This is a genomic window from Caulobacter sp. GW821-FHT09B08, from assembly GCF_059418225.1.
This window is the reverse complement of record NZ_JBWKPL010000001.1, coordinates 1,278,541-1,326,125: the sequence shown is the minus strand read 5'-3', so window position 1 is coordinate 1,326,125 and position 47,585 is coordinate 1,278,541. Positions and strand designations below refer to the sequence as shown.

Genomic DNA, 47,585 nt, shown 5'->3' with positions numbered 1-47,585 from the left:
GCCTTGGCCGCTGCCGCGGCGGCGGCCTTGGCGGCGGCTTCGCGAGCCGCGGCTTCGGCGGCGGCGCGGGCCTCGGCGGCGCGGCGCTCGACGGCCTGGCGTTCCTGCTGCTCGCGAGCGGCCTCGATGGCGCGCTGACGGGCGACCATCTCGCTCTGCGACAGACCGCCGGCGGACGAACCACCGCCACCGCCGCCTTGCGACGACGGCGGACGCGGAGCGTCGTTGCGGCGCTCGGCCGAGGACGGCGCGGCCAGGTTGCCGGTCGGCGGCGCGTGCGGACGCACGCGCTTGGTTTCAACCACCACCGTCTTGGTGCGGCCATGGCTGAAGCTCTGCTTCACGACGCCGGCGCTGACCGACCCCTGGCGGGGCTTCAGCGTCATGGGCGCTCGCCCACCGGGGTTGGAACCAGGCCGACCGTTATCGTTCTCGTCGCTCATGCGCTCGCTTGTACTTCCGCCGGCTGGGCCGGCCAAAAAACCGTTCGATCCATACGAGAAAGGGGCCTGGACGTACTTTCCGAAGAAAGCGCGTTTCCCGACCCTTCACTCAAGGAGCGGATCACGCCCCTATCTCAAGTTCCAGGACTCTCGCGACGACGAATGAAAGACCATCCGTCGAGACCAGGGCCTAGGGCTCCTCACGCCTACTCGCCGACCAACTCGGGGGAAGGAGTGGGCGGAAGCCTGATAACCGCTCGACGTCCAATGTCCAGCGATCCGTGCCGCGCCCAGCAAGGAGCGCCGTGTGTATCACATTCTCCCCGCCCAAGGCCAAACCCAATTCGTCGGATGTGAACATCCCGAAGATTTTGGGATCGTTCGGGGCCTTGCGGACGGCGGCGAGGATCTTTCGGCGGCCGTCGTCGGCGCCGTTCGACGCCTCGATCAGCCATGCGGTCTTGCCAGAGGCCAGAGCCGAACAGACCTTTTCGAAGCCCGAGATAATGCTTCCCCCGCGCCGCGCAAGACCCAGACCGTCAAGAACCCGCTTGGCCAGGAGCCGTTCCACCTGGTCGGCCAGATCGGCCGGGGCGGTCAGCTTGGTCTTGGCCGAGCGTGAGAACAGCCCCTTCTTGGCGGCGGCGGCCACGGCCTCGCGGGTGGATTCCACCCACATGCCGCGCCCGGGCAGCTTGCGGGCCACGTCCGGAACCACCGTCCCGTCGGGCCCGATCACGAACCGCACCAGGCGCGCCTCGTCGACCGCCTCGCCCAGGACGATGTCCTTGCGCTGGCGGCTGGCTTCGGCGTGGGTCTTGGGGGCGGTCGCGTCGGTCATATGGCTCGCAAAAGACCGCGCCTCCGACTTTCGTGGGAGGCGCGGGGCTCAGGATCAGTCTTCGGTGGTTTCTTCCGGGGCCTGGGCCGGCTCTTCGCCCGCCTCGGCCTCGCCAAGGTCCTCGTCGCCGACTTCCTCGTCGTAGACGCCTTCTTCCTCGACATATTCCGGTTCCGGTGGGGCCTCGACCCACCCCATGACGATGCGGGCGCGCATGATCAGGGCCTCGGCGTCTTCCGGCGACAGGTTGAAGCTGTCCAGGATGCCGGCCTCGCGCACGCGCTCGCCGTCCTTGGTCTCGAACCAGCCGCGCAGGTCGTCGGGGATCAGGCCCGCCAGGTCCTCGATGGACTTCACGTCGCCTTCGCCCAGGGCCACGGCCACGGCCAGGGTCACGCCCTCGATGGTCAGCAGCTCGTCCTCGACGCCCAGCTCGACGCGCTTGGCGTCCAGGGCGGCGGCTTCCTTTTCCAGGAATTCGCGGGCGCGGGTCTGCAGTTCCTCGGCGGTCTCCTCGTCGAAGCCCTCGATGGCCGCGATCTCGTGCGGCTCGACATAGGCGACGTCCTCCACCGTGGTGAAGCCTTCAGTGACCAGCAGTTGGGCGATGACCTCGTCCACGTCCAGGGCTTCCTGGAAGAGAGCGGTGGCCTCGGCGAACTGCTTCTGACGGCGCTCGCTCTCCTGGCTTTCGGTCATGATGTCGATCTGCCAACCGGTCAGCTGGCTGGCCAGGCGGACGTTCTGGCCGCGGCGGCCGATGGCCAGCGACAGCTGCTCGTCCGGCACCACCACTTCGACGCGCTCGTCCTCCTCGTCCATGACGACCTTGGAGACTTCGGCGGGGGCCAGGCCGTTGACGATGAAGGTCGCCTCGTCCTCGGACCACTGGATGATGTCGATCTTCTCGCCCTGCAGCTCGGCCACCACGGCCTGGACGCGCGAGCCGCGCATGCCCACGCACGCGCCGACCGGGTCGATGCTGGAGTCGTTGGAGATCACGGCCATCTTGGCGCGCGAGCCCGGGTCGCGGGCCACGGCGCGGATCTCGATGACGCCGTCATAGACTTCCGGCACTTCCTGCGCGAACAGCTTGGCCATGAAGCCGCCGTGGGCGCGGCTCAGCATGATCTGCGGACCCTTGGTCTCGCGGCGGACGTCGTAGATGTAGGCGCGGATGCGGTCGCCGACGTTGAAGTTCTCGCGCGGGATCGACTGGTCGCGACGCATGATGCCTTCGCCACGGCCCAGGTCGACGATGACGTTGCCGTATTCGACGCGCTTGACGCTGCCGTTGACGATCTCGCCGGCGCGGTCCTTGTACTCGTCGTACTGGCGCTCGCGCTCGGCTTCGCGGACCTTATGCATGACGACCTGGCGGGCCATCTGGGTCTGGACGCGGCCGATCTCGAACGGCGGCAGGTTCTCTTCGTAGATCTTGCCGATCTCGGCGTCGCGCCAGGTGCGCTTGGCCTTAGACAGCACCACCTTGCCGATCTCGCCTTCCAGCTCGAAGTCGTCCGGCACGACCTCGATCACCCGCTTCTGGGTGGTCTCGCCGGTGCGCGGGTCGATCTTCACGCGGATGTCGTGCTCGGCGCCGTAGCGGGCGCGGGCGGCCTTCTGCAGGGCGTCCTCGATCGCCTCGATGACGACTTCCTTCTCGATGCCCTTTTCACGCGCGACGGCGTCGGCGATCTGAAGCAGCTCGAGGCGGTTGGCGGAGATGCCGATGGCCATGGTCAGTCCTCTTCACTTTCGGACAGGTCAATATCGTCTTCGGCGTCGTCGCCGAGATCTTGGTCTGCGTCGTCGCCGTCGGCGGCCACCCGGGCCGCGCGCTGTTCGGCGCCGCGCTTCATGAGTTTGTCGGTCAGCACCAGCTTGGCGTCGACGATCCATTCGAAGGGGAAGTAGACGGTGACGTCGTCCTCGCCCTCGATGTTCAGGCCCACCTGGTCGTCCTCGACGCCGGCCAGCTCGCCCTTGAAGCGCTTGCGGCCCTCGGCGACGCGGTCCAGCTCGATGCGGACCTCGAAGCCCGCATAGGTGTCGAAATCCTTCAGCCGCGTCAGCGGGCGGTCGACGCCCGGGCTGGAGACCTCCAGGGTGTATTCGCCGGCGATCGGGTCGGCGGCGTCCATCACCTCGGAGATGGCGCGCGACAGGCGGGCGCAATCCTCGACGTTCATGTCGCCCCCGCTCCCGTCTTCCAGGAGCGGACGCTCGGCCATGATCTGCAGCCGGCGCTGCTCGGCCCCGCCCATCAGGCGCAGGCGGACGATCTCGTAGCCGACGGACTCGGCGACGGGATCGAGCAGTTCGATCAGCCCAGTGTCTTCCTGCGTCTTGCCGCGCACGGTTCTCTCAACTCGCTGGGCCGCCCGACACTCGGCGAAAAAGCCAAGCTGGCGAACGGCCAAAGAAAAAGCGGCAGCCTTTCGGGCCGCCGCTCGAAAGCGCTATCAGCGCTGACGGACGATGTGGGAGCTATATAGCGCGATGTTCGGACGGTTGGAAGCCCCCTGGCGAACGCCCTAGCCGAGACCAAATCGCACGCCCGATCGCGCCCATCGCCGTAGCGGGCTTCCGCACCGCAGCAACTTTGGCCTATACAGGCCCCGCGCAGGCTCGCCTCCCCGCGGGACCCCTCCCAAACGAAGAGTCACAATGGACCTCTCCAAGATCGCCGTCGGCGTGAATCCGCCGTACGACCTGAACGCCATCATCGAGATCCCGCAAGGCGGCGAGCCGGTGAAGTACGAGATCGACAAGGAAAGCGGGGCCCTGATGGTCGACCGCTTCCTGCACACGGCGATGTTCTACCCGGCCAATTACGGCTTCATCCCGCACACCCTGGCCGACGACGGCGACCCCGCCGACATCATGGTGGTGGGCCCCACCCCGGTGGTGCCGGGCGCGATCATCCGCTGCCGCCCGATCGGCGCCCTGATGATGGTCGACGAGGCCGGTTCGGACGAGAAGATCCTGGCCGTGCCGGTCGACAAGCTGCACCCGTTCTATACGGGCGTGTCCAGCTGGCGCGACCTGCCGACGATCCTGACCGAGCAGATCGCCCACTTCTTCCAGCACTACAAGGACCTGGAAAAGGGCAAGTCGACCAAGATCACCGGCTGGGCCGATCCGGACGAGACCGCCGAACTGATCCGTACGGCGATCAAGCGCCACGACGAGACCTACTAGGACGACATGGCCAGGATCGATCTGACCCTTCGGATCGTCCTGGCCGACCCGCCCGCCGGCGTGGTCTTTTCCAAGCAGGACGCCAAGAGCCGGCCGGTCGATCCGGTCATGGCCGACGGCGGCGATCTTGCCTTCGACATCCCCATCACCCTGACGCCGACGCCCGAGGGCCTTCGCCCCGGCGGCGGCTTCGTGCGCGTCGATGGTCGGGGACGGTTCGTCTATGTCGCCTCGGGCCGGCAGGCGGGGCAGCACTCCGAATGGTCCCGGCGCATCAAGGTCTATCTGCACGAGCTGCCCGCCGCCGAGGCGGGGGCCGTGCTTGAGGCCAGGATCGCCGGCCGCGACAAGGACGGCGGCCCGGCCTGCGCGACCGTGCCGCTGCTGTCGGGTTGGCGGCGGGTCTGAAGGCCACCGCAATTCGAACCATCCGCAAAACGGCCGGCGTTATGAATATTGCGCACGAAACCCCTCTATCTGTTGCTCTGCAAAGAGGGACCTTAGCGGCCCGATGGGCGCAGGCGCCGCCTATGCAAATCACCAAAGCAGTGCTGCCCTTCCACATGGAGATTCGGATCACGAGGCGTCGTGCTGGCAAATTGCCGGCGACCTTCACAGCCACCGGAGCTAAGCCATGGACATCAAGACGGACACCAATTTCATCAAGGCCGTCTGGACAGGCCTCAACAAACCCGTCCCCACTCGTCGCAACGAGAAAATGATCGCCAGTTACGTTGAGCGCATCGCCACGAGCGGATGGGCCTTCGGGTCGGACATCGAGGATTTCCCGACCTATCTCGATGGGCGTCTGGACCCCATCCACGATGTTCCATACCGCGACCTTGTCGATACGTTCGATCTTCCTCTTCGTTACGTGCACGATCAACCAAAGCGAGGCGAGGATGAGAGCTGGGGTTTCTCGGCTTTGGCGGCACCCGACTTCGCCTTCCTGCTGATCGAGTTGGAAAGGTTCGGATTCCTTATGGACCCAGAGCCGCTCGTAAAAGCGATCCGGCCAGCGCTTCTGGCTAAAACGCGAGTCACTTGGCAAGAGCGCCAAGTCATTCTCTACGAAAAGCAGCGCCATCGGATGGCGCCGGTTTGCTTACACGCCCCACCCATCGGCGAGTTTCGCGATTTGCTGGAGCAGAAGATGATGACTCCCGCTGGCTACAAGGTGTCGATGTATTCGACCGATCTTGGTGAGCCGGTCAGCCTAGAGGTAAAGTCGCCCAAATATCGCCGCTCGAAGATGAACGTCTAGCTTCCGGGCTTCCTGGGCTCAGCATTCCCCGCGCCGGCATGCTTAGAACGAAAGGCCGCAGAGGCCAGTGAGATCGATACCGGCTCTGAGACTTGGAAGCGGTACGGCCTGGAGCACGATCAAGGAGACCAGCTGCACAAGGCCGTTGGTTTGTTTTTCTTGGGCGACGGACTCCTTGTCCGTGCGCTAGGCGCCGGTTCCGGAATGCGGGCATGTTGCGTCTGGATCCGACCGGATCAGACCCGCACGAAATCCAGGAACACCGGGGCGCAGTCGCCCAGCTTCTTTTCCTCGTAGCGCGTGGTGACGTGGTCGGCCGGAGGGGCGTTGCGGTCGGCGTCGGGCTGGGCGAAGCGGAAGGCCGGGTCGGCCAGCACCCGTTCGACCGTCCACTCGGCGTAGTCGGCCCAGTCGGTGGCGAAGCGAAAGGCCGCGCCGGGCTTCAGCACCCGGGCCAGATCGGCGACGAAGGCCGGCTGGATGATCCGGCGCTTGTTGTGGCGCGCCTTGTGCCAGGGGTCGGGGAACATGATGAAGAGCCGGTCGATGCTGGCGTCGGGCAGCCAGCCGACCACGTCGCGGGCGTCGCCCTCGTGGATGCGGACGTTCTTGAGGGCCTGCTCTTCCACGTGACGCACGGCGCTGGCCACGCCGTTGACGAAGGGCTCGGCGCCGATCACCAGCACGTCGGGACGCCGGCCGGCCTGGGCGGCCATGTGCTCGCCGCCGCCGAAGCCGATCTCCAGCCAGACTTCCGAAGCCTCGGGCATCAGGTCCTTGGGCTGGAAGGCCGCGTGTGGCACCGAAATCTCGGGCAGCAGGGTGTCGAGCAGGGCCTGCTGGCGCGGCTTCACCGGCCGCGACTTCAGGCGGCCGAACGAGCGCAGCGGCCCGTGGGGCTGTTGGGGGTTGGTCATGGGCGGGGTCTTTACCCGAAATGCGGGCGCAAATGAAACGGGCCCCGATCTTGTGATCGAGGCCCGTTGATGCGGTCGGGGACACACGCCTGCGTGTGTCCCCGGTCCAGGTCGAGGCTTACGCCAGGCCCTTCAGCTCCGACACCAGGTCGGTCTTCTCCCACGAGAAGCCGCCCTCGTTGTCCGGCGTGCGGCCGAAGTGGCCGTAGGCGGCGGTGCGGGCGTAGATCGGCTTGTTCAGCTGCAGGTGCTCGCGGATGGCGCGCGGGGTGGCGCCGCCGATCAGCTGGGGCAGCAGCTTTTCCAGCTGGGCCGGATCGACCTTGCCCGTGCCGTGCAGGTCGACGTGGAACGACACCGGCTGGGCCACGCCGATGGCATAGGCGATCTGGATGGTGCAGCGGTCGGCCAGGCCCGCGGCCACGACGTTCTTGGCCAGGTACCGGCAGGCATAGGCGGCCGAGCGGTCGACCTTGGTCGGATCCTTGCCCGAGAACGCGCCGCCGCCGTGCGGAGCCGCGCCGCCGTAGGTGTCGACGATGATCTTGCGGCCGGTCACGCCGGCGTCGCCGTCCGGGCCGCCGATCTCGAAGCGGCCGGTCGGGTTGACCAGCCACTGGGTCTTCTTGGTGATCAGGCCGTCCGGGAAGATCGGCAGGATGTGCGGCTTGATCAGGTCGAGCACGCGCTTGGAGGTCGCGGACTTGCCGTCGATCTTCTTCTTGTGCTGGTGCGACACCACGATCGAGACGACGCGGACAGGCTTGCCGTTGGCGTCGTATTCCAGGGTCACCTGGCTCTTGGCGTCGGGCTCGAGCTCCGAGAGTTCGCCCGAGTGGCGCAGCTGGGCCAGGCGGCTGAGGATATTGTGGCTGTACTGCAGGGTGGCCGGCATCAGCTCCGGGGTCTCGGTGCTGGCGTAGCCGAACATGATGCCCTGGTCGCCGGCGCCCTCGTCCTTCTTGTCGGTGGCGTCGACGCCCTGGGCGATGTGGGCGGACTGGCCGTGCAGGAAGTTGGAGTACTTGGCCTTCTCCCAGTGGAAGCCCTTCTGCTCGTAGCCGATGTCCTTGATCGCGGCGCGCACCTTGGGCTCCAGCGATTTGAGGATGTCCTTGGTCAGTTGCTTGTTGGCGGCCTTGTCGCCGCCCGGCTTGCCGGCGCGCACCTCGCCCGCCAGGACGATGCGGTTGGTGGTGACCAGGGTCTCGCACGCGACGCGGGCTTCGGGGTCGGCGGTCAGGAAGGCGTCGACGACGGTGTCGCTGATCCGATCGGCGACCTTGTCCGGATGGCCTTCGGAAACGCTTTCACTGGTGAAGATGTAGGAAGAACGGCTCAAGGGTCAGCTCCGGACATGTCTTCGCCCGCGCGGGCGACCTGCCCGACGGCTAGACGGAACATATAAAGATAAGTTTATGTCCGCAACCCGCCCCGGACGGGCTTTCGCCCGAACGGGAGCCGATCCGAGGCCGATCAGGCCTCGGGCTCTTCCTCGACCATGTCCTCGGCCATCGAGCGGACGAGGTCCAGGATGCGGCGGCGCACGCGCGACTTGCCGATGCGCGGGAACAGGGCGGCCAGTTCCAGGCCTTCCGGCGTCATCAGAAAATCGTGCACGAACTGCTCGGAGCCGTTCTCGGCGAAGCCTTCCAGGTCGGTCGGATCGGCCAGGCCCTCGAAGAAGTACGAGACCGACGACTGCAGGCTCTTGGCGATCTCGTAGAGCTTGGACGCGCTCACGCGGTTGGCGCCCCGCTCGTACTTCTGAACCTGCTGGAAGGTCAGGCCCAGGTCGTCGGCCAGACGTTCCTGGCTGACGCCAAGAATCTTGCGACGCATGCGGATGCGGGCGCCCACGTGCAGGTCGACCGGATTGGGGAGGCGATCTTGCTCAACTGTCGTGTTCATGCCGTCGTCAATTCAATGAAAAAAGCGGTTAACTAAGCTTGTCTGTTTCAGTTCGCGGCTTTTTCCAAGCCCCGACCTGCTCTCAGGGGAAAAGCAGCCCCCATTGAGACCAAAAGTAGCAACAGGAACGGCCAATGCCCCAGCTTGGCGAAGGGCGGTTGACCCACCGTCCCAGGCACGAGGCCGTCGATCACCCCGCTCTGCCCCAGATCGAGCCGCTGGTCGCCCTCGACACGGCCTTGCGCGTCGATCAGGGCCGACACCCCGGTGGGAGTGGCGCGGATGATCGGCAGGCCCGTCTCGATGGCGCGATAGCTGGCCAGGTTCAGGTGTTGCAGCGGCCCCGAGGTGACCCCGAACCAGGCGTCGTTGGAGACGTTGACGATGGCCCGCAGGCCCGGCGTCGGCTGCGCCAGGCGCGGGAACAGGCTCTCGTAGCAGATCAGCGGCTGGACCAGCAGGTTGGGCGCGATCCGCATCGGGGCGGGCTTGGGGCCCGTGACGAAGCCGTCGCCCAGATGGGCCATGCTCTTGACCCCCAGCTTGGTCAGCAGGGCGTCGGCGGGCAGGTATTCGCCGAACGGCACCAGGCGGTGCTTGTCGTAGATCCCGACGGGCTCGACGTCGGTCGCCGTGCGACGCAGGGCCACCAGGCTGTTGTAATAGACCTGCTTGTCGGGCGTTCCCTCGTAGCGATAACCGCCGATCAGCAGGATCTGGCCGGGCTTCAGGGCGTCGACGATGGCCTGCCGCACCCAGCTGCCGGGGACCATGTAGTCGTTGATCGCCAGCGGCAGGGCGCCCTCGGGCCAGACGACGATGTCGGCGGGCGCGCCGGCATAGGGCTTGGCCGTCAGGGAGACATAGGCCTGGACGATCTGGGCGAAGCGCCCGGCGTCCCATTTGGACTCCTGGGGAATGTCGGCCTGAACGATGCGTACCCGCACCGGCGCGGTCTGGGCATGGGTCACACCCAGCGGAACCCAGCCGGCGACATAGAGCGCCACGAGAACCGCCGCGGCGGCGACCACCGCCTCCAGCCCCTTGCGCCCCTCGCGCCAGACGGCCGGGGCGGCGGCGACGGCCAGGGTGATCCAGGTCAGGCCGTAGGCGCCGACCACGGCGGCGAACTGCGACACCGGCGAGCCGGCCTTCCAGGTCTCGCCCGGCAGGTTCCAGGGAAAACCGGTCAGGACATGGCCGCGCGTCCATTCCAGGGCCGCGAAGGCCCCGGCGAACACCAGCACGCGGCGCACGCCAGCGGGCCTTGTCAGCCGATAGAGCACCGCCGCCAGGCCCCAGAAGAGCGCCAGGCCCGCGGCCATGGCGGCCACGGCGAACGGGGCCATCCAGCCCTGGTTGGCGGCGTCGACCATGAAAGCCTCGGCGATCCACCAGGTCGACAGGCCGAAATAGGCAAGCCCCGTCAGCCAGCCCCGGAAGAAGGCCGAACGCAGGGGCCGGGGGCCGTCGATGACATCGAGCAGCCAGAGCAAGACCGCGTAGCCCAGCAGGCCCGGCAGGAAGCCGAACGGCGGATGGGCCAGGGCGGCGAAGAGGCCCGCCAGCAGGGCCAGGCCCCGCGCGCGCCACGGCGTCAGCCTCGGCAGGGCCGGCAGTTTCACGAAGCGGCCACGCGACCGGGCTGGACCACGACGTCCGCCTCGTCCAGGTCGGCGACGGGACGCACCCGCACCCGGCGCACCCGGCGCGGATCGGCCTCGACCACTTCCAGGTCGAAGCCGGCGGGGTGGGCGATCACCTCGCCCCGCTGGGGCACGCGGCCGGCCAGGGCCACGACCAGACCGGCAACGGTGTCGATGTCTTCTTCCATGTCCGGCGGGGCCAGGTCGCGGTCGAGGGCGGCCTCCAGGTCCTCCAGCGGCGCGCGGGCGTCGACCTCGTAGAGGCCGCCGGGCCGCTCGACGATGCTGGAGACCTGGGCGTCGTCGTGCTCGTCGTCGATCTCGCCGACCACCGCCTCGATCAGGTCCTCCATGGTCACCAGGCCGTCGGTGCCGCCGAACTCGTCGATGACCAGGGCCATGTGGATACGGCTGGTGCGCATGCGCAGCAGCAGGTCGGCGGCCCGCATGGAGGCTGGCACGTACAACGCCTCGCGCTTGAGCCGCGATAGCACCAGGTCGGCCGGGCCGGGCCGCTTGTCGTCATTGGCCAGCAGGCGGAACACGTCCTTGACGTGGATCACCCCCACCGGGTCGTCCAGGGTCTCGCGATAGATCGGCATCCGCGAGTGCTCGGCCTCGGTGAACTGGGCCACCACCGCCTCGAACAGGCTGGAGACCTCGACGGCCACGATGTCGGCGCGCGGGGTCATGACGTCGGCCACCCGCAGGGTCTGGAAGGCCTCGGCCTGGTCGACCATGTCGACCTCGTGGGCCAGGGCCGGGTCGGCCGGACGCGTCTCGGGCGACAATGCGGGCCCGCTTTTGGCGAGGCTCCTGCGCATCCGGCGGAAGAACGCCCGCACGCCCCGGCTCAAGCGAGCCGGGCCGGCGGGCGTGGAACTCTGGTCGTCGCTGGGCATGCCCTGCTTGGTTATCCCTCTGGGGACGCCGGTTCGGCATAGGGGTCGGGAATGTCCAAGCCCGCGAGAATCTCGCGCTCGAACGCTTCCATGGCCTCGGCCTCCGCGTCGTCCTGATGGTCGTATCCTAAGAGATGAAGCACCCCGTGCGCCACCAGATGTTGCAAGTGGTGCGCAAGAGGCTTGCCCTGCTCGGCCGCTTCGCGCTGGCAGACGCCGAAGGCCAGGGCGATGTCGCCGATCTGGCCTTCCGGATTGCCCCCTGGAGCTTGAGCCGACGGGAAGGACAGGACGTTGGTCGCGTAGTCCTTCTGGCGGAAGTCGCGGTTCAGCGCCTGGACGCTGTCGTCGTCGGCCAGCAGGATGACGATGCCATTGCCCTCGATGTCCTCATGGGCGTCCAGCACGGCTTGCGCGGCGCGCCAGACCAGGGCCTCGACGTCCGGCTCGGCCTTCGTCCAGGCCTCATCCTCGATCTCGATATCGACGGTGATGGTCATCTAGCGGGTCGTGGTCTGGAGGGCGTCGGCGTCATAGGCCTTGACGATACGCTCCACCAGCGGATGGCGCACGACGTCGGCCGAGGTGAAGCGCGACACCGCCACGCCCTCGACGCCTTCGAGGATCGACACGGCATGGGCCAGGCCCGAGTCCCGGGGATTGAGCAGGTCGACCTGGGTCGGGTCGCCCGTCACCACCATCCGCGCGCCTTCGCCCAGACGGGTCAGCACCATCTTCATCTGCAGGCGCGAGCAGTTCTGGGCCTCGTCGACGATGACGAACGCATGCGCCAACGTGCGGCCGCGCATGAAGGCGATCGGGGCGACCTCGATCTCCAGCTTCTCGCGGCGGCGGCGCAACTGGTCGGCGCCCATGATGTCGGTCAGGGCCTCCCAGACCGGCGCCATGTAGGGATCGACCTTCTCGTTCAGGTCGCCCGGCAGGAAGCCCAGCTTCTCGCCGGCCTCGACGGCGGGACGGGTGACGATCAGGCGATCGACCTCGCCGCGCAGCAGCATGCCCGCCCCCTGGGCCACGGCCAGGAAGGTCTTGCCGGTGCCGGCGGGACCCAGGCCGAAGCACAGCGGATAGGTCGCCATGGCTTCCATGTAGCGGGCCTGGCCCTTGGTCTTGGGCGAGACATTGCCCTTGCGCACGGCGCGGGGCGAGGTCTGGCCGCCGGCGCTCTGGGCCTCGCCCACGGCCACGCGCACATCGGCCTCGACCACCTCGTCGCCGGCGTCGGCGCGTTCGGCCAGGTCGCGCAAGGCCCGCTTGGCGCCCGCGCGGCCCTTGACGTCGCCGGTGATCTTCACCCCGCCGCCCGGGGTCTCGAGCAGCACCTTGAAGGCGTCCTCGATCAGGGCGGCGTGACGGCCGCTCGGGCCGGAAACGGCGCGGACGGCGGTGTCGGACAGGGGCAGGAACTCAGGCGTACGGCTCAAGCGGGCTCCGAAACAGGTTGGGTCTCGAGCACGCCGCCCAGGCTCATCTTGGCCGACGACTCGATGCGGACGGGAACGATCTGGCCCAGCAGGTCCTCGGAACCCACCGCGTGCACCGCCTGCAGATAGGGACTGCGGCCGACGATTTGACCGGGGTTGCGGCCTTTTTTCTCGAACAGCACCGGCAGGACCTTGCCGACCTGGGCGGCGTTGAACGCCTTCTGCTGGTCGTCGAGCAGGGCGTTGAGGCGATCCAGGCGCTCGGCCTTGACCGCTTCCTCCACCTGGCCGGGCATGGCCGAGGCCGGGGTGCCGGGGCGGCGCGAATATTTGAACGAGAAGGCGCTGGCGAAGCCGACCTCGCGGACCAGGTCCAGGGTCTTTTCGAAATCGCCATCGCGCTCGCCGGGGAAGCCGACGATGAAGTCGCCGCTCATGGCGATGTCGGGCCGCGCGGCGCGGATCTTCTCGATCAGGCGGACATAGCTCTCGGCCGTGTGGTCGCGGTTCATGGCCTTGAGGATCTTGTCGCTGCCCGCCTGCACCGGCAGGTGCAGATAGGGCATCAGCTGCGGCAGCTCGCCATGAGCCTCGATCAGGTCGTCACCCATGTCGCGCGGGTGGCTGGTGGTGTAGCGGATGCGGTCCAGGCCCGGGATCTTGGCCAGGCGGCGCACCAGCTTGGCCAGGGTGATGCCGCCGCCGTCATAGGCGTTGACGTTCTGGCCCAGCAGGGTGACTTCGCGCACGCCCTGGTCGGCCAGGCGCTTGGCCTCCTCCTCGATGGACTCGGGCGGCCGCGACCACTCCCCGCCGCGCGTATAGGGCACCACGCAGAAGGTGCAGAACTTGTCGCAGCCCTCCTGCACGGTGAGGAAGGCGGTGACGCCGGTCACGTGGCGTTCGGCCGGCAGGGCGTCGAACTTCTCGTCGGCGGCGAAGTCGGCGCTCAGGCGCTCGCCGGTGGCCCGGTGGGCGCGGGCGATCAGCTCGGGCAGCTGGTGATAGGCCTGGGGGCCGACCACCAGATCGACGGCCGGCTGGCGATGCATGATCTCCTTGCCCTCGGCCTGGGCCACGCACCCGGCCACGGCGATGGTCATCTTGCCGCCGGCCTCGGCTTTCCGGCCCTTCATCTGCTTGATGTAGCCGAGTTCCGAATAGACCTTCTCGGTGGCCTTCTCGCGGATGTGGCAGGTGTTGAGCACCACCAGATCGGCCCCTTCGGGCTCGTCGACCACGCCATAGCCCAGCGGACGCAGGACATCGGCCATGCGCTCGCTGTCATAGACGTTCATCTGACAGCCGTAGGTCTTGATATAGAGGCGCTTTTGCGGGGTCTCGCTCATCGGGGCGTTATGAGCGCGAGGGCGGCCTTTCGCAAGGACAGCGGCGCCACACCCCGCCCCGCTACTCCTCCAGCGGCATCCCGTAGAGCTCCAGCCGGTGGTCGATCAGGCGATAGCCCAGCTTGCGGGCGATGGCGTTCTGGAGGGCCTCGATCTCCTCGTCCACGAACTCGACGACCTTGCCGGTCTTCATGTCGATCAGGTGGTCGTGGTGGTGGTCGGGCGTCTCTTCGTAGCGCGAGCGGCCGTCGCGGAAGTCGTGGCGCTCGATGATGCCGCTTTCCTCGAACAGGCGGACGGTCCGATAGACCGTGGCGATCGAGATATGCGGATCGACGGCGTGGGCGCGGCGATGCAGCTCCTCGACATCGGGGTGATCGGTGGCCGACGACAGCACGCGGGCGATGACCCGGCGCTGGTCGGTCATGCGCATGCCCTTTTCGATGCAGAGCTTTTCGAGGCGATCCACGGCGGCGTCTCCGGAAAGAGCGAGATTCGGGCGGAAGATAGGGGTTGAAACGCTAGGTGTTAAGCGTTCGCCGCATCACCACCGCGTCCTTGGCCCCATCCGGATGGGGATAATAGCCTTTTCGCAGGCCCACGCGCTCGAAACCCGTGCTCTCGTAGAGCTTGATGGCGGCCAGATTGTCGGCCGCCACCTCCAGGAACAGCTCGAAGGCGCCGGTCTCCCGGGCGATGCCGGCGGCCATCTCGACCAGGGCCGCGCCCCAGCCCCGGCGACGGGCGACCGGATCGACGCCGACGGTCAGGATCTCGGCCTCGCCGGCGATGGACCGGCACAGGATGAAGCCCTTGGGCTCTTCAGGCTCGCCCGCCTCGCCCAGCACCGCGAAGGCGCCGGGCCCCTTGAGCAGGGTCTCGAACTCTTCCGCCGACCAGGGCCGGTCGAAGGCGCGGTCGTGCAGGTCGGCGAGGACGAAGCAGGCTTCCAGCCCGACGGGACGCAGGATCATGCGGCGGGCGCCACGGCGTAGGGCGCGCGCAGATAGAGCGGCCGGGGCGAATGGGCGGGGGCGGACTTAGCGGCGGCCAGGCGGGCGACGGCGACGGGGTCCGGCCAGGCCAGGGCCAGCACGGCGGCGTCCGGCAGGACCTCGGCCACCAGCGGCGCGCCCGAACCGACCAGGGTGGCGGGACCGCCCGACCAGAGCTCGGCCAGGCGCGCGGCGGCCACCCCGACCTCCAGGGCGTCGGGCGCCATCAGGGCCTTGCCGCCGTCGAAGACCTGCAGATAGACCTGCCCCATCTTGGCGTCGAGCACGCCGGCCACCAGGCCCTTGCCCCCCACCGAAGCCGCCAGGGCTTCCAGGGTGTTGACCCCCACGCACGGGATCGACAGGGCCGTGGCCAGCCCCTTGGAGAAGGACAGCCCCACCCGCAGGCCGGTGAACGATCCGGGGCCGACGGTGACGGCGATCCGGGTCAGGTCGGCGAACTTCACCCCCGCCTCGGCCGCGACCTCGCGGGCCAGGACGGCGATGCGCTCCTGGTGGCCCCGGGTCATCGGCTCGCTGCGAGCGGCGCGGACGGTTTCGCCGTCCAGGATCGCGACCGAGCTGGCGGCCAGGCACGTGTCTATCGACAGGATCATCGGGGACAGGATCATTGGGTGGGCGCTCCGCCGCGCCAGAGGAATTCGCGCAAGGTCGCCTTCTCGCGCAGGACCGCCTCGGAAGGCATCGTATCGGCCGTCCAGCCGGGCACGCCGAACACGTAGCGCAGCACCGGCTCGCCGGGCTGGGTGCAGATCACGGCGTGGACGTCGCGGTCCTTGCCCATCCAGCAGCGCGGATAGTCCATGTCGGCGTCGGCCCAGCGCATGCCCAGGGTCTCGCCGCGCGGGCCTTGCGGGGTTCCGCCGGTGACACGGACGTCGCCGATGGTGTCGGTTCCGGGATTGGCCTGGACCTCGATCACGCTCCCACCCTGCTCGACCGTGAAGATCGGCTTCGGCTCGCCAGAACCTTCGTGCAGGAAGGCCTTCTCGACCTTCGCCTTGGGAAAGCGCTGCTGGACGGCGTCGAGCGCGAACTCGGTCTGGGCCATCAGCGGACCCACCGAGAACTCGTCCAGCATCAGGGGTCCGCCCTGATAGGGCGTGAAGCGGTCGACCTGGCCGTCGGCGGTCTGGCGGACGACCACGATCGGCGCCGGGGCCGCGGCGGGCGCGGCGGCCTTGGAGGCCTCGGGCTTGTCGGCCGGACCGCAGGCGGCCAGGGCCAGCAGGGGCGCGGCCAGGAAGAGACGTCGGATCATCGGGATCAGGCCGCGCCGACGGCGGCCTTCTCGGCCGGGCGCCAGACGAATTCGTTGAGCTGGCCCTTGGCCTTCAGCGTCTCGACCGGCGGCAGGCCGCCGCTCGTCCAGCCCGGCACGCCGAACACGTAGGAGACGGTCGGCGCCTCGGGGCGCACGCAGATGGTCTGGTTGACGGTGCGGCCCGAACCGGCGCGGCACTGGGCGATGTCGAAGCCGAGGTCGCCGAATTTGCTGAGCAGGGCTTCGCCCTTGGGGCCCTGCACGGGCCCACCGGCCAGGCGGATTTCGCCGATCCCGCCCTCGGGGCCCTTGCCGATCTCCAGCAGCGGGACGTTGTCCTGCTCCACCGTGATGATCGGTCCGGGCGGGCCTTCGCCGGCGTGGATGAAGGCGCTCTTGACCACCGCCTTGGGGAACAGGGCCGTGATGGTCAGGGCATCGAAGGCCGTGGCCTCGGTGATCGGCCCCACGCCGTCGGCGCGCACGTGCAGCGGCCCGCCGACATAGGGGGTGACCGCCACGGCCACCGGTCCCGAACTCGGAACCTCGGCCGACGGAGCCTTGGTGTCTTGCTTGGCGGGGCCGCAGGCGGCGAGCAGCAGCAGCGGAGCGGCGATCAGGGCGAGGCGCTGGGTCATGGGGCGGTTCTAGCATGTGCACGCATGCACATGTCATCCCGGACGAGCGCGGAGCGCGAAGATCCGGGACCGACCCGAAACGCCGCGCTCCATGTCGGTCCCGGATAGCGGCTGCGCCGCTTCCGGGATGACAGTCGTTTTCTAGATGATCTTCGCGGCTTCCTCGAAGGCCAGGCGCGGGCTGCGGGCGAACAGGTTCTCGTCGGTGCCGTAGCCGATCGAGGCGATGAAGTTGGACTTGATGTTGGTGCCCGCGAAGAACTCGGCGTCGACGCCGGCGTTGTCGAAGCCCGACATCGGACCGACGTCCAGGCCCAGGGCCCTGGCCGCCAGGATGAAGTAGCCGCCCTGCAGCGAACTGTTGCGCAGCGCGCCGACTTCCTTGGCCACGGGGTCGCCGAACCAGTTCTTGGCGCCGGGAGCGTGGGGGAACAGGCGGTCCAGGGTCTCGGGGAAGTCCAGGTCGTAGCCGATGATCACCGTGACCGGCGCCTTCAGGATCTTGGCGCCGTTCGTGCCCGACGACAGGGCCGCCAGCTTGGCCTTGGCTTCGTCGCTCTGGACGAAGATGAAGCGGGCCGGGGTGGTGTTGGCCGCGGTCGGGCCAAACTTCACCAGGTCGTACAGCTCGCGCAGCACCGGCTCGGGGATGGGCTGGTCGCTCCAGCCGTTGCGGCTGCGAGCTTCGGTGAACAGTTGGGCGAGAGCCGGATCGGCGAGCTTGGCCATGAGCAATCCTCAAGTGCGCTATCAGTAACTTGTATGGTTACAGTATGCGCTCAACCTACCGCCCGCAAGCGGCTGGCGGCCGAGTTTTTCTCCAAGGCCCTAGAGCGTCTGCTCGACCCGGGTCACTTCGGGCACATAGTGCTTGAGCATGTTCTCGACCCCGGCCTTCAGCGTGGCCGACGAAGACGGACAGCCCGAGCAGGCGCCGCGCATGTGCAGCCACACCACGCCGGTGGCGGGTTCGAACTTTGAGAACACGATGTCGCCGCCGTCCTGGGCCACGGCCGGGCGGATGCGGGTGTCCAGCAGGTCCTTGATCTCGGCGACGATCTGGGCGGCATCGTCGTCATAGACGCCGTCCTCGTCGTGGCCGCTTTCGGCCTGATCCAGCAGCAGGGGCCGGCCGCTGGTGAAGTGGTCCATGATGGCGGCCAGGATCGGCGCCTTCAGGTGCGGCCATTCGGCGCCCTCGGCCTTGGTGACCGTCAGGAAGTCGGGACCGAAGAAGACCCGGTCGACGTCGCCCAGGCGGAACAGGGCTTCGGCGAGGGGCGAGGCGTCGCCTTCCTCCATCGTCCGGAACTCCCGCGCACCCTCGCCCAGCACTTCGCGGCCGGGCAGGAACTTCAGGACCTCGGGATTGGGCGTGGTTTCGGTCTGGATGAACATGCCGGACAGATGGACCCGTGACGCCCCCAGGACAAGAGGGCGCCTGCCCTTAGCGTCATCGTGACAAACGAACCGCGTTATGGCTCCATCGTCAAAACAAACGTTTCAAGGGAGGTCGCCATGAGCGACGGAGCCATCGACCTGTCGGGCGAGCGGGACGCGGCGCGGGCCAAGGCCTATTCCATGCCCCTGGAACAGATCGACGTCGCCGACCCGGCCCTGTTCGCGGCCGACGCCCACTGGCCCTATTTCGAGCGCCTGCGGGCCGAGGACCCGGTCCACTACTGCGCCGACAGCGAGCACGGGCCGTACTGGTCGATCACTCGCTATAACGACATCATGACCGTCGACACCACTCACCAGGTGTTCTCGTCGGATAGCAGCTTCGGCGGCATCACCATCCGCAACTTCGACGAGGACTTCGTCCTGCCGATGTTCATCGCGATGGACCCGCCCAAGCACGACATTCAGCGCAAGACCGTCAGCCCGATCGTCTCGCCGGTGAACCTGGCGCTGCTGGAAGGCACAATCCGTGAGCGGGTGGGCGGGATCCTGGACAGCCTGCCCATCGGCGAGACCTTCGACTGGGTCGACAAGGTGTCGATAGAGCTGACCACCCAGATGCTGGCCACCCTGTTCGACTTCCCCTGGGAGGAACGCCGCAAGCTGACCCGCTGGTCGGACGTCTCCACCGCCGTGCCGGGCGCCGGTATCGTCGACACCGAGGAACAGCGCCGGGCCGAGCTGATGGAGTGCCTGGCCTATTTCACCGAGCTGTGGAACCAGCGGGTCAATTCCACCGAGCCGGGCAACGACCTGATCTCGATGCTGGCCCATGGCGAGGCGACGCGGGACATGCCGCCGCTGGAATATCTGGGCAACATCATCCTGCTGATCGTCGGCGGCAACGACACCACCCGCAACTCGATCACCGGCGGCCTGCTGGCCCTCAGCCAGAACCCCGACCAGGAGAAGAAGCTCCGGGCCGACCCGTCGCTGATCCCCAACATGGTCTCGGAGATCATCCGCTGGCAGACGCCCCTGGCCTATATGCGCCGCACGGCCAAGGAAGACTTCGAGCTGTCGGGCAAGACCATCAAGGCCGGCGACAAGGTGGTGATGTGGTACGTCTCGGGCAACCGCGACGATACGGTCATCGAAAACCCGAACGCCTTCATCATCGACCGGCCCCAGGCCCGCCGCCACCTGTCGTTCGGCTTCGGCATCCACCGCTGCGTGGGCAACCGCCTGGCCGAGCTGCAGCTGAAGATCATCTGGGAGGAGATCCTCAAGCGCTTCCCCAGGATCGAGGTGATGGGCGAGCCCAAGCGGGTCTATTCGGCCTTCGTGAAGGGCTACGAGAGCCTGCCGGTGCGGATTCCCGAACGGCTGTGATCCTGCGCCGTTCGCCTGGCCGCCGGGTCGGTGTATGGCGTTCGACGGTCAGGCCGCCTTGGGGATTCGATCCATGCGACAACAGCTGCGCCGCGTGGTTCATCGCGGGCTGGAGATTTCCGGCCTGATCGGCGTGTTCCACCGTCGCCAGGAGCGGCGGATCGCCCAGGCGCCGCACGAGACCCTCGACGACGGACGCCCCATGCCCCCGGCCGAGCTGCGGGTGGTGATCGGCGGCACGCCCGATCCTGTCTGGTTTTCCGAGCGCGGCCAGGCCGACGCGGAAAGGTTCATGGCCCTGGCTCGCGCCCACGGCCTGGACCCCGCCAAGCCTCTGGACGTCTGGGACCTGGGTTGCGGCTGCGGCCGCATCGCCCGCTGGATGGCGCCGGACGTCACGGCGGCGGGCGGGTCGTTCCACGGCAGCGACATCAATCCGCGCCTGGTCGCCTGGTGCGAGGCCAACCTGCCGGGACGCTATCTGGTCAATCGCCTGAAACCGCCGGCGCGGCTGGCGGCCGGCTCCAAGGACCTCGTCTACGCCTATTCGGTGCTGACCCACCTGCGCGAGACCGCCGCCCAGGCCTGGCTGGCCGAGGTGGCCCGCGTCCTGCGGCCCGGGGGCCTGGCCCTGCTGACCTTCCACGACGAGGACTATGCGCGCGCCTGGGGCCCGCCCGGCGTGGCCGACGCCCTGGAGACCCAGGACTATCTGGTGCTGAACAACGCGCTGGAAGGTTCGAACTACATGTCGTCCTGGACCAGCCGGCGCTATTTCACGCAGCTGGCGGACGCGCGGTTCGAGGTGCTGGAGATCCAGCCCGGAAACACCCAGACGCCCGTCCAGGCCACCGCCGTCCTGCGACGGCGGGGCTGAACGGCGGGCGTCAGGCGCCCCAGAAGCCGACCAGCTTCTTGACCTCGGCCACGGTCGGGGCCGCGACTTCCGAGGCCCGCTCGGCGCCGGCCTTGAGGATGGCGTCGATCTCGGCCGGGTCGGCCAGATAGCGGCGCATGGTCTCGCCCACCGGGGCCAGCTTCTCGACCGCCAGCTCGGCCAGGGCCGGCTTGAAGGTTCCGAAGCCCTTGCCGGCGTACTCGGCCAGCACCTCGGCCTTGGTCCGGCCGGCCAGCGCCGCGAAGATGCCGACCAGGTTGTCGGCCTCGGCGCGGGCGGAGAGCTCTTCCAGCGTTTCCGGCAGCGGTTCCGGATCGGTGCGGGCCTTCTTGACCTTGCCGGCGATGGCGTCGGCGTCGTCGGTCAGGTTGATGCGGCTGTAGTCCGACGGGTCGGACTTGCTCATCTTGGCCGAGCCGTCGCGCAGGCTCATCACCCGGGCGCCGGGACCCTGGATCAGGGGCTCGGGCTGCGGGAAGTAGGCCGGAACCCCGAAGTCGTGGTTGAACTTGCCGGCGATGTCGCGGGTCAGTTCCAGGTGCTGCTTCTGGTCCTCGCCCACCGGCACGTGGGTGGCCTTGTAGACCAGGATGTCGGCGGCCTGCAGCACCGGATAGGTGTAGAGGCCCACGCTCGAGCGCTCCTTGTGCTTGCCGCTCTTTTCCTTGAACTGGGTCATGCGGTCGAGCCAGCCGAGGCGGGCCGTGCACTGGAAGATCCAGGCCAGTTCCGAATGCTCGCGCACCGCCGACTGCGGGAAGATGGTGGCCTTCTTCGGGTCCAGGCCCGCGGCCAGATAGGCGGCGGCGATCTCGCGGGTCTGCTGGGCCAGCAGGGCCGGGTCCTGCCAGACGGTGATGGCGTGCAGGTCGGCCACGAAGATGAAGGTGTCCATCTCGTGCTGCAGGCGGGCGAACTTCACCAGGGCGCCCAGATAGTTGCCCAGGTGCAGGGCGCCGGACGGCTGGACGCCGGAGAGCACGCGGGTGGGGCCCGTGTAGGGAACAGGGGTGTGGTCGGTCATGGCTTCAGCCTTGGAACTTGAAAGCGGTATGGCGAGGGCGCGATTGCGCGAACCGCGTGCACGACGCGGCGATCGAGGTCAGAGGAAGCTGCGCCATCGCGGCGCGGAAGAACCGATCGAAGCCATGCACGCTCGTTACCGGGCCAAGGCCGCGAGGGCAAGACTCTAGGCCTTGCCCCGCCGCAGCAGACCCTTGACCTCCGCCGGGGTCACCCCGCCGAACAGCAGGACCAGCGGCGGATAGAGCGCCCCGCCGACCAGCACGGTCAGCACCAGGGCCAGCTCCTTGGCGCCCAGGGTGTGGCCGCGCAGGCCCAGCTCGCGCAGCGGGGCCTCGATCAGCGGCCGCCAGTGCGAGGCCGCCGCCAGCGCCCCGCCCATGGCGACGCTGGCCGCCAGGATGCGGGTCACCCGCGACCAGGTCGAGAGCGAGGGGTTGTAGTGGCCCTTGCGCGACAGGCCCCAGGCCATCTGGCCCACATTGATCCACGAGGCCACGGCGGTGGCCGCCGCGATGCCCTTCACCCCGATCAGGTTGAACAGCACGATGCCCAGGCCGATGTTCATCGCCACCGAGATCAGGGCGTAGCGCATCGGGCTCTTGGTGTCGCCGCGCGCGAAGAAGGCCCGCGAATAGAGCTGCTGCAGCACGAAGGCCGGGGTGCCCAGGCCGTAGAAGAACAGGGCCGAGGCCGTCTGGCTGGCGTCGAAGCTGGTGAACTCGCCCCGGGTGTAGAGGGCGTCCGACAGGAAGCCGGGCATGGCGACCAGGGCCGCGGCGGCGGGGATGGTCAGGGCCATGGCCAGGGTGATGGCCTGGTCCATGGCGCTCTGGGCGTCGTCGCCGTCGCCGGTGTTCACCGCCCGCGACAGGCGCGGCAGCAGGGCCACGCCGATGGCCACGCCCACCAGGCCCAGGGGCAGCTGATAGAGGCGGTCGGCGGTGGCCAGCCAGGAGCGGCCGCCGGGCACGTGGCTGGCGAGGTTCCCGGAGATGAAGATGTTGACCTGGGTGGCGCTGGCCGCGAGCGCCCCCGGGATGGCCTTGCCGATCAGCTCGCGCACCTCCGGCGTCAGGCGCGGCAGCCGCCAGTGCACCTTGGCGCCGGACTTGTTGACGCCCCAGGTCAGCAGGGCCGCCTGGGCGACGCCCGCCACCACCACCCCCGCCGAGCCCCAGGTCGCCGCGCCGACGGCGCTGGTCTGGGGCAGGATGAAGGCCAGGGTGAAGATGTTGAGCAGGATCGGCGCTCCGGCCGACAGGATGAAGCGGTCGCGGGCGTTCAGCACCCCCGACAGGTGGGCGACGATGGCCATGCACGGCAGGTAGGGCATGGTGATCTGGGTCAGCAGCACCGCCAGCTTGTACTTCTCGGTGCCCCAGCCGAAGCCGGGGCTGATCAGCATCATCAGCCAGGGCATGGCCAGCTGGCAGATCACCGTGATGATGATGGTCGAGGCCGCCAGGGTGGCCATGGCGTCGGCGGCCAGGATGTCGGCCTTCTCCTCGCCGTCGCGCTGCAGCGACTTGGCGTAGGCCGGCACGAAGGCGGCGGCGAAGGCTCCCTCGGCGAAGAACCGGCGGAAGAGGTTGGGGAAGGCGAGCGCCGCGTTGTAGGCGTCGGCCGCCGGGGTGGCGCTGGCCCCCATCCGGTACGAGACCGCCAGGTCCCGGGCGAAACCCATGAACCGGCTGACCAGGGTCAGGCCGGAATAGATCATCGACGACTTCAGCAGCCCTCCGCCCTTCTTGGCGGGAGCGGCGTCGGTCGGGGCTTTTTCGGGGGGCGCGATGTCGGTCACGAACGGCTTCTGGGCGCTGGACGGTGGGCCGTCAAGCGAGGGCGCGCGGCGGAAGCCGAGGATTTTCCATGCAGACGGCGCGGGCTCGCGCCCGCGCCTTCGCCAGAGCCCTCAGGCGACCGTGGGAAGCGCCTCGATCAGCTTGTCCAGCGTCACCGGATAGTCGCGCACGCGCACGCCGGTGGCGTTGTGGATCGCGTTGGCCACGGCGGCGGCCACGCCGCAGATGCCCAGCTCCCCCACGCCCTTGGCCTTCATCGGCGACGACATCGGATCGGTCTCGTCCAGGAAGATCACCTCCTGGTGCGGGATGTCGGCGTGCACCGGCACCTCGTAGCCGGCCAGGTCGTGATTGACGAAGAAACCCATGCGCTTGTCGACGACCAGCTCCTCCATCAGGGCCGCGCCGGCCCCCATGGTCATGGCCCCGATCACCTGGCTGCGGGCCGCCTTCGGGTTCAGGATCCGGCCGGCGGCGCAGACGGCCAGCATCCGGCGCACCCGGATCTCGGCCGTGAAGGCGTCGACGCCCACCTCGACGAAGTGGCCGCCGAAGGTCGACTGCTGGTGGGTCTTGGCCAGGTCGCCGTATTCCATGAAGTCCTCGGCGACGACGGGCGCGTCCGCCGCCGCCCGGGCCAGCGGCAGGCTCCGGGCGCCAACCGTCACCTGGCCGTCCGAGAACACCGCCGTGGCGGGATCCAGGCCCAGCTTCGTCGCCACCGCTTCGCGCAGCTTCACGCAGGCCGCGTAGACGCCCGCGGTCGAGCTGTTGGCGCCCCACTGGCCGCCGGAACCGGCCGAGACGGGGAAGGTCGAGTCGCCCAGCCTGACGTCCACCTGGCGCAGCGGGACGCCCATCATCTCGGCGGCGGTCTGGGCGATGATCGTGTACGAGCCCGTGCCGATGTCGGTCATGTCGGTCTCGACGACGATCCAGCCCGAACTTTCCAGACGCACGCGGGCCGCCGACTTCATCACCAGATTGTTGCGGAACGCCGCCGCCACGCCCATGCCGACCAGCCAGCGGCCGTCGCGGACCTGGCCGGGGCGCGCCGCGCGCTTGTCCCAGCCGAACCTGTCCGCGCCGGTGCGCAGGCACTCGACCAGGCGCCGCTGCGAGAACGGGCGGGCGGGCTTTTCCGGATCCACCTGGGTGTCGTTGAGGATGCGGAACTGGACCGGGTCGAGGTTCAGCTTCTCGGCCATCTCGTCGATGGCGATCTCCAGCGCCATCAGCCCCGGCGCCTCGCCGGGCGCGCGCATGGCGTTGCCCTCGGGCAGGTCCAGGGTGGCCAGGCGCATCCGGGTCATGCGGTTCTCGCCGGCATAGAGCAGCCGGGTCTGCTGGACGGCCGTTTCCAGCCCGCCGCCGGGCAGGTCGCCCGACCAGCTCTCGTGGCCGATGGCCGTGATCCTGCCGTCTCGAGTCGCGCCTAGGCGGACGCGCTGGATGGTGGCGGGCCGGTGGGTGGTGTTGTTGAACATCAGCGGCCGCTGCAGGGCCACCTTCACCGGTCGTCCCGCAGCCTTGGCGCCCAGGGCGGCCAGGATCGCGTCGGCCCGCACGAACAGCTTGCCGCCGAAGCCGCCGCCGATGAAGGGCGAGACCAGCCGGACGTCCTCCTTCTTCATCCCCAGCGTCTTGGCCACGTCACCGGCGCCCCAGGCGATCATCTGGTTCGAGGTCCACAGGGTCAGCTTCTGGCCCTTCCAGGCCGCGATCGAGGCGTGCGGCTCCATCATGGCGTGGGCGTGGTCGGGCGTGGTGTAGGTCTCGTCCACCGTGACCGGCGCGGCGGCGAAGGCGGCGGCGAAATCGCCGACGGCCGTGTCGGGATCGCCCTTCTCGGGCGCGACCACCGCGTCCTTGACCGAGGCCAGGTCGAAGCTTCCCTTGTCGCGGACATAGTCGACCTTGATCAGGGCGGCGGCGGCGCGGGCCTGCTCGAAGGTCTCCGCCACCACCAGGGCGACGGCCTGGTGGTAGTGCTGGACCTGCGGCCCGCCCAGCAGGTCGGCGGTGTTGAACTGGCCCTTGGCCAGCTTGCCGGCGGTCTGGGCCGTGACGATGGTCAGCACGCCGGGCGCGGCCTTGGCGCGGGAGACGTCCATCGCCGAGATCCGGCCCTTGGCGATCGCCGCCCCCAGCACGTAGCCGTAGGCGATGTCGGGCAGGTCGCCGTGCCGTTCATAGGCATAGGGGGCCGTACCGGTGGTCTTGCGCGGACCGTCGATGCGATCGGTCGGCTTGCCGATGATCTTCAGCTGGTCGATCGGATTGGTGGTGGCGGGCGTGTCGAACTTCATCGGATCAGCCCTTCGCCTGCGCCATCGCCGCGCCCAGGGCGCGCTCGGCCAAGGTCAGCTTGAAGGCGTTCTGCGGGGTGGTGCGGGCGCCGGCGAGCAGGCCGGCGGTCACGGCCTTGGCGCCCCTCGGCATCTCCGCTTCGGCGGCCTCGACCCGCCAGGGCTTGTGCGCCACGCCGCCCAGGGCCACGCGCCCCGAGCCGTCCTTGCGCAGGATCGTCGCCACCGAGACCAGGGCGAAGGCATAGGAGGCCCGGTCCCGCACCTTGTGATAGGCGTGCGCGCCGCCGACCGGCTTGGGCAGGGTGACGGCGGTGATCAGCTCGCCGGGCGCGAGGGCCGTCTCCACGTGCGGGGTGTTTCCCGGCAGCCGGTGGAAGTCGGCGATGGGAATGACCCGGGTCGCCCCGTCCGGACGGACGGTCTCGACCTCGGCGTCGAGCACGCGCATCGCCACGGCCATGTCGCTGGGGTGGGTCGCGATGCAGGCCTCGCTGGCCCCCAGCACCGCCAGCGACCGGGTGAAGCCGCCGATGGCCGAACAGCCCGCGCCGGGCCGGCGCTTATTGCAGGGCATGTTGGTGTCGTAGAAATACGGGCACCGGGTCCGCTGCAGCAGGTTGCCGGCGGTGGTGGCCTTGTTGCGCAGCTGGCCCGAGGCGCCCGCCAGCAGGGCGCGCGACAGGACGCCGTAGTCCTCGCGCACCCGCTTGTCGGACGCCAGGTCGGTGTTGCGCACCAGGGCGCCGATCCGCAGCCCGCCGTCCGGGGTCGCCTCGATCCTGTCGAGCTTCAGGCCGTTGACGTCGATCAGCCGGTGGGGCGTCTCGATCTCCAGCTTCATCAGGTCCAGAAGGTTGGTGCCGCCGGCGATGAAGCGGGCGGCGGGATCGCGGGCCACGGCCGCGGCGGCCTCGGCCGGCGTGCGGGCGCGCTCGTAGGCGAAGGCCCTCATGCCTTTTCTCCCACGAAGGCGCTTCCCGCGACCTCGGCTATGGCCTCGACGATGTTCGAATAGGCCCCGCAGCGACAGATGTTGCCGCTCATCCGCTCGCGCAGCTCCGCCTCGGTGACCTTCGGCGCGTCGGTGAGGTCGGCGCTGACGTGGCTGGGCACGCCGGCCTTGATCTCGTCGAGCACCGCCTTGGCCGAGCAGATCTGGCCGGGCGTGCAGTAGCCGCACTGGTAGCCGTCGTGCTTGACGAAGGCCGCCTGCAGGGGATGCAGCTTGTCGGGCGTGCCCAGGCCTTCGATCGTGACGATGCTGTCGCCCTCGTGCATCACGGCCAGGGTCAGGCAGGAATTGATCCGTCGACCCTCGACGATGACCGTGCAGGCGCCGCACTGGCCGTGGTCGCAACCCTTCTTGGTGCCCGTCAGCTTCAGATGCTCGCGCAGCGCGTCGAGCAGGGTGGTGCGGGTGTCCAGGTCCAGCGCGTGCTTGCGGCCGTTCACCTCGAAGGCGACCTGGGCGCTGAACGTCTCCGACGCCGCGGCGCCGGCCGTCGCCGGGACGCCGGACAGCGTGGCGGCCGCCGCGCCGGCGGCCATCAGGCCCCGCCTCGAAACGGCGACATCATCCAGATCGAGCATCCCATCCTCCAGGCCTCCGAGCGCGCCGCTATCTAAGCGACGGAGCGTTCGGGTGGTTGCGGTGCGAACGGCGAGGCTAGAGGAGATCCGGGCCTTGGATTAGGGGGTCCGCACGACATGGCCTCATGCGGGAAATTCATCAATCGCCGGGGTTTCCGACGATCCGGCCCACCTATCGCGCGACGCTGGCCCGCGCGCGCTTCAGCCCCGGCCGCGTGTTCGGCGCACCGGCCTCGTTCTGCTCAAGCGCCGCCAGCAGGTCGGCCTTCAGCGCCATGACCTTCTTGGCGTCGGCCACCTTCCCGCCCTCGGACGTCTGGACGTAGAAGGCATCGACCGCCCGCTCGCCATAGCCGTCGATGTGGGCCGACTGGATGGACAGGCCGTTGTCGGCCAGGGTGCGGGCCAGGGCCTGCAGCAGGCCCGGCCGGTCGCGGCCCGAGGCCTCGACCACGGTGGCCTCGTTGGAGGCCTCGTTGTCGATCACCACCGACGGGGCGATGGAGAAGGCCGCCGTGCGCGACAGCTCGCCGCCGCGCCGGGGCTCGACCGCGATCGGCTCGCCGCGACCGGCCGCCTCCAGGGCGTCGGCCAGGCGGCGCAGGGCCCGGGGGTTTTCGCAGCCCAGGGCCGCGCCGGTCACGTCCTGCACATGGAAGACGTCCAGGGCCTGGCCCTGGCGGGAGGTGAAGACCCGGGCCCCGACGACATTGCCGCCCAGCGAGGAGATAGCCAGGGCCAGGTCGGCGAACAGGCCGCGCCGGTCCTTGGCGGCGATGACGATCTCGGCGGCGTTGGCGCCCGTGGGCACCCGGCCCTCGGCGGCGGCTCCGCCCTGGATCGCCGCGCGACGGGCCAGTTCGGCGTGGGCTTTCAGGTCGTCCTGCGAGAAGGCGCCGAAATAGGCCGCTTCCATGGCCTGGGCCCAGCCCTTGGCGGCGGGGTCGGCCTCGACCAGGGCCAGGCGCGCCTGCTCGGCAGCCGCCTCCTGGTGGCGCTGGACGCTGGCGGCGGCGTCGCTGCCGCGCCCGCCCCGGAAGACGGCCTCGGTGGCGTTGTAGAGCTCGCGCAGCAGCTGGCCCTTCCAGCCATTCCACACGCCCGGACCCACCGCCCGGATATCGGCCACGGTGATGACCAGCAGCAGGCGCAGGCGCTCGGGGTTCTCGACGATGCGGGCGAAGGCGGCCACGGTGCCGGGATCGGCCACGTCGCGCTTCTGGGCGAAGTCGCTCATGACCAGATGGTTCTCGACCAGCCAGGCCACCAGCTCGACCTTGGCGCGATCGACGCCCAGGCGTTCGCAGGCGCTGCGGGCGCTGCGGGCCCCAGCCTTCTCCTGGCCGCCCACCCCGCCCTTGCCGGTGTCGTGCAGCAGCATGGCCAGGAACAGGGCCTCGCGGTCCTCGATCAGCGGCATGATCGACACGGCCAGCGGGTGGTCGTCCACCAGGCGCCCCGCGGCCATGTCGCCGATCAGCCCCACGGCCCGCAGGGTGTGCTCGTCCACCGTGTAGGAGTGGTACATGTTGAACTGCATCTGGGCCACGACCCGGCCGAACTCCGGGATGAAGCGGCCCAGCACGCCGGCGTCGTTCATCAGGGTCAGGGTGCGGTAGCTGCGCTTGCCGTAAGCCAGCAGGTCCAGGAACGCCCGGGTGGCCTGCGGGTCACGGCGGACCTTGGACGTGATCAGGTGCAGGTTGCGGGTCACCGCCGTGAAGGCGTCGGGGTGCAGATCCAGGTCCCGCTCGTCGGCGGTCTTGAACAGCCGGATCAGATTGACGGGATCGGCCTCGAACACCTGCGGCCCGTCGATGTTCAGACGGCCGCCGTCCTCGTAGAAGCCGGCCACGTCCAGGGCCTTGCGCTTGGGCTTGCCGCCGCCCGGCAGGAAGCGGGAGATGCCCTTGGGCTCGTGCTTGAAGTGCTCGGCCTCCAGCTTGGCCGAGAAGGCGCGGGTCAGGGCCCCGACCTCCTTGGCCACCAGGAAGTAGCGGCGCATGAAGCGCTCGACGGCGGGCGCGTCGCCCCGGTCGCCATAGCCCATGCGGCGGGCGATCTCGGGCTGCAGGTCGAAGGTCAGGCGCTCTTCGGGCCGGCCGGTGGCGAAGTGCAGGTGGGCGCGCACCGCGTGCAGGAAGTCGAAGGCGCGGATGAAGCCCTTGGCCTCGCGCCGGTCGAACACCTCCAGCTTGAAGACGTCCTCGGGGCGGTCGACCGGGTGCAGATATTCGGCGATCCACATCAGGGTGTGCAGGTCGCGCAGGCCGCCCTTGCCTTCCTTGACGTTGGGCTCGACCATGTAGCGGCTGGCCCCGGCCCGGGCCTGGCGGTCGTCGCGCTCCTTGAGCTTGGCGGCCACGAACTGGGCGCCGGTGCCCTTCATGACGTCGTCGCGGAAGCGCTTCTTGAGCTCCTCGCCCAGGCGCTCGTCGCCGGTCAGGCGGCGGGCCTCCAGGATCGAGGTGCGGATCGTGAAGTCTTCCTTCGACAGCCGCACGCATTCCTCGATGGTCCGCGAGGCGTGGCCCACCTTGAAGCCCAGGTCCCACAGCGCATAGAGCATGAACTCGATCACGCTCTCGGCGTGCGGCGTCTGCTTGTAGGGCCGCAGGAACAGCAGATCGATGTCCGAGAACGGCGCCAGGGTGCGGCGGCCGTAGCCGCCCACGGCCAGCAGGCACAGGCGCTCGCCCTCGGTGGGATTGCGGGCCCGGAACACGTGGACGGTGGTGAAGTCGTAGAGGGCGGTGATCACCTCGTCGGTGACGCCACTGAGCAGGCGGGCCGTCTCGAGGCCCCCGGCCCCGTTCTCCAGCCGCTCCTTGGCGATCATCCGGCCGCGAAACAGGGCCTGTTTCAGGATCTCGATGGCGCGAGCGCGCTGGCCCGCCTCGTCGCCGATCAGGTCGAGGGCGGCGGCCGACAGGCGCGCGCGCAGGGCGTGTCCGTCGACGACGTGTTCCAGCGGGGTGGGGCGAAGACGGCGGGGCATGGCGACTATATGGGGTTCCCAAACGCGGCCGTCGAACTCTTTGAGCCGGTCCGGCGAGCCGCCGCCTTCACTATAGGATGTCAGGTCTTGAGAAGAGCCTTAAGACGGTAAAGCGCGTCCAGCGCCTCGCGCGGGCTCATGCCGTCGACGTCGAGGTCGGCCAGGGCCGCATCCGTACGGCTGGGCGCCGCTTGAACAGGCGCCGCGACTGGAGCCGAGGCGGCGAACAGGGGCAGCTCGTCCAGCTTGGCCGGTGATTCGGTCTTGCTCTCCAGGCGGTCCAGCACCTCCTTGGCGCGGGCCACGACCTGGGGCGGCACCCCGGCCAGCTTGGCCACCTGGACGCCGTAGGAACGGTCGGCCGGACCGGCGGCGGCTTCGTGCAGGAAGACCAGGTCGCCGTTCCACTCCTTGGCGCGCAAGCTGAGGTTGGAGACGTGGGCCATCCGCGTCTCCAGCGTGGCCAGCTCGTGATAGTGGGTGGCGAAGAGAGCCCGGCAGCGGTTGACGTCGTGCAGGGCCTCGGCGCACGCCCAGGCGATGGCCAGGCCATCGTAGGTGGCCGTGCCCCGGCCGATCTCGTCCAGGATCACCAGGCTGCGCGGGCTGGCCTGGGTCAGGATGGCGGCGGTCTCGACCATCTCCATCATGAAGGTCGAACGGCCCCGGGCCAGGTCGTCGCCGGCCCCGACGCGGCTGAACAGGCGGTCGACCACGCCCAGCCGGAAGCTCTTGGCCGGCACGTAGCAGCCCGACTGGGCCAGGATGGCCAGCAAGGCGTTCTGGCGCAGGAAGGTCGACTTACCGGCCATGTTCGGGCCGGTGACGATGGACAGGCGCGCCCCCGCCTCGCCGGCCGCGTCCAGGCGGCAGTCGTTGGGGGTGTAGGGGTCGCCCGCGCGCTTGACGGCGGCCTCGACCACCGGGTGGCGGGCGGCCTTGGCCTCGAAGGCCAGCGAGCGGTCGACGGTGGGGCGCACCGCGCCGGCGTCCTCCGCCCATTCGGCCAGGGCGGAGGCGACGTCGAGGCGAGCCAGGGCCTCGGCGGCCAGCTGGATCGGCTCGGCCAACGCGACGGCCTCGGCGCGCCAGTCCTCGAAGGCGGCCACTTCCATGGCCAGGGCCCGCTCGGCGGCCTGGGCGATGCGGGCGTCCAGGTCGGCCAGTTCGACGGTGGTGAACCGCACTTGGTTCGCAAGCGTCTGGCGATGGATGAAGGTCGCGTTCAGCGGCGGCTGGAACAGCGGGTCGGCCTTGCCGGCCGTGGCCTCGACGAAATAGCCGAGCACGCCGTTGTGGCGGATCTTCAGCGGCACGCCACTTTCCTGGACCAGACGCGCTTCGAGCGCGGCCACCACCCGGCGGCTGTCGTCGCGCAGGGCTCGGGCCTGGTCCAGCTCGGGACGCACCCCGGCGGCCACGAAGCCGCCGTCGCGGGCCAGGGCCGGCAGGTCGGGGCCCAGGCCCGTCTCAAGCTGGGCCAGCAGACGCGACAGGCCTTCTTGCAGCGAGGGGGTCAGGGCCTTCAGCGCTGTTTCCAGCTCGGCGGGCGGCGGCGACAGCGGGTCACCCGAGCCGCCGACCATGCCGGCCAGCTTCTCGCCGGTCTTCAGCCCGTCCTTGATGCAGCCCAGATCGCGCGGGCCGCCCCGGCCCAGGGCCAGGCGCGAGAGGGCGCGGGCCATGTCGCCGGCGCCCTTCAGCACCTCGCGCAGGCGTTCGCGCAGCATCCGCTGGTCGACGAACCACTCCACCGCGTCCAGGCGCGCGTCGATGGCGGCCGGGTCCAGCAGGGGCCGGGCCAGGCGCGAGGCAAGCAGGCGCGCGCCGCCGGCGGTCACCGTGCGGTCGATGGCGGCCAGCAGCGAGCCGTTGCGGTCGCCGCCCTGGGTGCGGTCGATCTCGAGACTGCCACGCGTGGCCGGGTCGATGGCCATGACGTCGGCCTCGGCCGCGCGGCGCGGGGCGCGCAGGGCGGGCAGCTTGCCGGCCTGGGTCATCTCCAAATGGGCGGCGATCAGGCCGAGAGCCCCGATCTCGGCGCTGGAAAGACCGCCGAACCCGTCCAGGGTGTCGACGCCGTAGAGGCGCTTGACACGGGTCTCCGACGCCTGGGGCTCGGACAGGGCCGAGGGCATGGGCTGGATCAGGCCGCCGCAGATCTTCAGGGTCTGGGCAAGGTAGTCGTCCGACAGCAGGCGGTCGGCGACCAGGGTCTCCGACGGGGCCAGGGCCGCCAGGATCGCGGCCACAGCGTCCTTGGCCACCAGGAAGCACTCCACCTCGCCGGTCGACAGCTCCACGGCCGCCACGGCCGCCTGGCCGGCCCGCACGGCCACGGCGGCCAGGCGGTTGGCGCCGCGCGCGTCCAGCAGGCCGTCCTCGGTCAGGGTGCCGGGCGTGACCACGCGGACGATGTCGCGGCGGACCACAGACTTGGAGCCGCGCTTCTTGGCCTCGGCCGGGTCTTCCATCTGCTCGCAGACGGCGACCTTGAAGCCCATGCGGATCAGCTTGGAGAGATAGGCCTCGGCCGCGTGCTGCGGCACCCCGGCCATCGGGATCGGCTGGCCGGCGTGCGTGCCCCGGAAGGTCTGGCTGATGCCCAGAGCGGCGGCCGCCTTATAGGCGTCGTCGAAGAACAGCTCGTAGAAGTCGCCCATCCGAAAGAAGATCAGCGCGTCGGGCTGACGCGCCTTCATCTCGAAGAACTGCTGCATCACCGGCGTCGCGCCGGTGGCGTCATAGGTCTGGGTGACGGTAGGGGCAGGGGCGTTCATGGCTCGAAGAGCCTACAGGGCCTCGGCCGCGCCGTTAAGACTTCGGCAACGGATATCCACAAGCCCTGGGGATCGATCCCATGGAAACCCGCTAAATATGCGAAGCGGGCGGTGTTCGGATACCGCCTGGACCCCAACCACAACCTTCGCCGCCCCATCTCGGACTTAGAGTTTGCCGATCACGATCGAAGATGGGATAGGTGTGTTCCTGATTTGTACTAGATCTGACAATCAGACTTGAGGACGGCATGAGCGACGGCGAGATCGTTCTCTACAACACCGAAGATGGCCTGGCGCGCGTCCAGCTACGGGCGTCGGACGGCACGGTTTGGGTAACCCAAGCGCAGATGGCGGACCTGTTCCAAACTACGCGCCCCAACATCACACAACACCTCACAGCCATCTTTGGATCAGGCGAGTGCGTCGAGGCGGCAGTATGTAAGCAAGACTTACTAACTGCCGCAGATGGCAAGCGGTATCAGACGACGCTCTATCGCCTTGAAGCCATCCTGGCCGTTGGCTATCGAGTGCGATCAGCGCGGGGCGTTCAGTTCCGGCAGTGGGCGACGACACGTCTGCAAGAGTATCTGATCAAGGGCTTCGTGCTCGACGACCAGCGCCTGCGCGACCCAACCCCCTTCGACTATTTCGATGAACTGCTGGAGAAGATCCGCGACATCCGAGCTTCGGAAAAGCGGTTCTACCAGAAGGTTCGCGACGTCTACGCCACCGCCGCCGACTACGACGGACGCTCGGAAACCGCACGGCTGTTCTTCGCCACCGTTCAGAACAAGATGTTGCATGCCGTCACCGGCAAGACCGCCGGCGAACTGATCGTGGCCCGCGCCGACGCGGGGGCGCCGAACATGGGCCTGCAAAGCTGGAAAGGCGGCAAGGTTCGCAAGGGCGACGTCGACACCGCCAAGAATTATCTGAGCACCGACGAAGTGAGCGACCTCAACCGCATCGTGACGATGTTCCTGGATTTCGCCGAGGATCAGGCCCGGCGCCGGAAAGCGATGACCGTGGCGGAGTGGGCCGCGCGACTGGACGCCTTTCTCGAATTCAACGATCGCGACGTACTGGACGGCGCCGGCCGAATTGCCGCCGACGAGGCCAAGCGGGTGGCCCATGAGCGCTTCGAGACATTCGACACAGCCCGACGCGCCGCGGAAGACGTGGCCGCCGAGGCCGAGCACGTCGAGGAATTCCTACAGCTGACCGCCGCCGTGACGCCGCTCCCGAAAGACCAACCCTAGCTGCCCGTCACTTCTTCCCAGAAGCGCTTGGCCTTGCCGACGAAGTTGGCGGACTTGGGGTTCTGTTTCTCGCCGCACAGGCCGGCCAGTTCCTGGAGGAGCTCCTTCTGGCGGGCCGACAGGTGGGTGGGGGTTTCCACGAACAGCTCGACCACCAGGTCGCCGCGTTGGCGGCTGCGCAGGGAGGGCATGCCGCGGCCCTTGAGGCGGACGGTCTTGCCGGTCTGGGCGCCTTCCGGGACCTTGACGGTCTGGCGGTTGGAGCCGTCGCAGTTCTCGCCGCCCAGCAGGCAGGGGGCCTCGATCTCGCCGCCCAGGGCGGCCACGGTCATGGGCACCGGCACGGTGCACAGCAGGTCCAACCCGTCGCGCTCGAACAGCTCGTGCGGGATCACCGACAGGAAGAGGTAGAGGTCGCCGCGCGGACCGCCGCGCACGCCCGCGTCGCCTTCGCCCGCCAGGCGGATCCGGGCGCCGTCGTCGACGCCGGCCGGGATGCGCACCGACAGGATGCGCTCCTTGCGCACCTGGCCGTGGCCGTGACAGGCCTGGCAGGGGTCCAGAACCAGACGGCCTGAACCGGAGCAGCGCGGGCAGGCGCGCTCGACGGCGAAAAAGCCTTGGGTGGCCCGCACGCGGCCGGCGCCGCCGCAGGTGCCGCAGACCGTCGGGCTGGTGCCGGGCTTGGCGCCCGAACCGTCGCAGACCTCGCAGGTGATGGCGGCGGGAACCTTGATCTCGACCTCGGCGCCCGCATAGGCCTGCTCGAGGGTGATCTCCAGATCGTAGCGCAGGTCCTGGCCGCGCTGGGGACCGTTCGACTGGCGGCGGCCGCCGCCGAACATCTCGCCGAACACATCGCCGAAGACGTCGTTGAAGATGTCGCTGGCGTCGGCGCCGCCGAAGCCGCCCGGTCCGCCCTGCGGACCGTTCACCCCGGCATGGCCGTAGCGGTCGTAGGCGGCGCGCTTCTGGGCGTCCGACAGCACCGAATAGGCTTCGTTGACTTCCTTGAACCGCGAGGAAGCGTTCTCGCACCCGCCGTTGCGGTCGGGGTGGTGCTCCATCGCCATCTTGCGAAAGGCGGCCTTGAGGGCGGCGTCATCGCAGCCACGGGCCACGCCCAGGACTTCGTAATAGTCGCGCATCGTCAGGGTCGATCACTGGTCATGTTGGAAGAGGAGGTGGGAGGACTCCCGCCCGACCGCAAGCGGCGGGCGGGAGCCTTGTCCCGGAAGGTGGGGGCGGAAAGAACCGAAGTCATGCCGTCCGCCCCGCGACCCATGGTCACGCCGACGGCTTGGAGTCGTCGACTTCTTCGAATTCGGCGTCGACGACACCGTCATCGGCGGCGGCCTCGTCGCCGCCTTCAGCGCCTTGCTGGGCGTTGTACATCGCCTCGCCCAGCTTCATCGACGCCTGGATCAGGGCCTGGGTCTTGGCCTGGATGGCCTCGACGTCCTCGCCTTCCAGCGCCGACTTCAGGTCGGTCAGGCCGGTCTCGATCGCGGTCTTCTCGGCCGCGCCGACCTTGTCGCCGTGCTCGGCCAGGGCCTTCTCGGTCGAGTGCACGATGGCCTCGCCCTGGTTCTTGGCCTCGACCAGCGCCTTCTTCTTCTCGTCCGAAGCCTTGTTGGCCTCGGCTTCCTTGACCATGCGCTCGATGTCCGCGTCCGAGAGGCCGCCGTTGGCCTGGATGCGGATCGAGTGCTCCTTGTTGGTCGCCTTGTCCTTGGCGTGGACGTTGACGATGCCGTTGGCGTCGATGTCGAAGGTGACCTCGATCTGCGGCACGCCGCGCGGCGCCGGCGGAATGCCCTGCAGGTCGAACTGACCCAGGAACTTGTTGTCGACGGCCATCGGACGCTCGCCCTGGAAGGCGCGGATCGTCACGGCCGACTGGTTGTCGTCGGCGGTCGAGAAGGTCTGCGAGCGCTTGGTCGGGATGGTGGTGTTGCGCTCGATCAGCGGGGTGAACACGCCGCCCAGGGTCTCGATGCCCAGGGTCAGAGGGGTCACGTCCAGCAGCAGCACGTCCTTGACGTCGCCTTGCAGCACGCCGGCCTGGACGGCGGCGCCCAGGGCCACGACTTCATCGGGGTTCACGCCCTTGTGGGGCTCGCGGCCGAAGAAGTCCTGCACCGCCTGCTGCACCTTGGGCATGCGGCTCATGCCGCCCACCAGGATGACTTCGTCGATGTCGCTCTTCTTCAGGCCGGCGTCCTTCAGGGCCTGCTCGCACGGACCGATGGTGCGGGCGATCAGGTCCTCGACCAGGGCTTCCAGCTTGGAGCGCGACAGCTTGATGTTCAGGTGCAGCGGACCCGAGGCGTTCATGCTGATGAACGGCAGGTTGACCTCGTACTGAGCCGTCGAGGACAGCTCCTTCTTGGCCTTTTCAGCCTCTTCGCGCAGGCGCTGGAGGGCCAGCTTGTCCTTGCGCAGGTCGACGCCCTGCTCCTTCTTGAACTCGTCGGCCAGGTAGTCGACGACGCGCAGGTCGAAGTCCTCGCCGCCCAGGAAGGTGTCGCCGTTGGTCGACTTCACTTCGAAGACGCCGTCGCCGATCTCCAGGATCGAGACGTCGAAGGTGCCGCCGCCCAGGTCGTAAACGGCGATCTTCTTGCCGTCGTTCTTTTCCAGACCGTAAGCCAGGGCCGCCGCGGTCGGCTCGTTGATGATGCGCAGAACCTCAAGGCCGGCGATCTTGCCGGCGTCCTTGGTGGCCTGACGCTGGGCGTCGTTGAAATAGGCCGGAACGGTGATGACCGCCTTGGTCACCGGCTCGCCCAGGTGGGTTTCGGCGGCTTCCTTCATCTTCTGCAGGATGAAGGCCGAGACTTCCTGCGGGCTGTAGTCCTTGCCGTGGGCCTTGACCCAGGCGTCGCCCGTCGGACCCTTGACGATCTCGTAGGGCACCATGCCCTTGTCTTTTTCCACGACCGGGTCATTCGCGTTGCGGCCAATCAGGCGCTTGATCGCGAAAAGGGTGTTGGTCGGGTTGGTGACGGCCTGGCGCTTGGCGGGCTGGCCGACGAGGCGCTCGCCGTCCTCGAGGAAGCCGACCACCGACGGGGTGGTGCGAGCGCCCTCGGCGTTCTCGATCACCTTGGGGGTCTTGCCGTCCATGATGGCAACGCACGAGTTCGTGGTGCCAAGGTCGATACCGATAATCTTGCTCATGTGTGAGACCTGTAGCTCCTGAATGGCGGACGGCGGTGACAAGGGCCTTAAGACAAGCGCCCCGGTTTTTCTCGAGCCGTCCCCGTCTGGTCGCGTTCTAACGGTTGATCCAAATCCTTACCGCGCGGACGGCGTCTACCAAACGACGTCAGCACGGAAAGCGTTCGTTCAATCGAAGTTGACGAGCCCGTCAACCCCGCTTCGAAGCCGATATGGGGGATAGGTGTCAGCCTGCAAGGCCAATCCCGCAGGGAATGAAGGGGAATCGCGCCCTGCGACGAAAAGGGCCGCGCCTGAAAAAGCGCGGCCCTTGAGTCAGTTAGGCGGCGAAAGAGGCCTCAAAGCCTCACCTCGCGTTCGATGAACCCGCTCAGCCGCCCTTCTTGGCGACCCAGGCGGTGATCTGCGGCAGGGCGGCCTTGCGGGCCTTGATCCGCGTGTTGATGGCCGCGACCGACTTCTCGACCTCGCCGCGCGAGCCCTCCGGCAGGTTGGCCACGCCGTAGGCGCGGACCTTCTCCACCATGGCCGGATCGGCCGAACCCGAGGCCAGGCCCGGGATGAACTTGGTCGAAGAGGCCGCGTCGACCTTGCCGTTCACCGCGTCCTTGTGGGCGACGGCGAAGTCGAAGGCCTGGTCGGGGTGCAGGTTGGCGACCCGCGAGATCATGTTGGCCGACAGGGTCTCGCCCGGCTCGTCGGTCAGGGCCAGGGCCAGGGCCTTGGCCGACAGGGTCTCGTCCTCGGCCGAGGCCAGCTGGGCGTACAGCTGGTCGCGGATCAGCGGGGTCTTCTCGGCCTTGGCGCGTTCGTGCAGCGAGTCCCAGGTGGCCGCGTCGGCGTTGCGGGCCACGGTGGCGATGATCGCCTTGCGCAGCGGACCGGGCACGGCCGTCGGGTCGGTCTTGTCGGCGGCGTAGCGGCGCTTGGCCTCGGCGGTCACGGCCGGGTCGCCCAGGGCGCCCAGGGTGTTGATCAGGGTGGTGCGCAGGGTGGCGACCGGCGCGGCCTCGCCCGGCTTGGCCGTCCAGCCGACCTTGTCGAACACCGGCGACAGGCGGGCGATGGCCAGCTTGCGGAAGGCGGGACGATCGGCCGGGGCGCTCTCGTACATGCCGTTGACGCTGGACAGAATGCCCGCGACGCGGCCCCAGACCTGCGGGTCGGCGTCCAGCGGGGTGGCCATGGCCAGGTCCAGGGCGTCGGTGACGGCCTGCTGGCCGTTCAGGCCCAGGGCCCAGGCGTCGGAGATCACGCCCAGTTGGTCGATGGCCGGCAGCTTGGCGAAGCTGGCCGCCACGCCGGCGAAGGCCTTGGGCGTGTAGAGGGTGCGGAAGTAGCCCGACTGGCCGGCGTTGACGATCACCGGGCCGCAGCCGTCGACGCTGAGCGAGCCCTTGCCGCCGGTGACCAGGGTCTTGGCCACGGTGCTGGAGCCGGCCACCTGGGCCGAGACCGGCACGCGCCAGGCCAGGGGGGTCTTTTCCGGCTTGTCGCGGCTGAACTCGCCCTGGGTCAGGGTGACGGACGTCTTGCCGGCCGCGCAGGCGCCGGTGTCGACGGTGAGCAACGGGATGCCCGGCTGCAGGGTGAAGTCGTGGGCGATGGCTGTGATCGGCTTGCCGGCGGCCTTCTCGACCTCGGTCCACAGGTCGTCGGTCTGGGTGTTGCCGTGGGCGTGGGCCTTGATGTAGCTGCGCACGCCGGCCCGCCAGGCGTCGGCGCCGACATAGGCCTCAAGCATGCGGATGACCGCCTCGCCCTTCTGGTAGGTGATGGCGTCGAAGGCCTGGCTGGCCTGATCGACGGTCTCGACGTGCTGGACGACCGGGTGGGTGGTGGCCAGCGAGTCCAGGCCCATGGCGTATTCACGCCCGCCGATCGCGGCCAGGTGGGCGTTCCACTCGGGGTGGAAGTGCTCGGTGGCGCGGCCTTCCATCCACGAGGCGAAGCCTTCGTTCAGCCACAGGTCGTCCCACCACTGCATGGTGACCAGGTCGCCGAACCACTGGTGGGCCATTTCGTGAGCCACTGTGGTGTAGATGTTCTCGCGGTCGTTCTGGGTGGAGATCGCCGGATCTTCCAGCAGGGCGTACTCGAAGTAGAAGATCGCGCCCCAGTTCTCCATGGCGCTGAAGAACTGGCTCTGGCCGGGGGCGGCGATGTGGTCCAGCTTCGGCAGCGGGTAGGGCGCGCCGAAATAGTCGTTGTACCACTCCAGGATCGGACCCGCCGACTTCAGGGCGAAGTCGGCCTTGGACAGGTCGCCCTTCTTGGTGATGACGCCCATCTCGACATTGCCGACCTTGGCGGTGGCGCGGTCGAAGTCGCCCAGGCCGAAGAACAGCAGATAGGTCGACATCTTGGGCGAGGTGGCGAAGGTCACCTTGGACTTGCCGCCGCCCAGATCCTCGGTCTTGCTGATCGGCATGTTGCCGATGGCCATCTGGCCGGTCGGGACCGTCACCTGGACGTCGTAGGTGGCCTTGAAGAACGGCTCGTCCCACGAGGGGATGAAGCGGCGGGCGTCGCTGTTCTCGAACTGGGTGTAGAGGGCGCGCTTCTTGCCCTGCTCGGTGTCGTAGTCCAGGGCGAACAGGCCGGCGGCCTGCTTGTAGATCTTGCCGCTATAGTCGATCGACAGCACGTGGGCGCCGGCGCTGACGGGCTTGTCGAAGGTGAAGGTGGCGGTCTGGGCCTCGGCGTCGACCGTGATCTTGGCGGGACCGACGCCGGCCAGCTCGGCCTTGGCGAAGGTCAGGTCGGCGGCCTGGAGGGTGATGGTGTTGGTCGGCTTGGCCACGTTGACGTCGATCTTCACCGAGGCGGTGAAGGTCAGCTTCTCGGCGTCGGGCGTGAAGGCCAGGGCGTAATGGGTCGGGACCACGCCGCGCGGCAGCTGGGTCGTCACGTTGGCGGCGGTGATGGGAGCCCCACCGGTCTTGGGGGCGGCGGGGGTCGCGGCCATCGCCGAACCGGCGGCAAGGACGAGCACGGCGGCGGCCGCGGAGGAGAGAAGTCGACGCATGAACGCCCCTGGCTTGAAAGATTTGTTCGGCAGCGATGCCGGCGGCGCAAAACAACACTGTCCCGCAGCGTCTGACCCATTAAATATCGGTAATGATTAAACCGATCAGCGTCTTGCCCGGTTTCGACCTATGGCCCGGCCTGCTGGGCCCGGAAGCGCGGCACGACCTCGTTCGAGCGGTGATGGCGGCGTTCGAGAACGCCCCGCCGGCCCGCTACGAAACCGCCTACGGCAAGGCCATGAGCGTGGCCATGACCAGCTTCGGCCCCCTGGGCTGGACCAGCGACAAGGCCGGCTATCGCTATGCCCAGCGCCATCCGGGCACGGGCCGGCCCTGGCCCGCCATGCCCCAGGCCCTGCTCGATCTGTGGGCGGCGCTGGGCGACCCGGAAACGCCGCCCGACAGCGCCCTGGTCAATCTCTATCGGGACGACGCCCGCATGGGCCTGCACCAGGACCGCGACGAGGCCGATCCGCGCTTTCCGGTGCTGTCGATCTCGCTGGGCGACACGGCGGTGTTCCGGATCGGCGGAACGGCGCGCAAGGACCCGACCCGGTCGCTGAAGCTGTCGTCCGGCGACGTCTGCCGGCTGTCGGGCCCCGCGCGGCTGGCCTTCCACGGGGTGGACCGCATCCTGGCCGGCTCGTCGGACCTGGTGCCGGGCGGCGGGCGACTGAACATCACCCTGCGCCGGGCGCGACCCGCCTAGGGCGCCAAGAGCCGTGCGTGGACGGATCGTCCAGTGGCTGGCTCTATCAAAGTGATAGGAACAATTGATTTTACCAAGGGCCAGATGAGGGGGAGTGATTAGGGCGTCGGGGCGCGGAAACACATAAACCCCTTGTGGAGGAAACCATGGACGCGAAGGTCGAAGACGCCGCTCAAGGCCAGTGCCCGGTCGGGCATGGTCGCAGGGGCAATCGGGACTGGTGGCCGCAGAATCTGCGCCTGGACGGTCTCAACCAGCATAACCCGCGCTCCAATCCCCTGGGCGAGGCGTTCGACTATGCCGAGGCGTTCAAGACCCTGGACCTGGACGCGGTCATCGCCGACCTGAAGGCGCTGATGACCGACAGCCAGGACTGGTGGCCCGCCGATTTCGGTCACTATGGCGGCCTCTTCATCCGCCTGGCCTGGCACAGCGCCGGCACCTATCGCATCAGCGACGGCCGGGGCGGGGCGGGCGGCGGCCAGCAGCGGTTCGCGCCGCTCAACAGCTGGCCCGACAACGCCAATCTCGACAAGGCCCGCCGCCTGCTGTGGCCGATCAAGCAGAAGTACGGCGCCAAGCTGTCGTGGGCCGACCTCTATGTGCTGGTCGGCAACGCGGCCCTGGAGTCCATGGGCTTCAAGACCTTCGGCTTCGGCGGCGGCCGCGCCGACCAGTGGGAGCCCGAGGAGCTGTATTGGGGTCCCGAAGGCTCGTGGCTGGGCGACGAGCGCTATAGCGGCGAGCGCCAGCTGCATCCGGCCCTGGGCGCGGTGCAGATGGGCCTGATCTACGTCAATCCCGAAGGTCCTAACGGCAACCCCGACCCGCTGGCCTCGGCCCGCGACATCCGCGACACCTTCGCCCGCATGGCCATGAACGACGAGGAGACCGTCGCTCTGATCGCCGGCGGCCACACCTTCGGCAAGACCCACGGGGCGGGCGACCCCTCGTTCGTCGGGCCCGAGCCGGAAGGCGGCGAGATCGAGCACGGCGGTCTGGGCTGGCGCAGCAAGCACGGCACGGGCCTGGGCGCCGACGCGATCACGTCCGGACTGGAAGTCACCTGGACCCAGACGCCCACGCGCTGGAGCAACCACTTCTTCGATAACCTCTTCAACTTCGAGTACGAGCTGACCAAGAGCCCCGGCGGCGCCCGCCAATGGGAAGCCAAGGACGCGCCGTCCGACATCCCGAACGCCTTCGATCCGTCCAAGACGCAGCGCCCGCGCATGCTGACCTCGGACCTGGCCCTGCGGTTCGACCCCGACTACGAAAAGATCTCGCGCCGCTTCCACGAGAACCCCGACCAGTTCGCCGACGCCTTCGCTCGCGCCTGGTTCAAGCTGACCCACCGCGACATGGGACCGATCGGCCGCTATCTGGGCCCGCTGGTCCCCAAGGAAGAGCTGATCTGGCAGGACCCGATCCCGCCGGTGGACCACCCGCTGGTCGACGCCGCCGACATCAAGGCCCTGAAGGACAAGGTTCTGGCCTCGGGCCTGTCGGTTTCGGAGCTGGTCTCGACGGCCTGGGCCTCGGCCTCGACCTGGCGCAAGTCCGACAAGCGCGGCGGCGCCAACGGCGCGCGCGTCCGCCTGGCGCCGCAGAAGGACTGGCCGGTCAACGACCCGCCCGTCCTGGCCAAGGTTCTGTCGATCCTCGAGAAGATCCAGGGCGAGTTCAACGGCTTCGCCGCCGGCGGCAAGAAGATCTCCCTGGCCGACCTGATCGTGCTGGCCGGCGACGCGGCGGTCGAGAAGGCCGCCCAGGACGCCGGAAACCCGGTCGAGATCGTCTTCTCGCCGGGCCGCATGGACGCCTCGGCCGAGCAGACCGACGCCGACTCCTTTGACGCCCTGGAGCCGCTGTCGGACGGCTTCCGCAACTACCGCAACGGCGGCACCCAGTTCATGGCCCCGGAAGAGGCCCTGGTCGACCGGGCCCAGCTCCTGGGCCTGTCCGGGCCGGAGCTGACGGTGCTGGTCGGCGGCCTGCGCGTCCTGGGGGCCAATACCGGCGCTTCCAGGGCCGGGGTCTTCACCGACCGCCCGGGCGTGCTGACCAACGACTTCTTCGTCAACCTGCTGGACATGGGCACCACCTGGGCTCCCACGGCGGCCAACGCCTTCGCCGGCCAGGACCGCAAGGCCAGCCAGGCGCGCTGGACGGCCACGCGCGTGGACCTGATCTTCGGCTCCCACGCAGAGCTTCGGGCCTTCGCCGAGGTCTATGGCAGCGGGGACGCCAAGCAGAAGTTCGCCACGGACTTCGCGGCGGCGTGGACCAAGGTGATGAACGCCGATCGGCTGGATCTCTAAGGGGATCAGCTTGGGGAGGGCGGTCAGGCCCGCTCTCCCTGTGGCGCACAAAGAAAAAGGGCCGCCCCGATGGGACGGCCCTTTGTCGTATCCGGAAGGTCTAAAACCCTCAGCCGCGCAGCTTGCGGGTGATGGTCTCCAGGTCCTGGCTCAGGGCCGGGTCCTCGGCGCGCAGGGCTTCGATGCGGCGCACGGCGTGCAGGACGGTGGTGTGGTCGCGGCCGCCGAAGCGCCGGCCGATGTCGGGCAGCGAACGGGTGGTCAGCTGCTTGGCCAGCCACATGGCCGCTTGGCGCGGACGGGCGATGGCGCGGTTGCGGCGCTCGCTGAGCAGGTCGGCCTGTTTCATGCCGTAGTGCTCGGCCGTGGCCTTCTGGATGTCGTCGATGGTGATGCGCTTCTCGCCGGCCCGCAGGTGCGGACGCAGGATGGCCTGCACCTCGTCCAGGGTCAGGCGCGAGACGCCTTCGCCGGCCCGGGCCGACAGGGTGTTCAGCGCGCCTTCCAGCTCGCGGACGCTGTCGGTGAAACGGTCGGCCAGGAAGTTCATCACTTCGGGACGCATGGTCGGGTCAAAGCCGTGCTGGCGCGACAGGGCCTGCAGCTTGCGCTCCAGGATGCCGATGCGCAGGGCGCGGTCGGCCGGCTCCAGGCCGCAGACCAGGCCCGCCTGCAGGTGCGAGCGCAGGCGCGCGTCCATCTCGGTCATGGCCGCAGGCGCGCGGTCCGAGGAGAACACCACCCGGCGGCCGTCCTCGACCAGGGCGGTCAGGGTGTGGAACAGCTCTTCCTGGCTGGACTGCTTGCCGGCGATGAAGTGCACGTCGTCGATGATCAGCAGGTCGGCGCCGCGCAGCTCTTCCTTGAAGGCGGCGGTCTGGCGATCCATCACCGCGCGGACGAAGGTCGACAGGAAGCGCTCGGCGGTCAGATAGACCACGCGCTTGGTTGGGGCCTGGCGCATGGCCTCCCAGGCCAGGGCGTTGAGCAGGTGGGTCTTGCCGAAGCCGTAGGGGCCGTGGAACAGCACCGGATTGAAGTGGCCGTCGGCCCAGCTGGCCACCCGGCGCGCCACGGCGTGGGCGAATTCGTTGGCGGGGCCCGGCACGAAGGTGTCGAACGTGAAGCGTTCCTGCAGGCCTTGAACAGGCGAAGGCTTGGCGCCGGCCGTCGCGGCGGGCGCCAGGGCGGGAACGTCGCTGGAGACGGGCAGGACGATCTCGATCGGCTCGACCTTGGCGTCGTGCGCGCCCATCGGACCGTTGGCGGCCTCGAACTCGATGCGCGACTTCAGGTCCAGACGGCGGGCGCTGGTGTCGTTGGCGGCCCACAGCTCGCTGATGCGACGCCACGCGCTGCGACGGATCCAGTCACGGGCGATGCCCGTCGGAGTCACCAGGACCACGTCGCCGGCCGCGCCGTCACGCAGGGCGGCCGGGGCCAGCCACGAGCCGAAGGCGGCGTCGCCCAGCTCGCGCTTCAGCACCACGCACACCTTGCCCCAGACGGCGCTCGCGGGTTCGCCGGCGACCGTCGAATACACAGCCGAAAACTCCTGGCTCACTACCCCGCCCTTGATCGTCATCGGTCACCGCCTCGCGTACATGTCGTGTCATCCCGATCGCCGCCCCCCATGGCGCACGACCGCGTCCCAGAGCCTCCGTCCAACAGACACAGGGGTTCGATCGGGGAACATAGGGTTCCGCCGCCGCCACTCGTTTTTCCATGGACTGGAAGGTCGCTGAGACCTTTAAACTAGCCAGCGGACCCTGCCGGTCAAACGGAAAACTTGCGTCCGACCCCGGATATTTCTGTTGACTCGACGGACGTCCTCGCCCGCCAAGGGAATGCAAATTCCCCTCCCGATAATCACACGCGAATTGTCCCGAAGGACAATCAGGAGTTTGCAGGAAGGCAATAGAAAAAGCCGACCGAGTTTCCTCGATCGGCTTCTCTAAGTCTTTGAATTCGCTGAACGAACGACGTTCGGCGAGAAACTGGATTAGGCGGCGGCCTGATCAAGCTTCTTCAGGCGGGCGGCCAGGCGCGAGACCTTGCGCGAGCCGGTGTTGGGGTGGACGACGCCCTTGGAGACGGCGCGCATCAGTTCCGACTGCGCTTCGACGAAAGCGGCCTTGGCGACGGCGACGTCGCCGGCCGAGATCGCGTCTTCGAACTTGCGCAGGAAGGTGCGCACGCGCGAACGGCGAGCGGAGTTCACTTCGGTGCGACGAGCGATCTTGCGGATCGCTTTCTTGGCGCCGGGATTATTGGCCATGGTTTGGACCTTCAGACGGACAGCCGCGCGGGCAGCCGCGAAGCAGGAGAAATCAAGAGCGCGCGGATATACGGGAAGGTGGTTTCCGGGTCAATGCATCCGCGACCGGAATCTGGCGCCCGGGTACGAGCCTACCTTCACGTCCCCTTGAACGCCGGTTTGCGCTTCTCGACGAAGGCCCCCATGCCCTCCTTCTGGTCATCGAAGGCGAACAGCGAGTGGAACAGGCGCCGCTCGTAGACCAGCCCCATGCTGAGGGTCGTCTCGTAGGCGGCGTTGACCATGTCCTTGTTCATGGCCACGGCCAGGGGCGACTGGGCGGCGATCTTGGCGGCGATGGCCAGGGTCTCGGACTCCAGCATGTCAGCCGGGAAGATCCGCGAGGCCAGGCCCGCGCGCTCGGCCTCCTCGGCGCCCATCATCCGGCCGGTCAGGATCATGTCCATGGCCTTGGACTTGCCGATCAGGCGGGTCAGGCGCTGGGTGCCGCCGATACCGGGGGTGACGCCCAGATTGATCTCGGGCTGGCCGAACTTGGCGGTGTCGGCGGCCAGGATGAAGTCGCACATCATGGCCAGCTCGCAGCCGCCGCCCAGGGCGTAGCCGGCGACCGCGGCGATGATCGGCTTGCGGATGCTCTCGACCCCGCGCCCGCCGGCGGCGAAGAAGTCCTCCTTGAACATCTCCGGATAGGTCTTGGTCGACATCTCCTTGACGTCGGCGCCGGCCGCGAAGGCCTTGGCCGAGCCGGTGATGACGATACAGCCCACCGCGTCGTCGGCCTGGGCGGCGGCCAGGGCCTGGCCCAGCTCGCTCAGCAGTTCCGAATTGAGGGCGTTCAGGGCCTCGGGCCGGTTCAGGCGGATCAGGGCGACCCCGGGCGCGCTTTGCGGCGCTTCGACGATCAGGGTCTGGTACTCGGCCATCGGCGTCTCCTGCTTGAGCGCCGCTGTTTATAGAGGGCCGCACGCCGTTGGCGAGCCCCGGGCGCGAACCTTCGCCGTGAGGCGCCCATCGCTGGAGCGATGAATCGCGACGAGGCCGGTCGGCGGCCGCGCTTTCGTCGAGAAAAAGGGCGGAGGGGCGCCGGATCGCGCCCCTCCTGACAGGCTTAGAACGTGCGGACGTAGGCGACGGTGAAGCCGTCGACCGGCACGTCGTTGATGTCGTAGTGCGTGTAGTCGAAGCGCGCGCCGCTCTTGGCGTCGAACTTGTATTGCGCACCGACGCCGTACGAGATCGCGCCGTCGTTGGTGTCTTCCGACACACTGCCGCTCTTGACCTTGGCGGCCAGGTGGCCGTAGCCGACGCGGCCGATCAGGTCGACCTTGTCGCCGACGGGCAGGAAGCCGACGCCGTAGATGAAGGCGGCGCTGTCGATCTTCACGTCGACGGCCGGGGCGTCATAGATGCGGTCGTCCTTCAGACCGAAGAACAGGTCGCCCTCGACGCCGACATACTTGTTGGCCTTCCAGCCGAAGCGGCCGCCCAGCGTGGGCAGCTTGGCGTCGTCCACGTTCAGGCTGCTGTCGAACTTCAGGGTCTGGATGCCGGCGTTCACGGCGCCGTAGATTTCAGCCGAGGCCGGAGCGGCGACGGCCAGAGCGGCGACGGCGGCGGTCGCGGCCAGATAAGCGAACTTCATAAGGAAAAACCCCCCTCAAAATCCCGGGAACATCCGGGACCGGAGCGCTTAGGGTGATCTTCCCTGACGAGCAATCGGGGCGGGACTTCCTCCGGTTGCTTTCCCGGAGGACTGATACAAAT

The 47,585-nt window shown here is 68.6% G+C and carries 41 protein-coding genes; 8 read left to right on the top strand and 33 right to left on the bottom strand.

From position 1 onward, the window contains the following. The 4 genes from AC07OA_RS06285 to rimP form a co-directional block, all read right to left on the bottom strand. Window positions 1-443: translation initiation factor IF-2 associated domain-containing protein (locus AC07OA_RS06285; RefSeq protein WP_494662898.1), on the bottom strand; the 443-nt coding region annotated here is incomplete at its 3' end. A gap of 190 nt (window positions 444-633) precedes the next feature. Further along, entirely contained in the window at window positions 634-1,284 is a 651-nt protein-coding gene (locus AC07OA_RS06280; RefSeq protein WP_494662897.1) for an RNA-binding protein, read from the bottom strand. A 54-nt stretch (window positions 1,285-1,338) separates the two neighbouring features. Continuing rightward, window positions 1,339-3,024, bottom strand: coding sequence for a transcription termination factor NusA (nusA, locus tag AC07OA_RS06275; RefSeq protein WP_494662896.1), 1,686 nt, complete (start codon window positions 3,022-3,024; stop codon window positions 1,339-1,341). 2 nt (window positions 3,025-3,026) lie between these two features. After that, entirely contained in the window at window positions 3,027-3,707 is a 681-nt protein-coding gene (gene rimP / locus AC07OA_RS06270; protein ID WP_494662895.1) for a ribosome maturation factor RimP, read from the bottom strand. Window positions 3,708-3,954: 247 nt separating this feature from the next. On the opposite strand from rimP, the gene ppa reads away from it, so the two are divergent. From ppa to AC07OA_RS06255, 3 genes are all read left to right on the top strand, one after another. Continuing rightward, the gene (ppa, locus tag AC07OA_RS06265; RefSeq protein WP_494662894.1) at window positions 3,955-4,488 is read left to right on the top strand and encodes an inorganic diphosphatase; all 534 of its coding nucleotides are present in this window, start codon (window positions 3,955-3,957) and stop codon (window positions 4,486-4,488) included. Between the two features lie 6 nt (window positions 4,489-4,494). Further along, window positions 4,495-4,896 carry a DUF5990 family protein gene (locus AC07OA_RS06260; protein ID WP_494662893.1) on the top strand — a complete coding sequence of 134 codons (402 nt, stop codon included), beginning with the start codon at window positions 4,495-4,497 and terminating at the stop codon, window positions 4,894-4,896. 226 nt (window positions 4,897-5,122) lie between these two features. Next, window positions 5,123-5,752 (top strand): hypothetical protein, encoded by a 630-nt coding sequence (locus AC07OA_RS06255; protein ID WP_494662892.1) that lies wholly within the window; start codon window positions 5,123-5,125, stop codon window positions 5,750-5,752. Window positions 5,753-5,988: 236 nt separating this feature from the next. Here AC07OA_RS06255 and trmB read toward each other — a convergent pair whose 3' ends face one another. From trmB to AC07OA_RS06180, 15 genes are all read right to left on the bottom strand, one after another. Next, a complete protein-coding gene (gene trmB, locus AC07OA_RS06250) occupies window positions 5,989-6,669 on the bottom strand; it encodes a tRNA (guanosine(46)-N7)-methyltransferase TrmB (protein WP_494662891.1) in 681 nt (226 codons plus the stop codon). Window positions 6,670-6,787: 118 nt separating this feature from the next. Further along, on the bottom strand, window positions 6,788-8,011 hold the full coding sequence (metK, locus tag AC07OA_RS06245; RefSeq protein ID WP_494662890.1) for a methionine adenosyltransferase: 1,224 nt from the start codon (window positions 8,009-8,011) through the stop codon (window positions 6,788-6,790). Between the two features lie 134 nt (window positions 8,012-8,145). Then, entirely contained in the window at window positions 8,146-8,580 is a 435-nt protein-coding gene (locus AC07OA_RS06240) for a helix-turn-helix domain-containing protein (protein ID WP_494662889.1), read from the bottom strand. Window positions 8,581-8,627: 47 nt separating this feature from the next. Continuing rightward, window positions 8,628-10,205 (bottom strand): apolipoprotein N-acyltransferase, encoded by a 1,578-nt coding sequence (gene lnt, locus AC07OA_RS06235; RefSeq protein ID WP_494662888.1) that lies wholly within the window; start codon window positions 10,203-10,205, stop codon window positions 8,628-8,630. Next, window positions 10,202-11,128 (bottom strand): hemolysin family protein, encoded by a 927-nt coding sequence (locus tag AC07OA_RS06230; RefSeq protein ID WP_494662887.1) that lies wholly within the window; start codon window positions 11,126-11,128, stop codon window positions 10,202-10,204. Before AC07OA_RS06230 ends, lnt begins: the two co-directional genes overlap by 4 nt. Window positions 11,129-11,139: 11 nt before the next feature. Continuing rightward, window positions 11,140-11,610, bottom strand: coding sequence for an rRNA maturation RNase YbeY (gene ybeY / locus AC07OA_RS06225; RefSeq protein ID WP_494662931.1), 471 nt, complete (start codon window positions 11,608-11,610; stop codon window positions 11,140-11,142). A gap of 18 nt (window positions 11,611-11,628) precedes the next feature. Next, window positions 11,629-12,573 (bottom strand): PhoH family protein, encoded by a 945-nt coding sequence (locus AC07OA_RS06220; RefSeq protein ID WP_494662886.1) that lies wholly within the window; start codon window positions 12,571-12,573, stop codon window positions 11,629-11,631. Continuing rightward, entirely contained in the window at window positions 12,570-13,922 is a 1,353-nt protein-coding gene (gene miaB, locus AC07OA_RS06215; RefSeq protein ID WP_494662885.1) for a tRNA (N6-isopentenyl adenosine(37)-C2)-methylthiotransferase MiaB, read from the bottom strand. Before miaB ends, AC07OA_RS06220 begins: the two co-directional genes overlap by 4 nt. 61 nt (window positions 13,923-13,983) lie before the next feature. After that, a complete protein-coding gene (locus tag AC07OA_RS06210; protein ID WP_494662884.1) occupies window positions 13,984-14,391 on the bottom strand; it encodes a Fur family transcriptional regulator in 408 nt (135 codons plus the stop codon). A gap of 52 nt (window positions 14,392-14,443) precedes the next feature. Continuing rightward, entirely contained in the window at window positions 14,444-14,896 is a 453-nt protein-coding gene (locus AC07OA_RS06205) for a GNAT family N-acetyltransferase (RefSeq protein WP_494662883.1), read from the bottom strand. Beyond that, window positions 14,893-15,534, bottom strand: coding sequence for a tRNA (adenosine(37)-N6)-threonylcarbamoyltransferase complex dimerization subunit type 1 TsaB (gene tsaB / locus AC07OA_RS06200; protein ID WP_494662930.1), 642 nt, complete (start codon window positions 15,532-15,534; stop codon window positions 14,893-14,895). Before tsaB ends, AC07OA_RS06205 begins: the two co-directional genes overlap by 4 nt. Before the next feature lie 11 nt (window positions 15,535-15,545). Beyond that, window positions 15,546-16,199 carry a DUF1131 domain-containing protein gene (locus AC07OA_RS06195; RefSeq protein ID WP_494662882.1) on the bottom strand — a complete coding sequence of 218 codons (654 nt, stop codon included), beginning with the start codon at window positions 16,197-16,199 and terminating at the stop codon, window positions 15,546-15,548. A 5-nt stretch (window positions 16,200-16,204) separates the two neighbouring features. Then, entirely contained in the window at window positions 16,205-16,840 is a 636-nt protein-coding gene (locus tag AC07OA_RS06190) for a DUF1131 family protein (protein ID WP_494662881.1), read from the bottom strand. A gap of 141 nt (window positions 16,841-16,981) precedes the next feature. Further along, the gene (locus AC07OA_RS06185; protein ID WP_494662880.1) at window positions 16,982-17,569 is read right to left on the bottom strand and encodes a malonic semialdehyde reductase; all 588 of its coding nucleotides are present in this window, start codon (window positions 17,567-17,569) and stop codon (window positions 16,982-16,984) included. Between the two features lie 99 nt (window positions 17,570-17,668). Then, on the bottom strand, window positions 17,669-18,238 hold the full coding sequence (locus AC07OA_RS06180; RefSeq protein WP_494662879.1) for a NifU family protein: 570 nt from the start codon (window positions 18,236-18,238) through the stop codon (window positions 17,669-17,671). A gap of 120 nt (window positions 18,239-18,358) precedes the next feature. On the opposite strand from AC07OA_RS06180, the gene AC07OA_RS06175 reads away from it, so the two are divergent. After that, complete coding sequence (locus AC07OA_RS06175; RefSeq protein WP_494662878.1) at window positions 18,359-19,633, top strand: cytochrome P450; 1,275 nt, start codon at window positions 18,359-18,361, stop codon at window positions 19,631-19,633. A 73-nt stretch (window positions 19,634-19,706) separates the two neighbouring features. Then, the gene (locus AC07OA_RS06170; RefSeq protein ID WP_494662877.1) at window positions 19,707-20,510 is read left to right on the top strand and encodes a class I SAM-dependent methyltransferase; all 804 of its coding nucleotides are present in this window, start codon (window positions 19,707-19,709) and stop codon (window positions 20,508-20,510) included. Between the two features lie 10 nt (window positions 20,511-20,520). Here the strand turns inward: AC07OA_RS06170 and trpS are convergent, their stop codons facing one another. The 7 genes from trpS to mutS all read right to left on the bottom strand — a co-directional run bounded on the left by trpS (window position 20,521) and on the right by mutS (window position 33,039). Then, a complete protein-coding gene (gene trpS, locus AC07OA_RS06165) occupies window positions 20,521-21,555 on the bottom strand; it encodes a tryptophan--tRNA ligase (protein ID WP_494662876.1) in 1,035 nt (344 codons plus the stop codon). Window positions 21,556-21,720: 165 nt separating this feature from the next. Next, window positions 21,721-23,358, bottom strand: a complete 1,638-nt coding sequence (murJ, locus tag AC07OA_RS06160; protein WP_494662875.1) for a murein biosynthesis integral membrane protein MurJ — start codon at window positions 23,356-23,358, stop codon at window positions 21,721-21,723. A gap of 111 nt (window positions 23,359-23,469) precedes the next feature. After that, window positions 23,470-25,668: an aldehyde oxidoreductase molybdenum-binding subunit PaoC gene (paoC, locus tag AC07OA_RS06155; RefSeq protein ID WP_494662874.1), complete on the bottom strand. Its 2,199-nt coding sequence runs from the start codon at window positions 25,666-25,668 to the stop codon at window positions 23,470-23,472. A gap of 4 nt (window positions 25,669-25,672) precedes the next feature. Then, window positions 25,673-26,623: an FAD binding domain-containing protein gene (locus AC07OA_RS06150; protein WP_494662873.1), complete on the bottom strand. Its 951-nt coding sequence runs from the start codon at window positions 26,621-26,623 to the stop codon at window positions 25,673-25,675. Then, window positions 26,620-27,261, bottom strand: coding sequence for an aldehyde dehydrogenase iron-sulfur subunit PaoA (gene paoA, locus AC07OA_RS06145; RefSeq protein ID WP_494662872.1), 642 nt, complete (start codon window positions 27,259-27,261; stop codon window positions 26,620-26,622). Before paoA ends, AC07OA_RS06150 begins: the two co-directional genes overlap by 4 nt. A gap of 172 nt (window positions 27,262-27,433) precedes the next feature. Further along, entirely contained in the window at window positions 27,434-30,259 is a 2,826-nt protein-coding gene (locus AC07OA_RS06140; RefSeq protein ID WP_494662871.1) for a [protein-PII] uridylyltransferase, read from the bottom strand. Between the two features lie 80 nt (window positions 30,260-30,339). Then, a complete protein-coding gene (gene mutS / locus AC07OA_RS06135; protein ID WP_494662870.1) occupies window positions 30,340-33,039 on the bottom strand; it encodes a DNA mismatch repair protein MutS in 2,700 nt (899 codons plus the stop codon). A gap of 248 nt (window positions 33,040-33,287) precedes the next feature. Here mutS and AC07OA_RS06130 point away from each other — a divergent pair, with 248 nt between their 5' ends. Next, window positions 33,288-34,298, top strand: a complete 1,011-nt coding sequence (locus AC07OA_RS06130) for a virulence RhuM family protein (RefSeq protein ID WP_494662869.1) — start codon at window positions 33,288-33,290, stop codon at window positions 34,296-34,298. Here AC07OA_RS06130 and dnaJ read toward each other — a convergent pair. From dnaJ to AC07OA_RS06115, 3 genes are all read right to left on the bottom strand, one after another. After that, the gene (dnaJ, locus tag AC07OA_RS06125) at window positions 34,295-35,446 is read right to left on the bottom strand and encodes a molecular chaperone DnaJ (protein ID WP_494662868.1); all 1,152 of its coding nucleotides are present in this window, start codon (window positions 35,444-35,446) and stop codon (window positions 34,295-34,297) included. The genes AC07OA_RS06130 and dnaJ overlap by 4 nt on opposite strands. Before the next feature lie 139 nt (window positions 35,447-35,585). After that, complete coding sequence (dnaK, locus tag AC07OA_RS06120; protein ID WP_494662867.1) at window positions 35,586-37,481, bottom strand: molecular chaperone DnaK; 1,896 nt, start codon at window positions 37,479-37,481, stop codon at window positions 35,586-35,588. Between the two features lie 370 nt (window positions 37,482-37,851). Next, window positions 37,852-40,509 carry a M1 family metallopeptidase gene (locus AC07OA_RS06115; RefSeq protein ID WP_494662866.1) on the bottom strand — a complete coding sequence of 886 codons (2,658 nt, stop codon included), beginning with the start codon at window positions 40,507-40,509 and terminating at the stop codon, window positions 37,852-37,854. 92 nt (window positions 40,510-40,601) lie between these two features. On the opposite strand from AC07OA_RS06115, the gene AC07OA_RS06110 reads away from it, so the two are divergent. Together AC07OA_RS06110 and katG are read left to right on the top strand one after the other, a co-directional pair. Continuing rightward, a complete protein-coding gene (locus AC07OA_RS06110) occupies window positions 40,602-41,219 on the top strand; it encodes an alpha-ketoglutarate-dependent dioxygenase AlkB (protein WP_494662865.1) in 618 nt (205 codons plus the stop codon). A 146-nt stretch (window positions 41,220-41,365) separates the two neighbouring features. Further along, complete coding sequence (gene katG, locus AC07OA_RS06105) at window positions 41,366-43,540, top strand: catalase/peroxidase HPI (protein ID WP_494662864.1); 2,175 nt, start codon at window positions 41,366-41,368, stop codon at window positions 43,538-43,540. 109 nt (window positions 43,541-43,649) lie between these two features. Here the strand turns inward: katG and dnaA are convergent, their stop codons facing one another. The 4 genes from dnaA to AC07OA_RS06085 all read right to left on the bottom strand — a co-directional run bounded on the left by dnaA (window position 43,650) and on the right by AC07OA_RS06085 (window position 47,463). After that, window positions 43,650-45,125, bottom strand: coding sequence for a chromosomal replication initiator protein DnaA (gene dnaA / locus AC07OA_RS06100; protein WP_494662863.1), 1,476 nt, complete (start codon window positions 45,123-45,125; stop codon window positions 43,650-43,652). A 417-nt stretch (window positions 45,126-45,542) separates the two neighbouring features. Next, entirely contained in the window at window positions 45,543-45,818 is a 276-nt protein-coding gene (gene rpsT / locus AC07OA_RS06095) for a 30S ribosomal protein S20 (RefSeq protein ID WP_494662862.1), read from the bottom strand. A gap of 137 nt (window positions 45,819-45,955) precedes the next feature. After that, window positions 45,956-46,744, bottom strand: coding sequence for an enoyl-CoA hydratase-related protein (locus AC07OA_RS06090; protein ID WP_494662861.1), 789 nt, complete (start codon window positions 46,742-46,744; stop codon window positions 45,956-45,958). 185 nt (window positions 46,745-46,929) lie between these two features. Further along, window positions 46,930-47,463, bottom strand: a complete 534-nt coding sequence (locus tag AC07OA_RS06085; RefSeq protein WP_494662860.1) for a porin family protein — start codon at window positions 47,461-47,463, stop codon at window positions 46,930-46,932. Between the last annotated feature and the right edge of the window lie 122 nt (window positions 47,464-47,585).

Coding starts and splice junctions, on each gene's coding strand:
- AC07OA_RS06280 (WP_494662897.1), bottom strand. CDS start 1,284: ATGACCGACGCGACCGCCCCCAAGACCCACGCCGAAGCCAGCCGCCAG.
- nusA (WP_494662896.1), bottom strand. CDS start 3,024: ATGGCCATCGGCATCTCCGCCAACCGCCTCGAGCTGCTTCAGATCGCC.
- ppa (WP_494662894.1), top strand. CDS start 3,955: ATGGACCTCTCCAAGATCGCCGTCGGCGTGAATCCGCCGTACGACCTG.
- AC07OA_RS06260 (WP_494662893.1), top strand. CDS start 4,495: ATGGCCAGGATCGATCTGACCCTTCGGATCGTCCTGGCCGACCCGCCC.
- AC07OA_RS06255 (WP_494662892.1), top strand. CDS start 5,123: ATGGACATCAAGACGGACACCAATTTCATCAAGGCCGTCTGGACAGGC.
- trmB (WP_494662891.1), bottom strand. CDS start 6,669: ATGACCAACCCCCAACAGCCCCACGGGCCGCTGCGCTCGTTCGGCCGC.
- AC07OA_RS06240 (WP_494662889.1), bottom strand. CDS start 8,580: ATGAACACGACAGTTGAGCAAGATCGCCTCCCCAATCCGGTCGACCTG.
- AC07OA_RS06230 (WP_494662887.1), bottom strand. CDS start 11,128: ATGCCCAGCGACGACCAGAGTTCCACGCCCGCCGGCCCGGCTCGCTTG.
- miaB (WP_494662885.1), bottom strand. CDS start 13,922: ATGAGCGAGACCCCGCAAAAGCGCCTCTATATCAAGACCTACGGCTGT.
- AC07OA_RS06205 (WP_494662883.1), bottom strand. CDS start 14,896: ATGATCCTGCGTCCCGTCGGGCTGGAAGCCTGCTTCGTCCTCGCCGAC.
- tsaB (WP_494662930.1), bottom strand. CDS start 15,534: ATGATCCTGTCGATAGACACGTGCCTGGCCGCCAGCTCGGTCGCGATC.
- AC07OA_RS06195 (WP_494662882.1), bottom strand. CDS start 16,199: ATGATCCGACGTCTCTTCCTGGCCGCGCCCCTGCTGGCCCTGGCCGCC.
- AC07OA_RS06190 (WP_494662881.1), bottom strand. CDS start 16,840: ATGACCCAGCGCCTCGCCCTGATCGCCGCTCCGCTGCTGCTGCTCGCC.
- AC07OA_RS06185 (WP_494662880.1), bottom strand. CDS start 17,569: ATGGCCAAGCTCGCCGATCCGGCTCTCGCCCAACTGTTCACCGAAGCT.
- AC07OA_RS06180 (WP_494662879.1), bottom strand. CDS start 18,238: ATGTTCATCCAGACCGAAACCACGCCCAATCCCGAGGTCCTGAAGTTC.
- AC07OA_RS06175 (WP_494662878.1), top strand. CDS start 18,359: ATGAGCGACGGAGCCATCGACCTGTCGGGCGAGCGGGACGCGGCGCGG.
- AC07OA_RS06170 (WP_494662877.1), top strand. CDS start 19,707: ATGCGACAACAGCTGCGCCGCGTGGTTCATCGCGGGCTGGAGATTTCC.
- trpS (WP_494662876.1), bottom strand. CDS start 21,555: ATGACCGACCACACCCCTGTTCCCTACACGGGCCCCACCCGCGTGCTC.
- paoC (WP_494662874.1), bottom strand. CDS start 25,668: ATGAAGTTCGACACGCCCGCCACCACCAATCCGATCGACCAGCTGAAG.
- AC07OA_RS06150 (WP_494662873.1), bottom strand. CDS start 26,623: ATGAGGGCCTTCGCCTACGAGCGCGCCCGCACGCCGGCCGAGGCCGCC.
- paoA (WP_494662872.1), bottom strand. CDS start 27,261: ATGCTCGATCTGGATGATGTCGCCGTTTCGAGGCGGGGCCTGATGGCC.
- AC07OA_RS06140 (WP_494662871.1), bottom strand. CDS start 30,259: ATGCCCCGCCGTCTTCGCCCCACCCCGCTGGAACACGTCGTCGACGGA.
- mutS (WP_494662870.1), bottom strand. CDS start 33,039: ATGAACGCCCCTGCCCCTACCGTCACCCAGACCTATGACGCCACCGGC.
- AC07OA_RS06130 (WP_494662869.1), top strand. CDS start 33,288: ATGAGCGACGGCGAGATCGTTCTCTACAACACCGAAGATGGCCTGGCG.
- dnaJ (WP_494662868.1), bottom strand. CDS start 35,446: ATGCGCGACTATTACGAAGTCCTGGGCGTGGCCCGTGGCTGCGATGAC.
- dnaK (WP_494662867.1), bottom strand. CDS start 37,481: ATGAGCAAGATTATCGGTATCGACCTTGGCACCACGAACTCGTGCGTT.
- AC07OA_RS06115 (WP_494662866.1), bottom strand. CDS start 40,509: ATGCGTCGACTTCTCTCCTCCGCGGCCGCCGCCGTGCTCGTCCTTGCC.
- AC07OA_RS06110 (WP_494662865.1), top strand. CDS start 40,602: ATGATTAAACCGATCAGCGTCTTGCCCGGTTTCGACCTATGGCCCGGC.
- katG (WP_494662864.1), top strand. CDS start 41,366: ATGGACGCGAAGGTCGAAGACGCCGCTCAAGGCCAGTGCCCGGTCGGG.
- dnaA (WP_494662863.1), bottom strand. CDS start 45,125: ATGACGATCAAGGGCGGGGTAGTGAGCCAGGAGTTTTCGGCTGTGTAT.
- rpsT (WP_494662862.1), bottom strand. CDS start 45,818: ATGGCCAATAATCCCGGCGCCAAGAAAGCGATCCGCAAGATCGCTCGT.
- AC07OA_RS06090 (WP_494662861.1), bottom strand. CDS start 46,744: ATGGCCGAGTACCAGACCCTGATCGTCGAAGCGCCGCAAAGCGCGCCC.
- AC07OA_RS06085 (WP_494662860.1), bottom strand. CDS start 47,463: ATGAAGTTCGCTTATCTGGCCGCGACCGCCGCCGTCGCCGCTCTGGCC.